Source organism: Planococcus sp. FY231025 (genome assembly GCF_052078085.1).
Lineage (GTDB): Bacteria > Bacillota > Bacilli > Bacillales_A > Planococcaceae > Planococcus.
This window is the reverse complement of the sequence record NZ_JBQJJG010000007.1, coordinates 228,776-286,005: the sequence shown is the minus strand read 5'-3', so window position 1 is coordinate 286,005 and position 57,230 is coordinate 228,776. Positions and strand designations below refer to the sequence as shown.

The window sequence follows — 57,230 nt, the reverse complement described above, 5'->3', positions numbered from 1 at the left end:
TATTTCATGATCATCGACCCGACGCTATTGAACCAGCAAGGCAATGACCGCGGCGAGCAGTACCGCACCGGCGTCTACTATGAAAACGAAGCGGACCGCGCCGTCATCAAAGAGGTTATGGCCGGAGAAGCCTCGAAATACGACGATCCGATCGTCACTGAAGTCGAACCTTTGGAGCATTATTATTTAGCTGAGGAATACCACCAGGATTACCTGGAGAAAAATCCTGACGGCTATTGCCATGTTGAATTTGATACGCTTGAGGATCAGGAAGTTCCGGCATTGATCGATCCGGCGAAGTATCCGAAACCGAGCGATGCAGAACTGAAAGCGAAACTGACCGAAGCCCAGTACAACGTCACCCAGAAAAACGATACCGAAACCGCCTATTCCAATGAATACTGGGATAATTACGAGCCGGGCATTTACGTCGATGTCGCCACCGGCGAACCGCTTTTCTCCTCACGCGATAAATACGATTCCAAATGCGGCTGGCCGAGTTTCACGAAGCCGATCGAACCCGATGTTGTAACGGAACATAAAGACACGAGCTACAATATGGTGCGCATCGAAGTCCGCAGCCGCTCCGGCGACAGCCACCTCGGACACGTCTTCAATGACGGCCCGAAAGACAGAGGCGGGCTGCGCTATTGCATCAACAGTGCGTCGATTCTCTTTATTCCGCAGGAAAAGATGGAAGAAAAAGGCTACGGCTATTTGGAAGGCATGCTTTAAAAAACAGGGAAGCTCCCTAGGTTGGGAGCTTCCCTGTTTTTATTTATGAAGGGTTAAGACAAAATCCCTTTCCTGAATAATAAGGCGATTGCATGGGTGCGGTTTGTCGCGCCCAGTTTCTTGATTGCCAGTTTTACGTATTGCTTGACGGTCAATTCACTGATCTCCAAAGCATCGGCAATTTCTTTCGTAGTATCCCCCATCGAAATAAACCCCATCACTTGAAGTTCACGTTTGCTGAGCAATTGCGGAGTGCTGTTGTGCAAGGAAGATTGCAGCATAATCCCCGTCTCCTCCCCGAAGCGAGTCATCTCGGCCAATAGCTCGTCGGTGAATGCTGCTCCCTCCTTGACATTCATACTGTAAATGAAACCCATTACGGCATTTCCGCTAAACAGCGGCACAATTAGGAATGAGGTCACTTTGGAATCGATGACATAATTGCTGCTCGTTTTTTCAAAGAGTTCGCGCCCTTCGTAGTATTTGGCCTTTTTCTCCCGGATGGCCGCCTCGATGGTCGGCAGCGTCCGGATATCGTAGCGAAGATCGTGTATGTATTTGATTTCATTTTGCTCCAAGGAAATGACACCTTCCCCCAAAAAGCCGATCGGAGAATAGCGGCAAAGATAAACGTCCAATACAGGAAAGACCTCTGAAAAAGCTTCAAGGGTTTCTATAATAACCTTTTCATGTGAAGGGTTTTTCTTGATAGCTTCCAGCCTCTCGTAAATGGTAGGTGTATGCATATGGTTTCTACATCCTTTCTAGGTAGTTGAAGCTTACTTATTAGGGAATATACCAAATTCTAAGAATATTATAACATTAGATTATGTTAGCGCTGACTTTTGGTTTATTTAATGGCAATCCATACACATCATTTTTCTTATAAAAAATTCAGGGGGAGATCTAATGAAAGCTCTGGTCATTGAAGATGTTCAAAAAGCAGTTGTTCAAGAGGTGCCAGCACCTACCATCGAAAAAGATGGGATTATCATTAAGACGATGGCGAATGGAGTCTGCAGAAGCGATTGGCACGTCTGGATTGGAGATCATGGGATTGTCCAGCCAATTATCGGGCATGAGTTTTGCGGAATTGTCGAAGAAGTTGGAAGCGATATCAAGAATTTCAAACGCGGAGACCGCGTCATCGTTCCATTTTCGGGAAGCGACGGAACATGTCCGCACTGCATAGCCGGGAACACGCAGCTTTGTGATTCGTTCATCGTTCCGGGGACTGCTTATCAAGGCGGTTACGGCGAATACGTGGCTGTGCCAAAAGGCGACCGCAATGTCATCCATTTACCGGATAACCTCAGTTTTTCTGATGCTGCGGCTCTTGGCTGCCGATTTATGACGGCTTATCATGGCATCGTCGACCGCGTCCATGTGCTTCCAGGCGAAAAGGTTGTGGTCTATGGCTGCGGCGGCATCGGCTTATCAGCTATCCACATCGCTTCATCTATGGGTGCTAATGTCATTGGCGTCGATATCAACGATTCCAATTTGGCGCTGGCGAAAAAACTTGGCGCGGATTATGTGATCAATAGCAAAAATACAGATCCGGTTGAAGCTGTCCAGGAACTTACCAAAGGCGGAGCCGATGTCTCGGTGGATGCGCTTGGCATCACCGAAACTTGCGTCCCTGCAATCAATAGCTTGAAAAAAGGCGGCCGCCATTTGCAGATCGGTGTGACTTCCAAGAAAGAAGCCGGTTTCATCTCCATTCCGGTTGATCACATGGTCCTTACGGAGAAATCATTTGTCGCCACTTTGGGCATCCCCGCTTCCCGATTCACGCCGCTTTTGGAGCAGGTAGCAATCGGCAAACTGCAGCCGGGCAAAATGGTGACAAGGGAAATCGCGCTTTCCGAAGTGGAAGGCATTTTCGAAGACATGTCCAATTTTGCAACGACAGGCACTTTTGTTGTAACAGACTTTCATGGTTGATTGTCAGGAGTGCAGATGCACTCCTGTTTTTTTATGAACCTAAAAGGGTTGCCTGTTTAGCTGCAACCCCACGAATGGTTATTGAATGTCTCGATTTCCATCTCCCGATATCTGGACTCCTAAGTTCCTAAAATGCAGTCCTTTGCCCCTGGCTCCCCCTCTAAATTGTCCTTTATCCCTAAAGCCCTCTAAACTTTTCTCTTTTTTTCACTATCCCCCTATATGAAATCCAGAAGGCAACTCGAGCACTAGCACCATCTTTTATTTTTCCATAATACTGAAATAAATTTTTTTATTTAAATATTCAAAAAACTATAGTAATTATTTGATATATGTTATAGAATGACCACATGAAATATCATATTTCTACTTTTTCTAGAGAAATCAGCAATATGATGTTTTTCGCATTTAAAGAACGGTCTAAGGAGGTCATATTCCCTCAAAGTGCATATTGATGAAAGTTTAAGACTCTACGCCCCTTCAGCCTAGAGGACAAACCCAAATCTATTTATGAAATGGAGAGAGAGAATATGAAAAAGTACATCACGATCTTAATGGCGCTTTTCTTAATCTTTGGGGCTTCATCAACCGCCTTGGCTAGTGGAGATCATGACGGCAAAAGGGATAGCGGCTACCATCATGATAACGACTACGACAAAAAACGCCACAACGATGATGACGATGACAAAGACCGGAACCGTTATGATGATGACAAAAAACGCGACCACGACAAAGATCGGAACCGTTATGATGACGATGACAAAAAACGCCATTATGACAACGACAAAAAAGACAAAAAAGACAAGAAAGACAAAAAACGCCACTATAAAGACGGCTATTTCAAACATGGCAAGTACTATCACAAAGATGGCTACTTCTATGAAAAGCATGGCAAGCATTTCCACAAGCTTGGTAAATATGTGAAGAAGCATGGGAAGTTCCATTACTACTTCTTTAAGAAACATGATCGGGACCGCGAGTACAACCGCCACCACCATTGAGATGAATGAACAGGAAGAACCAAGCCCCTTTTAACAGGTGCTTGGTTCTTTTTATATTCTATTAAGTTCCCTAAATCAGTTCCCCAAAAAATCCGGATCCATGAATGCCGGCTTCGGATACTTATAGAACCCTTCGCCAGTTTCGCGGCCGAGCTTTCCTTGGTCGATGTACTCGGTCTGCAGGAGCGCTGCGAGTTTCTTGAAATCTTCATTGCCGGTTGCCGCTGCTTTTGCCTGCACAATGTTATGAGCGGTCCGGATGCCGACGACGTCCAGAATCGCGAACGGACCAAGCGGTGCGCCTGTCGCAATCATCCAAGTCTTATCGACAGTCTGCACGTCCGCCACTTCTTTGACCAAGAGCAATTCTGCCGCTTCGAGGAACGGCACCAGCAGCGAGTTCAGTATATAGCCCGGCTGCTCTTTGTGAAGCGGCAAGGCGACCATGCCGATTGCTTTCGCGAATTCAATCAAATCGTTGAACACCTTTTCATCCGTCCCGGGATGCTTCATGATTTCCGCTGTGTTATTGATCCAGATGGTGTTGGCGAAATGGAGTGCCAGGAATTTTTCCGGGCGGCCCGTCGCTTCTGCAAACTGGCTCGGCAAGAGCGTCGATGAATTGGTCGCAAACACCGTATGCGCCGGAGCGATTTTTCCCAGTTCCTGATAGAATTCCATCTTGATTGCTACTACTTCGGGAATCGCTTCGATGACCAGGTCCGCTTTTGAAACGGCTTGCGCTAGGTCAGTTTGGAAAGCCATACGGCTGTAAGCTTCCTCCACTTCCGCGTCAGTAGCTCCAAGATCGGCTTTGTAATTCTCCTTCAGTTTTATGATCCGGCCTTTCGCTTTTTCCAGCGCTTCATCGTTGAGGTCATAGACCGTAACTTCAAATCCTTTGAACGCAGTCTGAAAAGCGATTTGGCTGCCGAGCACTCCGCTCCCGGCTATGATAATATTTTTATAATCCATGTGTACATGTCTCCTTTGAACAGAATAATACTGGTTTTCCCTCAATATCCGGTTTAAAACGCAAGGGGGGTGATGAAGCTGCATGCCTGCAGCGGACTTGTATTCTTTTCTTTTCAATCGTGCAGTAATAAATCAAAAACGAATTGATAATAATATTTTTAATTTTCTGATTACTATAGTATTTTTTTGATATTTGTGTTAAAATAGCCGCGTACATATATGCCTGAAGTGTAAAAAGGCATAAAAGCACGTCATTTTGTTTCTTTGGAGGTGGTTTGCTTCACGCCGGATAATAGGAGAAGGTTATCTCTAAGCCACGGTTGCCTGGAGACTAAACGAATTCTATTAAGAGATGGAGAGAACAGCCATGAAGAAGCTTCTTGTGGCTTTAACAGTTATTGCCCTTGCATTCGGAGTTTCCTCTCCTGCCTTTGCAGCCGACATCCAGGCTACGGATTTCAAAAGCGCTTATCAAGCAGATCATGACAACATGAAAGACGGCAGCGGCAAGGTTGACAACGGCATCCATGAACGCCATGCCCTTCATGCTTACTGCTACACAATTGGCGGAAAAGAAGTCCATCGCCACCATCATCCTTATCATGAATATGACCGTAACGGAGACGGCCATCTTGATTTTCAGGAAAATTATGATGGCGATGACGTCCATAACGATCAAATGGACCACCACAAGCGCCATAACAGACATTATTGAAGTGAAAGGATCATCTTCCTACAGGAAGATGGTCTTTTCTTTCGCTCCTGGTCTGTTTTTATTCGCTATATGTGTAAAGCATCTCCCAAATGCCAAGAAAAGGCCCGCTCTCCGGCGTGTCCACCGGAAAGCGGACCTTTTACCAAGCCGCCTTCTTATGTTGATTTTATCCCTCGTATGCCTTTTGAAGTTCTGCCAGCTCCAGTTTCTTCATCTGCAGCAACGCGCGCATCACCCGGTCAGCCTTGACGCTATCTTCATCCATCAGCATTTCATTCAGCTGGACCGGCACCACTTGCCAGGACACGCCGAACTTGTCCTTCAGCCATCCGCAGACTTGCGCGCTTTCGTCTCCCCCTGCCGTCAGCTTGTCCCAGTAATAATCCACTTCTTCCTGGGATGTGCAGTTGATGATGAAGGAAACGGCTTCATTGAACGTGAATGCGTCCCCGCCATTCATGGCCGTAAATTCCTGGCCGGCAATCTGGAACTCGATCGTCAGGACAGTCCCTTCCGGCATGCCGTGGATTTCAAACCCTTCTTTGGAGTACCGCGTCATCCTGCCAATTTTCACGTCTTCAAAAATGGAAGCGTAATACTGCACTGCTTCTTCCGCTTGGGTGTTGAACCAAAGATTCGGTGTGATTTTTTGGATTTTAGGTTCCATGACGGTCCCTTCCTTTTTTATAAGAAGCGGCTATGTATTTTCCCCCTCATTCTACACCTCATGGCCCATGAAATCATGCCCGGAAAACTTCAAAAATATATTTAATTAAATATTCAAAATATATAGTATTTTTTTGCTAAATATTATATAATGACGTCAGATATATCAAATTATTATTCACATCAGCCGTATGAAAGGAGGCCGTGCCTCTCGGGATAGCAGATGGATAATCCAGTTTCTTCTACGCAGATGCCAAGAGAAAAAAGGCAATATCCAACGCGAATAAATCCTATAAAAAGAGGGAGAAATTGAAAATGAAAAAGTATCTTATTCTTCTGCTTGCGGCTTTCCTAGTATTCGGGTTCTCATCCGCTACCTTAGCAAGCAGCGATAACCATAACAACAACTCAACACATGAAAAAGTGACCTATCATAAAGGCGTCACGACAATCGTTACTACCACAAAAACCGTGAAGCATGACAAGATTGTCAAAACGGATAAAAAAGTCGATTACTACACTGAGAAAAAACACAACAAATCCACATTCAATAAAACCGAAGTGACAAAAACAAAAGAACATCATCCACAGCATGACTGGTATCGCTTCTTGGAAACCGCTACCACTTACAAAATCACAAAGCATGAATCTTGGGATGAAGTGAAGAAAGTCACGACCTTCACGAAAAAGATAACACCTGTGAAGATCACTAAAAAAACAGTACGCACTGTCAAATACCATGGCAAACCAGGCCATCTGGGCAAGAAAATCAGCGACGACACTAAAGTTTATGTCGACAAGAAATTCGGCAAAACAGAAGTGAAAGTCACAAAAGAAACCGAGTTCTTCAAAAAGAACTACAAAACGTACTATGACAAAGAAGTCATCGACGTTAAGAAAACCTATGGCAAATGGATCAAAGACGAAGATTGGAAAGATGACAACGGCAAAGACAAAGATAACGGAAAAGACAAGGATACTGGAAAAGGCAAAGATAAAGGAAAAGGCAAGGGCAAAGATAAAAGCTGATTCTGCGGCATCGAGTGCCACGGTGAAAGTGGACGGCTAGATGAAGAATTAAAGAGAATCGAGCTTGTATATTGGGCTTGGTTCTCTTTTTGCTGGGCTGCTGATTTCTTTGGAACCAGCGAACGGACTTTACAATACAATGAATTTCTGTGATTTTCATTAATAAACCGTATGGCTCTTCTACATTAAAAGCCGCCTCTTCCCTCCGGTTTTATTCCATAACCTGGTTTTTGCCGCTGCATGTTATAATTCTTTCAGAATCCAATGCAGATAATTTCAGAATCGGGAGTTGATCGTGTGGAACAGCAAGACCTGGCCGGAAAAACGGCCATTATCACAGGCGCCAATAGCGGCATCGGGCTGGAAGCGGCAAAAGTGCTGGCAGGACGGGGCGTGCGGATCATCATGGCGGTGCGCAGCCAGAAAAAAGGCGAAGCGGCGAGAAGCGGAATCCTCCGGCTTCATCCTAGTTCGCTCGTTGAAGTGATGCATCTGGACGTCGCAGACCTTGAAAGTGTCCGATTTTTCTCGGAACACTTCCGGAGCCGGTTCGATTCGCTCGATTTGCTGATCAACAATGCCGGCGTCATGATGCCGCCTTATACGAAAACGAAAGACGGATTCGAGCTGCAGTTCGGCGGCAATCACCTCGGCCACTTCGCGCTGGCGGGCCTTCTTCTTCCATTGCTCGAGGGGACCCCGGGATCGCGCATCGTTACCATCGGCAGCCTCGCCCATAACCGCGGCGCTATCGATTTCGGCAACCTGGACGGCTCACAAGGCTATAAGGCGAAGAAGTTCTACAACCAAAGCAAGCTCGCCAATATGCTGTTTGCGATGGAGCTCGACAAGCGGCTGAAAGCGCATGGCTACCAGATGATCAGCGTCGCCTGCCACCCCGGCGTTTCTGCGACGAACATCTTCAAGCTCGGCAAGCGGGACGCGCCTGAGCTGCTGAGAAATTATGCCAACCGCTTCCTCCAGCCTCCTGAAATGGGTGCACTTGCTACCGTCTATGCGGCCACCATGCCGCATTTGACCGGCGGTGAATACATCGGGCCAGACGGCAAAGGCAATCGCAAAGGCTTCCCTGCGCTCGAGCTGCCCCACCCTTCAGCGCTTGACCGGGCGGCGGCGGAAAAGCTGTGGGCCGTATCGGAAAAACTGACCGGCGTCGTGTTCCCTTTCGACAAATAAAAGAAGCAGGAGAAGAAAGCATGGCTTTTCTTCTCCTGCTTTTTTTATAGTTTCATTAAAATACTGGATGACGTTTCAAGAAAGTCGGCTCTTCATTAAATTTTGTCGAATTTTGTTGAACGAGCGTAAATGGCCGATGAACGAGCGTAAATTTTTTTGAGCGAGCGTAACATCTTCGCGAAAGAGCATAAGCGGTCCACGAACGAGCATAAATTTCTCTAAGCGAGCATAAAAGACGGATGCCAAAAGAATTGGCGCTTTTCGCAGCGCGAAAAGCATGAAACCAAGGGGCTTAGGTTCCGATTTTAGTGTCGAATTTTGTTGAACGCAAATAACCGGCCCACGAACGCAATTAAAATTGTCTGAAAGCAAATATTTTGAAGGCCTCTTCTCTGCAGTCGATTTCTTCCAAGTAAATCGATTAAACTTTAGAGTCGGCCAGTCTTCTGCCGCCTCCATCTTCTTCCGGGGATGCCTAGACCTGACTTCTCACCACACTTTCCGATTCATTTCCAAGCACCTTTAACCCTTTCAGCGCTTGCCTTTCAATCGGTGAACTATTCCAATTATTTGTAAGGGCTTTCATTTCGAAATTAAAATATTTCCAAAAAATTCGCTTGAAAATTCTGTTGACGCCCTATCTTAACGGTGGTAATCTTACCGTTATAGCTGAATAGTGATTCGTTCTTATCATGAGAGGTGGAGGGATTGGCCCTGCGAAACCTCGGCAGCGGACTCGGAAACGAGTACTGTGCCAAATCCAACAAGCAGAAGCTTGAGAGATAAGAAGAGCAGGACATTTTTGTATTTCAAATGCCAACCTCTTCTTATGGAAGAGGTTTTTTGTTTGTCCGAAACTCATGAGAAGCTGCAATTCTGTAAAGCTAAAACCAAGTAAACTGATATGAAAGGATGGTAAAAAAATGAAAATTAAACACAGCACTTTATTGGTCTTATTAATTGCAGCAATCGGTCTTTTGCTGGCGGCTTGCGGCAGCAAAGAGTCCAGCAGTTCGGCGGTCGCTTCTGAAGACAAAGCCCCAAATTCGTGGGAGCGGATCGAAGAAGCTGGCAAAATCGTTGTCGGCACCGAAGGACTTTATTACCCGATTACATACCATGACGAAACAACAAAAGAACTGACAGGCTATGACGTGGAAGTCGCCCGCGCATTGGGTGAGAAACTGGGCGTCGAAGTCGAGTTCAAGGAAATGGAATTCGATGGCCTCTTGCCGGCCCTGCGGAATGGGCAGATCGACATTGCGGCCAATGATTTTGCCGTTACCGATGAACGCAAAGAAAAATTTGATTTCACGGTGCCAATCAAACATTCTTACGGCTCTGCGATTGTCCGGGAAAGCGATAACTCAGGCATTGAATCCGTGGAAGATTTGAAAGGCAAGAAAGTCGGCGGTTCGGCGACCAGCAATTACGCGAAGTACGCACGCGAACAAGGCGCGGAAGTAATCGTCTATACCGGTTCTGACACAGTCCTTCCGGAAATCGTCAACGGCCGCGTGGACGCGACGCTGAACGATTACCTCGTACTGAAGCGCTCGCTCGAGCAGTACGACAAGCCCGGCCTGAAACTAGCGGAAGGCGTGAAGTTCTCATTCAGCAGCAGCGCGATCGTCCTGCCGAAAGACAGCCCGGAACTGAAGGGAAAAATTGATGCTGCACTGGAAGAACTGCTCGCTGACGGAACGCTTAAAGACTTGTCCATCAAATTCCTCGGCGACGATGTCACCCAGCCCCTGGAAAAGGAATAAACCCTTCGGGGAGCCTCCGGGTTCCCTGTTCATACATAATTACGTAAAGGAGTCTTCAGATGGCCGACTTTAAATGGGAATATCTTTTTAATATCGAAATTGCGCTGGACTCCCTCCCCTATATTTTAATGGGAGCGCGGGACACCGTATGGATCGCGTTGATCAGCATGTTTTTCGCATTGGTCTTCGGCTTGTTTGTCGCCCTTGCCCGCATGAATAAATTCAAATTGCTTTCATTCGCCGCCCGCTTGTTCATCTCGTTCATGCGCGGCACACCCTTGCTGGTGATTTTGTTCATCCTCTATTTCGGCTTGCCGATGGTCGGCATCGAGATGAAGCCGCTGACCGCCGCCATCATTGGCATCAGCGTCCATTTTTCCGCCTATACGGCGGAAATCATCCGCTCCGCCATCTCGTCGGTCGCCAAAGGCCAATGGGAAGCGGCCGAAACCTTGCGCTTGAGCTATTGGCAGACGCTGCGCCGCATCATCCTTCCGCAGGCTACGCGCATTGCGCTGCCGCCGCTGTCGAGCGTCTTCATGGACATCATCAAAGGGACGTCGCTGGCGATGGTCATCACGGTGTCGGAACTGTTCTACCGCGCCAAAGTCATCGTCGGGCAGACCTATGAAAGTTTGACGCTGTATATTCTGGTGGCCCTGATCTATTGGGGGCTGTGCACAGTCGTCACCCTGCTGCAGGACTATCTGGAGAAAAAAGCCAACCGCTATGTCACAACCTGATTGGAGGGAAAACGCATGATCAAAGTGGAAAACTTGAGCAAGAAGTTCAAAGACAACGAAGTGCTGAAATCGATTTCGCTCCAGATCCAAAGAGGCGAAGTCGTCAGCATCATCGGTCCTTCCGGTTCCGGGAAAACGACGCTGTTGCGGTGCTTGAATCTACTCGAAACCCCTTCTGCGGGTTCGTTGCAAATCAACCAGGTGCATGTGGCGTTCACCGGGAAAGCCCCAAGCAAAAAACAGAAAACCGACATACGGCAGTATTCCGGCATGGTCTTCCAGCATTTCCACCTGTTCCCGCATAAAACGGTCATCGAGAACATCATCGAAGCGCCGCTCATCGCACAGAAACGGGACAAGCAGGAAGTCATTGCCGAAGCCGAAGCGCTGCTGGCAAAAGTCGGGCTGCTCGCCCATAAGGACCAGTATCCCGAGCAATTGTCAGGCGGACAGAAACAGCGCGCCGCCATCGCCCGCATCCTCGCGCTGAAACCGGACCTCCTGCTGTTCGACGAACCGACCTCCGCACTCGATCCAGAGCTGGTCGGCGAAGTGCTGACGGTCATCCAGGAACTCGCGCGGGAAGGCCAGACAATGGTCATTGTCACCCACGAAATGGATTTTGCCCGCGACGTGTCCGACCGCGTCATCTTTATCGATGGCGGCCATATCGTCGAACAAGGAAAACCCGAAGACATCTTCACCCGCCCGACCGAAGTGCGCACGCAGCAATTCTTGCAAAAAGTGCTCCGCCGCGGTGCATGAACGACTAGGGGCTGTCCAAAAAGGCTGCTGTCCATTGCGGCGGACGCTTTCCGCGGGCTTGCGATGAACTAACAAAGAACTTGTGCTCCTGCGCAAGCTCGTCGCAAATGCTTGCCCTCGCGAGCTTCGGTCAAGCATTGACTGGCGTCCGAGTTAATTCGGCACTTCGCTGGCCCGCTGGAAAGCCAATGAGCGAAGGTAGTTCGGTCATTGGCTTTGCGACGAAGTGCGCAGCACTGCAACGGTTTTTCATGTCCCGAAGCTAGCGCAGCGATGCAGGGACAGGAGCACAATGTTTGCACTCGCCGCCTCCATTCCCATCAGCCGTTATAGAATAAGGAAAAGACCAGAGGAGAAAAGCATTGTTTTTCTCCTCTGGTCTTTTCGTTTTGGGCTTTATAGACAGCCCCTTTTTATTGCTTATGTATATCTTAGCTTTTGAACTCGTGTTTCTGCGGTCCGTCGATCATGGCTTCTGTTATCCGGACGAGGGACCAACTCAGTACAGGTATCCCGACGATATATTTATAAGCCCTTACGGTCGCCGGATCTTTTAGGAAGCCAGAATCAGCCAGTAAACTAATGGCCTGGACAAGTGTAAGGGCGATAAAAAACAGAATTCCTACAATTAATATTGCATTCGACAGAAATTTTAACGGCTCGATATCTTTTGTAAGGAACGCATACAAAACAAAACTCATAAAATAAGAAATGGCAATCCACTCTGCCTGCATAAAAGCTGATAACAAAAAAGCGGCTGCTGCCCATATCACTATATGGGTCTCGGCGTCTTGTTCTTCCGGGCGCCTCCCTCTTCTGCGCGACCGGCTTCTTTTGATTTTTTTAAATCTGGGGATTCTTGTACGTGCGGAGCTCTTCTTCTTGTTTGAATCTCCCAACATGCCGCCATCATATCCGCCGCTTCCCCACTCTTCACTCATTCTCTATTCCTCCGTTTATTCGATTGAAGCATGTTCTGTACCCGTTCCGAACTGCTGATGCGGGTTCTATTCTTCTGCTTCAATTATACCATTAGCAAAATGCCGATGAATCCAAAAAGCCTTCCCATTTGTTCCTCACGCTCCCTAATGATACGTTTAGAAGAACCTTATACAGAAATTAGGAGCTGATGTTATGAACCCCAATTTATTATCCGGAAAAACCGCCATCATCACGGGGGCGAACAGCGGCATCGGGCTCGAGACCGCAATGGTTTTTGCAGCACGCGGCGCCCGGATCATCCTCGCGGTGCGGAATACCGAAAAAGGACAGGCTGCACGCGACGCTATCCTGAATATGAACCGCCAAGCGGACGTGGAAGTCATGCAGCTCGATTTGTCCGATCTTGAAAGCGTCCGGTTTTTCGCGGAAAGTTTCCGCAGCCGGCACGATTCGCTCGATCTGCTGATCAACAACGCGGGCGTGATGACACCGCCTTACTCCAAAACAAAAGACGGCTTTGAGCTGCAGTTCGGCAGCAACCACTTGGGCCATTTCGCTTTGACCGGCCACCTGCTGCCGCTTCTCGCAAAGACCAAGGACGCGCGCATTGTCACGGTCAGCAGCCTGGCCCACCGCGGCGCCAGCATCTTCTTTGACAACCTCGATGGTTCGAACGGCTACAAAGCGATGAAGTTCTATGGGCAAAGCAAGCTGGCCAACTTGATGTTCGCGCAAGAACTCGACAAGCGCTTGAAAGCGCACGGCCTTTCCGCCATCAGCATCGCATGCCACCCGGGCATTTCCGCGACGAATTTATTCAAAATCGGCAACCGGGACGCCACTGGCATTTTCAAAGGCCTCATGAACCGGTTTTTCCAGCCGGCGCATATGGGCGCATTGCCGACCATCTATGCAGCAACCGATCCTTCCCTGAAAGGCGGCGAATACATCGGCCCCGACGGCAAAGGGCGCCGCAAAGGATTCCCGGCGATTGACACGCCGCACCGTTCCGCAGAAGATGAAGCGGCGGCACAGCGTCTGTGGGGCGTTTCAGAAGACCTGACAGGGGTAAGGTTTAAATGGTGAAACATTTTGATGAAACTGTCTTTTATTGATAAACTAATCAATGAAAGGCTTTCGTTTAGAGCAAATTTCTAAAAAATTTATCTAAGGAGCTGGGATCATGAATCAACAACAATTCGATCGTGTGAAGAACGGGAAAGGCTTTATCGCCGCACTAGACCAAAGCGGCGGCAGTACGCCAAAAGCGCTGAAGCTTTATGGCGTCAACGAAGACCAATATTCCAATGAAGACGAAATGTATGACCTGATCCATGAAATGCGCACACGCGTCATGACTGCCCCATCGTTCACGTCGGATTCAATCATCGGAGCGATCCTATTCGAACAGACGATGGACCGTGAAGTCGAAGGCAAATACACGCCGGATTATCTATGGGAAGAAAAAGGCGTCGTGCCGTTTCTGAAAGTCGATAAAGGCTTGGCCGATGAAGAAGACGGCGTGCAGCTGATGAAGCCGATTCCGAACCTGGATGACCTGTTGAAACGCGCCAATGAACGCAATATCTTCGGCACGAAGATGCGCTCGGTCATCAAAGAACCGAACCCGGGCGGCATCCGCAAAGTCGTCGAGCAGCAATTTGAAGTGGCGAAGCAGATTCTCGCAGCCGGCCTGGTGCCGATCATCGAACCGGAAGTCGATATCCACAGCAAAGACAAGGAAAAATCCGAGGAATTGCTGAAACAGGAACTCCTCAACTTGCTCGATTCGCTCGGCGAAGACGAGAACGTCATGCTGAAGCTGACAATCCCGACCGTCGACAATTTCTACAAGGAATTGATCGACCACCCGCGCGTCATCCGCGTCGTTGCCCTTTCCGGCGGCTATACGCGAAACGAGGCGAATGAAAAACTGAAAGCCAATAACGGCCTGATTGCGAGCTTCTCGCGCGGATTGTCCGAAGGCGTCAACGCCAGCCAGTCCGATGAGGAATTCAATGCAATGCTCGCAGATTCAATCCAGACGATTTATGAATCTTCGATTACATGAGATAAGTGAAGGAGCGTCTTGCAGCCGAAGAGGCTGCAGGGCGTTTTTTGTTGAGTTGGACTCATATGTATCGAAAAATAAGGAATCATCTTTTACTCCGCTCCGCCCGCTTGGGGCATAGCTACCGCAAGAAGCCAGGCAACGGGCGCCTGTCTTCTTGCTTCACTTAGCCCGCGGACGCGCCGAAGCGGGATAAGCTCTGCTCAACGTTAATATTTCATCAAATACCCAATCCGTTGTAACTTTTACCCAGTCCGAACGGTCTTATTGAAAACCCCTTAGAAGGAGGGAATCTTATGCAAAAATTTTTATGGCTCGGCGTATGGCTGCTTTTGGCGCTGTTTTTGGCGGCATGCGGAACGACAGAAAGCGCCAATGAAGAACCGGATTTGGAAAATGGCTCTTCTGGCGGCATTACGGCCGGGGAAGTCGTGGCAACGATCGAACAATTGGATGATGATTCATACCGCTACACTTTGAAGAACCAGACCGAAGAAGCGGTGACATTCGATTTCACGAGCGGGCAGCGCTATGATTTCGCCCTTTATAACGAAAACGATGAACAAGTCTTCCTGTTTTCATCCGTCAGCACCTATACCCAGGCGCTGGGCGAAGAAACCATCAAGCAAGCGGAAGAGCTGAGCTATGAATTCGATGTCCCGCAGCTGGATCTGGCAGCCGGAACCTATAAAATCGAAGCTTGGCTGACGCCGAAGCAAGGGCCGGCTTATCCGGTGGAGACCGAGTACACAATTCAATGACATCAAGTATTTGAACCGATGGCATCCCCAGTCCTCAAAGGATCTGGGGTGCCTTTTTTATTTCCTATAAGTTTCCTGCGTACTTGTTTAGGGAAATGCATTAAATAGACCTATTTCATTTATTGGAGGAATTTCATTGAACACGACTGCACAAGCCCTTTTGACGAAAGAAGATTTCCAGAACCGGACGGATTTGCCGGAATGGCTGTTAAAGGAATACCAGACATTCCACGAAACTGTGACTGACAAAACATTCCCCTGCTATTTCGGGATGAGAGGAGAATTGAAAGGCGAACTCCGGTATGCATACATAACCCAGGACGACTGGTCGAACCTGCCCGAAGCCGTATCGAGCTTCCTTGAGTTGTTCAACGATCCGAAGCATAAACGCCATGGGCTGTTCGTATTCGTTGAGCCGTTTGAAACCGAAGGCACGCTGGATGAATACCGCAAGCAGTTCTGGGATTTGCTCCAGTACATGCACGATGTCGACGATACCGAATGGCCAAAAGAAGCGCCGCGCGATCCCGACCATTATTTATGGGATTTCACGTTCAACGGCGAGCCGATTTTCGTTTTCGGGAATACGCCGGCCTACAAGCAGCGGAAAACGCGCGACCTTGGGAATGCCATGGTGCTCGGCTTCCAACCGCGCCGCATCTTCGAAGGCTTGAAAGGCACGGAACGGGGCGGCGTCATGTCGCGCGAGAAAGTCCGCGCCCGCGTGGAAGCTTGGGACCACCTCCCGACGCATCCGGATATCAGCCATTTCGGCGACCCGACGCATAACGAATGGAAGCAGTTCTTCATCGGCGACGACAGCGAACCGATCCAAGGCAAATGCCCGTTCACCCATAAGGAAATGAAAGCATGACACAAAAAAGGAGCGGCCCCGTGAAAGGGCCGCTCCTTTTTTATGTTTTATTCTCAGAATCTTCCTGCTCTCAGATGTTCCTTCCCGCCACTTCCCCTAGCAGCTCGACGCCTTTGACGATTTCTTCGTCGGTTGCGTAGCTGAAGGACAAGCGGAGGAATTCGTTGTTTTCAGGGCTCTGGAAAAAGTAATTCCCCGGCACATAGGACACGCCTGCATCGAGTGCCTGTGGCAGCATCTCCATGGTATCGCCCCCCGGGATTCTGACCCACACGAAATATCCGCCTTTCGGCTTGTACCACGTGACCGCCGGCGGCAGGAATTTCTCCAATGCGGCAGTCATCACTTCGCATTTCCGCTTATAGGCGGCCGACAGCTTTTCCACATGCGCATCAAAATCGACGTTCTCGAGGAATGTCGTCATCGTCGCCTGGCCGAACGGATGGTGAAGGTCTTTTTTAAACCAGTTCATCGTCGTGATGATTTCTTCCGGCCCGGCAGCCCAGCCGATGCGCATGCCAGGCGCCACCACTTTCGACAGCGAACCGATATGGATGACCCGGTTCCCGCGGTCCATTGCCTTTAATAGGCGCGGCGCGTCTCCGAAATTCAATTCTCCGTATGCATCATCTTCCAGGATCAAGAACCCGTATTCTTCGGCAAGTTCGATGAGGCGCTCGCGGCGATCTTGGGTCATTGTGGTGCCGGTCGGATTCTGCGACGTCGGAATCGTGTAGAGGATGCGCGGAAGTGTCAGCCCTTCCCGTTTCCGGTTCGCCAGCATTTCCGCAAACCGTGTGGTATCCATGCCGTGTTCATCGACCGGTACGTTCATGAAATGTTCCGTGTAATTCCCGAACACTTCGAGCGCTTCCATATAGGTCGGTGCTTCAAGTGCGACAACGGCTTTCGAATCCAACAGGACGCGGGACACCAGATCAATGGCCTGGCAAGCGCCGGATGTGACCAAAATCTCCTGTTCAGTCAAATCAACACCGCGCTTCGCCATGCGTTCCTGGATCATCACAGCAAGCTTCGGCATTCTTGGGCTGCCTTTATAATGGAGCGGCAGATCGCCTTCCTCATCAAGCAGGCGCACTACCGCAGATTTCACTTGTTCGACCGGCACCAGCGATGGCTCCGGGTAGCCGGAACTCAAGCGGATGCAGCCCTCCGGCAAATCCAGCAGCCACGATCCGGGCGGCTCGTTCTTGAAGGCCAGGGCAATATCTTTGGAAAAAGGGATTTCTTCTTTCACAATAGTCGTGCTCCTTTCCGGGTTCAAGTTTCTCTTGTATATGTCCATTCTACAGATTCTGCCCCGGTTTGAACACGATGAACCCAGAAAGCCGGACACATGTGGCGTTATGAGCGTTCGCCGGGAGCTTATGAGCGTTCGCGGCTTGCCGATGAGCGTTCAAGCGATGTTTATGAGCGTTCGGCTGGCTTGGACCCCTCAATGAAATAGAGTTTGTCCAAAAACCCAATACGAAAGACCAAAAGAGAAAAAGCAATGCTTTTCTTCTTTGGCCTTTTCCTTATTCTATAATGGCTGGGAATGGAGGCGGCGAGCAAGTTGGACGAAGGCAGTTCGGCCAACTTGTTTGCAACGAAGCAGCGAAGCGATGCAACGCCCTTTCATGTCTCGAAGCTAGCGAAGCGATGCAGAGACAGGAGCATCGGTTTTTCCTGCGGGATAGCGAAGCGCCGAAATCCACTCGGACGCCAGTCAATGCTTGACCGAAGCTTGCGAGGGCAAGTATTTGCGACGAGCTTGCGCAGGAGCACAAGTTCTTAGTTAGTTCGGCGCAAGCCCGCGGAAAGCGTCCGCCGCAATGGACAGCAGCCCTTTTTGGTTAGCGGCCTGGGGTTTATTGCACAATACTATAATAAATCCGCGACGTTACCCGGTAAATCATCCAGTAAACCGCGGCAAACGCAACGACCACGCCGATGAATGAAAGAAGCCAGGTGATATCGTTCGTGACCCCGAAAATCAACAGAAGCTTCCGCACAATCGGGTAGGCGAAAATCACATGGATCGTCGCGATGGCGATCGGCAGCAAGAACATCCAGACAATCTGGGAACGTGTCGACTCTTCGATCATTTCCTTATCCAGGCCGACTTTTTGCATGATCTGGAATTTCTCACGGTCATCGAAGCCTTCAGACACTTGCTTGAAGTACGTGATCAGCACCGTGCCGATCGTGAACAGGAGCCCGAGGAAGATTCCGAGGAACAAGAACCCTCCGTTGATGCTGAACCATTCTTCCCGTTGGAGGATGCGGGATTCATAATTGGTGGCACTGACTCTTCCGATGCCGAATTTCTCGCGCATCCCCTCTCCGAATGCCCGCTTTTCTTCTTCGGAACCGTTTGTGTTCCAGCCGATCTTGACGTCAATCGTCGAGAATGTGTTGTCTGGAAACTGCTGCTCGAAAGCTTTTTTCAGCCCTTCAAGATGCGAGACGTCCGGCAGCACGAGCGCAATCGATTCGGTGAGTGCCATGTTCGCGCTGAACTCGTTGTCAATTGCAGTCAACTTGTACGTCTGCCCGCCGATTGCCAGCTCATCCTCCGTATAGGTTCCGGTTGAGTGATAGAACAGCGCTTCGTCGTCTGCCAGCTCATACGAATTGCCGCTCATTTCATTGAAGTCCTCAAGCGGCAGGACATCCATGAACACAGGCAGGTCCGACCCCGGAGAACTTTGTTCGAACCGGAATTGCTGTCCATCCAACCGCCCGAACATATTCAAGTAGCGATAGCTCTCCATCCCTTCGACTTGGAGTCCCGCCGCTTCCGTTTCCTTCCGTGCCTGTTCCTGCATTTCCTGGAAGCGTGCATTCATTGCCCCGATGTTTTCGGGATCGCCGAAGAGCGAGAGATTGTTCTCATACGGGTAACGGTTTTCCAAAGTTTCTTCCGCCCCGATGAACATAGTTGCAGTCGTCGAAACCGCAATGATGACCATCGATGCCAAAATGCAGATGTTCGCCAATCCGACTGCATTCTGCTTCATCCGGTAAAGCATGCCGGAGATGGAAATGAACGCGCCCGGCTGATAATAAATGCGCTTGTTTTTCTTCATCGCTTTTAAAATGAAGATCGAGCCGGAAACAAACAAAAGATAGGTGCCGATGATGACGAGCAGCACCGCAAAAAAGAAGCGGGAAAGCGCGCTGAGCGGATCCGGGATCGTCAAGGAGATGCCGTAGCCCCAGGCAATGAAGATGATTGATAATATGAACAGGATTACCGATCCCCGCGGCTCCTTCTCCCCTTCCTGCTTTCCTTTCAGCAGCTTGATCGGATTCGCGAAGGTGAATTGGCTGACGTTATATAGATACGTGATGCCGAAGATGCCGAAGAAAAGGGCGGCAGTCACCCCGGCGCTCAAAAGCGACGTCGAATAGACGATATCGACCGGCAGCCGCAGCACATAATTCAGCAGCATGAAAACGAGCCGGCCGAAAATGACGCCGGCCACCAATCCAGCCGCAATGCTCAGCAAACTGGTGAACACCGTTTCAAAGAACAGGATCTTCGCGACGTGCTTTTTCTCAAGCCCCAGTATCCCGTAAAGGCCAATTTCCTTTTTTCTTCGCTTGATGAGAAAGCTGTTGGTGTAAAGGATGAAGATGAACGAAAAGATGCCGATGACGGCGGCACCGATCGAAAACATCATCGGCAGCGAACTGGAGCGCTCCTGCACGAATTTATTGGTCAATAGGGATACCATCAGGAAAAACATCGTGATGATGGTGGTCGATGACAATAAATACGGGATGTGCAATTGCCGGTTCGACTTGATGTTGCGCAGCGCGAGCGATGAGAAAAAGCGGTTATTCATCGTTCTCACCCCGGCTCGACAGCACTTTCAGCGACTGGGCGATGCGGTCCATGAATGCATCCGCAGAGGCATTTCCGCGGTAGATTTCGTGGTAGACGGCACCGTCCTGGATGAACAGGACGCGTTTCGAATAGCTCGCTGCCCGCGTGCTGTGGGTCACCATCAAAATCGTCTGGCCGGTTTCATTGATGCCCCGTAAGGTCTCCATCAAGTTCTGCGACGCTTTTGAATCGAGTGCGCCGGTCGGCTCGTCCGCCAAGATAATTTTCGGCTGCGTGATCAACGCCCGCGCTACAGCGACACGCTGTTTCTGGCCGCCGGATACTTCATACGGGAATTTGTCGATATGCGCTTCGATCCCGAGGTTCCGGACAACCGGCGTGAGGCGTGCTTCCATTTCGGCAACCGGCGTCTTTGACAGTACGAGCGGAAGCAGGATGTTGTCTTTGATCGTAAAATTATCGAGCAGGTTGAAGTCCTGGAAGACGAAGCCGAGCGTGTTTCTGCGGAACGCCGAAACTTCCCGGTCCTTGATCCGCGACAGCGGCTGGCCATCGAGGAAGACCTCGCCGCCTGTTGCATCGTCGAGCGTGGAGATGATGTTCAAGAGCGTCGTCTTGCCGGATCCCGACTCGCCCATGATCGACACGAACTCCCCTTCTTCCACGGAGAAATTGACGGCCGCCAAGGCTTCTGTCTGCTGATTCGAGAAACGTGCTGTATATACTTTTTTTAGATTCTTGATTTCCAATAAGGTCATTGCTAACCCCTCCTTGCAATTAATGATACGGGACGGGTGAAAGGGGTGCCTGTACCTATTCTTACAATGGGCAAAGGAATCTTACGATTTCGTAAGATAGGAAGTTTTGGGATACGGTGAATTGATGAAGAGATGGTTGATATGCCGCTTTGGCGCTTTGGGCATGGCTTTCGCCATGAGCCGAGAAGACCGCTCGTCTCATAGCTTCGCCTAGCCCTTGGACGCGCCGGCGCTGGTTATGTTCATCAAAAATAAATAACTCTATCCTTTTTTGAGCACTATCTAAATATGGAGCAAAACAGCGGAGACGCCTGCGGGATAGCGAGACGGCTGAGACCCCGCAGGGAGCGAAGCGACTGAGGAGGCTTAGACGCGAGCCCGCGGCAAGCGCAGCTGTTTTGCGGAATATCGAGAATGAAAAATCACTACTTCACCGTATACCGATACTGTCGATTAACTTCTGAGAAGTGTCGATTAAAATATAATATGGATCTTCTCCGCGCTCCCAATCAATCAAAAACCTCGATTTCGTTTCGCGACATATGGATCAGTACGCGGGTCCCTTTGCCGGGTTCCGATTCGATGTCGAGCTTGTGCCCAAGCCGCTCACAGATTTTCTTGCTGAGGAACAGGCCGAGCCCGGTCGATTTTTCGTGCAAGCGTCCGTTGAAACCGGAATAGCCTTTATTGAAGATTTTCGGCACGTCTTCCGGCCGGATGCCGATGCCTGTGTCTTCGATGACGAGGGTCCCTTCTTTTCCGGGAGCCGCATAAATGGAGATGGTGCCGCTCGCCGTGTACTTCAGGCTGTTCGACAAAATCTGTTCCAGGAGATTCTGCAGCCATTTGCCATCCGACAATACGCGCATGCCGGCCGGTTGATAGTCGAGCTTGATGCCTTTGTAGATGAACAGGATGGAATACTTTTTGACCGCCCCTTTGATGATGGGGTCGAGGTCCACTTCCGCCAGGTCCAGCTCCGCGCCGGAATCTTCAAGCTTTATGTAATTGAGCGCCATATGGGTATAATCTTCGAGCCGCAGCAATTCCTGGGAAATCTGCTTGGCCTCCTTCGACAGCGAACCTTGGTTCAGCAAGCTGATGCCTGCGATCGGCGTTTTGATCTGATGCAGCCAAAGCGTGAAGTAATCGAGCTGATCGGCTTGCCGTGCCGCATGCAGGTTTTCGAGTTCCCGGTTTTCCTGAAGCAGCGATGCCAGTTTTTCCTCGTAAAGCGCATCGATGGGATCGGCGCTTTTCGAAAGGTCCTCCAGTGTCCGCGCGTTCGCCGGCTGGAGATTTTTGATGGCCTTGTACCTGCCGTGGTAGCGGGTGTACTGGACGATCAAATAAATAAGAAACAGGAACACGGCCAACTCCGCACCGTACAGAAATAACCCGAAAGGCTGCCGGTTGAGCACGAAAATCATGCCGAACACAGTAAGGATTCCGAAGAAAACGAAAAGCTGGGAACGCACAGCGAGCAAGAAGCTTCTCAGGATTTCTTTATTCATGAGCCGCCTCCTTGTTGAGGGCATACCCGACGCCTTTTTTCGTCACGATAAAGTCGGCCAGTTCCGCCTTCGCCAATTTTTTCCGGAGCCGGGCAATGTTGACCGCCAATGTGTTGTCGTCGACGAACGATTCATCTTCCCATAATTTGACCATGATTTCCTCACGGGTCACATATTCGCCTTTCTGCAAAAACAATTGCTCGAGAATCCTCAATTCTGTCCGCGTCAAATCGACTTCCTTGCCTTCATTCAGCAGCTTCGACTCCCCGGGCTTCAAAACGGTCCGGTTAAAATGAAGGAAGTTCTCCGCTTCCTTGAAATCATAGGTTCTTCTGAGCAGCGCCTGCGTCTTGGCCACCGCTACCGTCAAATCGAACGGCTTGGAAATGAAATCATCCGCGCCCATCTGGATTGCCATGACGATATCCATGTTTTCATTCCGCGAGGAGATGAAAATGATGGGCACCTGTGACACTTTGCGGATTTCTTGGCACCAGTAATAGCCGTTGAACGACGGCAGCGAAATATCCATCAGCACCAGCTGCGGCGCCTGTTCTTTAAAGTCTTCCATCACCCGGCTGAAATCCTCGACGAGCACTGCTTCGTGGTTCCATTTCCGCAGCTCTTCTGCAAGCACGCCGGCTATTGTGGCATCGTCTTCTACGATCATGATCTTAAACATCGTCTCATCCCATTCCTCTTTGTCTGCCAATTCTTCTTCCAGTTTATCGGAAATTCCATCCGCTCACCAGTTTGCATAGACAGCGTCTTTTTTGGACTCCAAAAGAAAGGCAGGAAATGCAGCGCCCGCTGCCAGCGGTCCAAGAAAATGGATTCGAAACTGAACACCTTAAATAGCGATCGGCTTCCTTTTTCTAAAACAAGGAAAAAGCCATGCCCGATATGGCACAGCTCTTCTTTCAATCCATTTTTTTCACCGGTATCCAGACTTCGCTATAGACGTTCACCGGATCCGCAAAATCCCCGTTGAACGATATCTCCGGTCCATCCACCAGTTCATAATTCGATGAAGGCAGCCACTCGGAAAAAATCTTAGCCCACATTTCCTGCAGCGCTTGCGGGAACGGTCCTTCCGTGCTGAATATCCCCCATGTGCCCGCCGGAACTTCCATAACATCGAACTCTTCAAAATCTTGCTCAATTGTGGTGATCGAGCCGATCAAATGATCAAGCTCCCCCTTTTCTTCCAAGCGTCCGTCATCAAAATCGAAAGATGCATGGATCACCGTTTTCACATCGGTGTTGCGTATTTGCTGAAGCCGCTCCCGCTGCTCCTCCGTAATCGATTGCGCCATTTTTAAGATTTCCGAATTTTGTCCTTCGAACACGATGGGCACCCGTTTTTTGATTCCTACCAATTTAAATGCTTCTTTTTCTACAATACGGTATTCCATATTCATTCCTCCTTGCAAGGTCAATTGGAAAGTCAGGCGCGGAAACACCTTGAACACAGTGCTGTCCTTCACATCCGAGGGGTTGATTCCGGACCATTCCCGGAATGCACGGCTGAAGCCGTCTGCCGAATCATAGCCGTACTTCAAGGCAATATCTACTACCCGCTCATTGCCTTGCTGCAGATCAATAACCGCTTTTGAAAGCCGCCGGTTCCGGATGTACGCGCTTAAGCTCATTCCTGACAGGTAGGAAAATAGTTTCCGAAAATGATATTCGGAAACACCGGCGAGCAAAGCCACTTTTCCAAAATCGATGTCATCCTCAAGATGCACTTCAATATACTGCAGTGCATCGTTCATGTTTTTGAGCATATTCATGTACCGGCCTCCTTTCACTACTGATAGTAAGGGAAATAGAATACCACCTTCCGATTTTTGCTGGACGGAATTTATCGGATCTCTTATTCTTCATTTTTATTAAGTTGAGCAGTTTGCTTGGTGTTGCTGAATCGGTTTGCGAAGTTGGACTTTTGGGCATTTCCCGTTTTTATTAATAACATGATTATGAAAATAAAAAAAGGATATCGAAAGCTTGTTAACGAATTTATTTAGATAGTCGCAGGCAAGTGTTATAGCATATGCTTTATATTCCACTTTCAGAATGGAGGAAGAGAAATGGCAAAAGCACATGAAGGAAGTCAGTTTCATTTGCAGGAGTATATAAATCACCATAGGCAAGAAATTGATAATGCAATATTTACCAGTTCTCCTTCGCTTCTTATTTTTGCCGATCCGGCTAGAAAGCTGCAATGGATTTATACACTAGCAAATGATAAAGGCACTGAATATGACGATGGCTTTCTAGAACACTTGGTCCAAGACCCACAACAATTGATCGAGGCGAGAAAGCTCATCAAACAGTATTGGCCAGTGAGAGGCCCGGTATGGGATGGGCTTGCTCTTGTGAAAGGAAAGAAAAACGAATTAGGAATTATACTCGTAGAAGCAAAAGCACATCCTGCTGAAATCATATCCGAATCAGCAGATAGTTCAGAAATGAGGGAAGAACAGCTAAGAGAGTTGCTTAAAATGGCACAGGATGCATTTGGATCGGCTTCCGAACTGGATCCTTGGATCCATAAGTATAAACAATTGGCGAGCCGGCTCTCTTTTTTGGCCCTTTTATCCCGGGAGTTGAATATTCCAGCTTGGCTTGTCCTAGTTAATTTCATAAACGACAAAGAACACAAAGAAACGTCGGTGACGGAATGGAAAAACCATTACGCTGAAGTATTTGATACGCTGGATTTTAAGGCCGATGCGCCTTTAGTGAATAGAATCGCATTGCCTATAATGCTATCCGTAACAACTACGAGAAAGCTTTTAAGAGATACTGACAGAATGGTCGGATTAGAATAAACAAGAAAAAGGGCTGTCCAAAAAGGCCATAATTTAAGGCCAAAGGAGAAAAGCAGTGCTTTTTCTCCTCTGGCCTTTTCCATATACTATAAACGATTGATGGAAACGGAGGCGCCAACTCCAGCGGCACAGCCCCATTCCTATTTCCCAATATCATTTACACTAACATATCCCGTTTCGGATGCGGCTGCGTAATGTCGACCGCGTATACTTTGATCCTATTGACCATCAAATCGCGGATGCCGTAAATCGGCCGCTCTCTTTGCTGGATATCCTCGATATAAGCGTTCAGCCGTTCCTGCAGGAAAACCCCAACTGGCTTCGATCCATTGCCTTCGCCGATCGAGTCTGCTGAACTTTCGAACGACAGCTCAAAATACAGGTTTGAAACTTCGAGGGCTTTCAGCGTTTCTCCATCCATATGTAGCCCTACCACTTTGTAGTAATTTCCATACTCATCTCTTACCAGATCCTTTTCCGTTATGTGCTGCATACTCATGCAGTACCACTCCTTCCACGATTCTTCAGATGTCTTCCAGGTGCTTGGCCTTCTCTCTTTTCTATTCACTTAAATAGGAGGCGACAAACACGATTTCTCCAGAGAATGTGTGATATAGAAAAAAACCCGAAAGCACTTCTGCTCCAATCAAAACGAGGGCGCCGCAACGGACTATATGCGTCCGGATACCGTAAATCCGCTCGCGAACGCCTGCAGGATATGGATCAGCTGCGACGTGATTTCTTTCGGCGACTCCATATAGCCCTTCCTTGCCCAGTCGAGGACCAGCCCAGCGGTGCCGTGCGCCATGTACAGCTTGAACTGGGGCGAATTGATGTCGTGCGCACCCACTGCTGTAAATGTGAACTCTTCTTGAAGCATCTCGAAAATGGCCTGCGGCAATTCCTGGTACAGCCCCGGAATCGTGTCTTCCATCAGATACAGATTGAAAAACGAGCGGTTGTCATAGATGAATGTGACGAGTTCAAATGAATCCGTGTCCATCGCTTTGGTGTCAATCCGTTTGCCCGGCGTATAGAGCTCCATGCCGGTCCGCTTGATCTGCTGGAACATCTCCCTTTTCAATTCTTCCGTGATATGCGGCTTGTCCAAGTAATGGAGATAGAACGTCGCCCGGTTGTACTGCGCCCGGTCGACAATGTCGGTGACCGAAACATGGCTGAAGCCTTTCTCGTTGATCAGTTCGGTAAACGCTTGTTTCAAGTGGTGTTTGGTCCGTTCGTTTTGCGGAGAATTTTTCCGTTTGTTGTCCTTCATCGCCTTTTGCCCCCAATGAAAAAATCGACACTTTTTTATGAAGTGTCGACTTATTCGACACCTCCGGCTTTTCTACTGATTGAGCCCGTTTTTTGTACGGCTTACACTTAAAGTGTACATTACATTCAGTCTTTTATTCCAAGAAAAAGGAGCGATTCAGAAATGATTGATTTCACAGACAAAGTTGTATTGATTACAGGCGGCGGTTCTGGGCTTGGGCGCGCATCGGCATTGGCCATTGCCAAGCAAGGGGCGAAGCTTGTCCTTGTCGACATGAACAAGGACTCCCTGGAAGAAAGCAAGAAAGAGGTGCTCGACGCAGCGCCGGACGCAGCAGTTGAAGTTTTCGAAGCGAACGTCACGAACGAAGAAGAAGTGCAGAATTATGTTCAATTCACGATCGACAAATTCGGCCGGATCGATGGCTTTTTCAACAACGCCGGCATCGAAGGCAAGCAGAACCTGACCGAAGATTACGGCTCCGATGAATTTCAGAAAGTCATCAGCGTCAACTTGAACGGTGTCTTCTTCGGCATGAAGTATGTCTTGAAAGTCATGAAAGAACAAGGTTCCGGCTCGATCGTCAACACGGCTTCCGTCGGCGGCATCCGCGGCGTCGGCAACCAGTCCGGCTATGCGGCGAGCAAGCACGGCGTTGTCGGCTTGACCCGCAACTCCGGCGTAGAATACGGCCAGTACGGCATCAGCATCAACGCCATCGCACCAGGCGCCATCATGACGCCGATGGTCGAAGGTTCCTTGAAGCAGATGGCCGGCGACAACTGGGAAGCGGCCGGCAAGGAATTTGTCAGCGTCAACCCGATGAAACGCTTCGGCAAGCCGGAAGAAGTCGGCAACCTGGTCGCTTTCCTGCTGTCCGACAGCTCGCGCTTCATCAATGCCTCCGTCATCACCATCGACGGCGGACAGTCTTATAAATACTAATGCCAATAAAACCTATTGAAAATTGCGTTTCCTCCTAGCTGCGGCTAAGAGGAAACGTTTTTTCTTGCCCATTTTCAAAGCTTAGAACCGAATAAAAACGGGAAACTTCGATATAATGTTCCTACACAAGGAGTGACCAACATGCACCTAGAACCTATCCCAGACCACCTGCAGGAAGAATTGAAAATCCTGTTTGTCGGCTTTAACCCGAGCATCCGCTCATCCGAAACCGGCTTCCACTACGCGAATCCGAACAACCGCTTCTGGAAGATCCTCCACGAAGCGGGACTGACGCCGAGAAAGTTTGCGCCGCACGAAAACCGCGAACTGCTCCAACTCGGCTACGGGCTCACGAACATCGTCGAGCGGCCGACACGGGGAGCGGCGGAGATCACAAAAGAAGAATACAAAGAAGGCGCTGTCCTGCTGCGCAAGAAAATCGAAGCATACCGGCCGAACGCTGTGTGCTTTGTCGGCAAAGGTGTCTATAAGGAGTTCAGCCAAAAGAAAAAGATCGATTGGGGCGTCCAGGAAGATCCGGTCGTCCCCGGAGCAATTGAGTTTGTCGCGCCCTCTTCGAGCGGCCTTGTGCGGATCAAACTGAATGACATCGTGGACGTGTATAGAGGATTGAACAAGTACCTATAGTTTTCCCTGAATGTTGAAACCCCGACTTGAATTTCTTCAACTCATTTCAGCGTATAAACATGAGCCGCTAAATAATTTAACAAGCTTAACAAGTTGACTTGCAATCCCATACGTTCTATCATTATGAATTATTCCGACTAAATTGATAGGAAAAGGGTGTTATGCAATTGACTACCACTAGAGTTCAACCAATCAATGAAGCAAAGGATCCCATCGAAAGAGATGGCCTTGCTTTAAATGCTCCACAAAAAACACTGATTTCAGGGGGCGTCATCGCCGCCATCCTGTTGTTCGTTTACCTGCTGGCAACTCAGCACATCTCCCAGCCCATGCTATTGGGCATCGGCTTGCTGCTGGGTTATACCTTATTTCATGCCCGTTTCGGCTTTACGTCCGCATTCCGCCGCATGGCGTCTGTCGGCAATGGCCAGGCGATGCGCTCGCATATGCTGATGCTGGCAATCGCGGTGACGCTGTTTGCACCGATTCTCGCATATGGCGCCACCTTCTTCGGTGGTCCAGTTGCCGGATACGTGTCGCCGGTAGGCGTTAGCCTGGTCGTCGGCGCCTTCATCTTCGGCATTGGCATGCAACTCGGCGGCGGGTGTGCTTCCGGCACACTCTACGCTGTTGGCGGCGGGCGCACGGTCATGTTCGTGACGCTTGTATTCTTTATCGTCGGCGCCACAATCGGCGCTTATCACTTGCCGTTCTGGACGGAAGAAATGCCTGCATTCGAACCCGTTTCATTGGCGACGTCCACTGGTCTCGGCTACGGCGGCGCATGGCTCGTGTCCATTGCGCTATTTGGCTTTATCGCTTGGCTGACACTAGTCATCGAGAAAAAGAAAAAAGCGCCGAAAATGGCACCGCTCCCGACAGAAAGGGGCTGGAAACGGATTTTCCGCGGCTCATGGCCCCTATTTGCCGCTGCGATTGTATTGGCGGTCCTCAACGCCTTGACGCTCATGACGCGCGGTACGCCTTGGGGCATTACGTCCGCGTTCGCGTTATGGGGTTCCAAAATCGCCAGTGCATTCGGTGTTGACGTGGCAAGCTGGGGCTATTGGCAAGGCGCCAATGCCGCATCGCTGCAAGCGTCCATTTTCACGGATTCCACCACTGTCCTGAACCTCGGCGTCATCATTGGGGCGTTTATCGCTTCAGCAGCCGGCGGATTGTTCAAATTCACCAAAGTCACTGCAGGTAATTTTGCGGCATCCGTCGTCGGCGGACTGATGATGGGCTACGGCGCGCGCCTGGCATTCGGCTGCAACATCGGCGCGTACTTCGGCGGCATCGCCTCCTTCAGCCTTCATGGCTATATTTGGGGCATCTTAGCCCTAGCCGGAACTTTCGTCGCGTTATACATCCGGCCCCTGTTCGGATTGTCGGTTCCCAAATCAACTGATTCCGTGTGCTGACGAAATTAACATCAGTAAAAAACAAAAGGATTGAGCGCCCGCAAACGGCACTCAATCCTTTTATTTTTAGTGCATATGGAATAACTTATTCAGCCACCGAACGAAGCAGCTTGATCAAAGGCCCTTTTGTTTCAAAGCCGATTCCCGGAACGTCAGGCAGCCCGACATAGCCGTCTACGACCGGAATGTCATCCGCAAATCCGCCGAAGGGTTCGAAAATTCCCGGATACGATTCGTTTCCGCCAAGGCCCAAGCCTGCAGCGATATTCAAAGACATTTGATGGCCGCCGTGCGGAATGCACCGGCGGGAAGACCAGCCATTTTCCTTCAGCATATCGAGTATCCGCAAATACTCCACAAGCCCGTAGCTTAACGCGCAGTCGAATTGAAGGTAATCCCGGTCCGGCCGCATGCCCCCGTACCGGATAAGGTTTCGGGCATCCTGCATGGAAAAGAGGTTTTCCCCCGTAGCCATCGGATTTTTATAATGCTTGGCAAGTTCCGCCTGGAGTTCAAAATCGAGCGGGTCTCCTGCTTCTTCGTACCAGAACAAATTATACGGCTCCAGCTTTTCTGCATATGCGACCGCTGTTTTCAAATCGAATCTTCCGTTGGCATCCACTGCAAGCGATTGCCCGGATGGCACCACTTCCAACACAGCTTCGATCCGTCTGATGTCTTCTTCCAACGAATTGCCGATTTTCATTTTCACCACTGAGTACCCCATATTTAGGTATCCCGTCATTTCATCTTGCAGCATCTTGTCATCTTTGCCTGGCTGGTAGTAGCCGCCGGCCGCATAAACAAAGACCTTGTCATCCGGCTTTCCATCTCCGTAGCGCTCTGCCAGCAATTGATACAGAGGCTTCTCTTCGATTTTCGCGACTGCGTCCCATACCGCCATATCCAGTGTCCCTACCGCAACCGACCTCTCGCCGTGGCCGCCAGGTTTTTCACCCTTCATCAGGATATCCCAGATTTTATGGGGGTCCAGATTGGTGCCATCATCATTCAGGACATCATTCGTTTCCGCTTCCAACAAGCGGGGGATGAACCGTTCATGCAGGATGCCACTCGGGGCGTAACGGCCATTTGAGTTGAACCCGTACCCTACGACCCGTTTGCCGTTCTTAAAAACATCCGTCACAATCGCCACAACCGAAACCGTCATTTTCGTAAAATCGATATACGCATTGCTGATGCTCGACTTGATCGGCACTACCTGTTCTTTGATATCTACTATCTTCATCTTGAAACCCCCATTTCCGAATTTAAAATCTATCTAAAGAATACTTAAAGTATACGTAAAAGTCAATTAAATGCGAATTAAATATAAAAATTAATTTAAAAAGCTTGATTACGTATACTTTATTTTATTATAAAATAAAAACGCTCCTGCTAAGAAGCGCTTCATCCCGTCTGGTATTCCTTCATTTACTGTCAATAATTTTCAAGATCTCCTGGTTTCCGCGATGCCGGTGCGAAAGCATCAGCATTTGTACCGCTTTGCTGTCCCTTGCCCTCATTGCCGCAACGATTGCCCGGTGCTCCAAAATGGAGCGGGTAGGAAGCTTCCGCTCATTGATCGTGAACAGCCGTGCACGATACAGTTGGTCGGAATGGCTGTCCATCACCGTTTTCAGCCGCTTGTTCTGCGAATAATCCACAATCAGGTTATGGAATTGGTCGTCTATATCTGTGTAAGCCTTTAAATTATTCTCGAGCAAATGCTTTTCCTGCCGATCAATTAAAGATTCCAGCATTCCAAAGCGTTCTTCATCCATATTCTGCGTAGCCAGCTCCGCTGCCACTCCATCCAAAGCTTCGGCAATTTGGCAGATTTGCTCGATATTTTCTTTGATGATCGGTTCCACGCTAAATCCTTTGCGTGGCATCAACTTGATCCAGCCATCCATTTCCAACCGGATCAAAGCCTCGCGGATCGGTGTCCGGCTCATTTCCAGCATGTCCGCTATTTCAAGTTCCAAGAAAGCTTCGTTGGGCTGCAGCTGAAGGTTCCGGATCGCTTTGCGAATGATGATATACGCCCGTTGCGGCAATCGGTCTTCCTTTACTTCCTCTTTGTAGGATAACAAGATTTTCTTTAACGCTGCTTCATCCTGGCTTCTTTGTTTCTTTTCACTCATTGGGCTCACCAAATTTCATTTTAATAAAAGTGCTGATAGTGAATAAATTATATCAGATATCCAATTGAAGAAGCGCGATTTCACAGACAACACCAGAATCGGAACACACTGAATGCAATTTTCAGCAGCAGAATTGATAACAGCTGTTTCAGCAATAAAACCTTTTGGATAAGTACACTCATAAAAAAAGAAAGAGCTGTGCTAAATTCAGCATTGCTCTTTCTCTCTTATTTTGAAATTGTTGCGGATTCCGCCTCGAATAGGGCATCGCTGACCTGCTTGAAAATTTCATAGGAACGAATTTCCTTTTCAAGGTCATAGATACTGGATAAAGCAATAATTTCATCCACTTGGTAGGCCTGTTGGAAATTGATCACTTCACGGCGAATCGTTTCTGCATCGCCCATGATGGTATATCCAAGCCGGTGGTGGAGGATTTCCAATTCAAATTGGGACAACGATTCGAGAAAGTTCTCAGTCGGCGGGATAAGCTGGCTTAAGTTGTTTGTATAAATGTCGATATACACCTGCAAATGGCTGGCGGCAATAAAAGCTGCCTCTTCCATTGAATCCGCTGCGATGACATTAATGGCCGCAATCACATAAGGCTCCTCCAAATAAGCAGACGGCCGGAAATTTTCCCGGTAAATGGCGAGCGCTTCCTCCATTGCCTCTGGTGAAAATTGTGCTCCGAACGCATAAGGGAGACCCAGATTCGCAGCAATTTCGGCTGAACCGGTTGAGGAGCCCAAAATCAGCACTGGTACATGGGTACCGAGGCCAGGGTAGGCGCGCACTTCTCCTTGGCCTTCTTCATCCCCCAGATAACGCAGAATATCACGCACTTCCCGTTCAAAGAAAAACACGCCATTGTGATTGGATCGCCGAATCACGTCCGCCGTTTTTTGATCTGTTCCCGGCGCCCGGCCTAACGCTAAATCCACACGGTCTGGGTACAAGGTTTCGAGGGTTCCAAATTGTTCCGCTACGACCACCGGCGAATGGTTCGGCAGCATGATTCCCCCTGAACCCACACGGATGTTTTCTGTGTTAGCCAATATATGTTGGACGATTGAGACCGTAGCAGCACTTGCATAGGCATCGTGGTTATGGTGTTCCGCGAACCAGATCCGCTTATAGCCCATTTCATCGACTGCTTTCGCCAACGATACCGCAGAATCAATTCCTTGCTTCATGGTTTCCCCTTGTCTTAATGGGGCAACTGACAACACTGATACATCAAAGTTCTTCATCTGTTTCACCTCTAATTTATTGTTTGCTTTGGCAATGTGGCAATCGGCATCTCTTCTTCCATTTGAGTGGACGGTTTGCCCCCGCTTATGCCCTTGCGCTTATACTTCTTTAACTTCAACCTATTGATTCAAGCATTTGATTTATCTTTCCGCAGACGATGTGATGTGCGGCTTGAACACTGAAAAAAGCAAAGCCCCTGCAAAGTTCTCCAGTAAAGCATAAAATTCATCGATCTGCACCTTGCCTCCTTGTACCATGACCTCGTACAAGCCCCAGCGGTCTTGGTATAAATAAGTGGAGCCCTCATACCCATTCCGGACGTAGAAATTTCTTCTCGTTGCCCTTTGCGCGTAATTGCCGGCAGACTCATCCACAACTTCTATATTGAGGATAATGCGGTTGTCCGGATACTTCTCTTTGATTTTGGCGAGTGCGCGGCCGCCATAGCCTTTTGATCTGGCATTTCCGTCAATTGCGATATACAGGACGTAGGTCAAATTTTCATGGGAGATCAAGTAAGTAAAACCGATATATTCGTCCTCGTCGTAGATTACGAGAAAGTCGACAAACTCCCTTTTTGCTTTCCACATCAATAGGTTCATGGGAATCCGTTCATTTTTTGGGAAGGATCCATAATACAGCTCTTTTACTTGAGTGAATTCGCTTTGTTTTTTTGTTAATGGTTCCATTTTTAAACTCATGCAGTCCGCTCCTATTCGTTACTCTTTCTGACTTCTGTTCACCCAAAGCATGTCTACCTTGTCAAAAGCTTGGGCAAAATAGAAGAGATCGCGGAAGAAATGCATTCCGCGACCTCTTTGTCTTTGAATTGAAAAATGCATTAGCAACCTAAACTGTTCATTGCACGTAAAGCCAGTATTTCGCCAGCCTCAATCCAGGTCATTCTTTTTCTTCGATCAGGCGCATGCGGCCATTCTTTTCTTTTTTTCCAAACAACACGAAATACAGGAAAGATGTCGCAAGTACGGCCACGCCCAGCGCCATATACATCACTGGATAACCGGTTATCGGGATCACCAGCCCTAAAAGTGAAGGACCAAATCCATTGCCGATGTCGAAAAAAATGAAGAATGTCGCAGTAGCGAGTCCCATCCGATGAGGAGCAGCAGCTGAAACTGCGATTGTCTGGCTGATGGAAGAAATATTCCCGAATCCGATTCCGATGAGAGCCGCTGCGATTAAAAGAGCAGCAGCACTGCTTGCAGTGCCCAGGAGAATCATTCCGGCACCGAACACCACAAACGCCGGATACATGATGTAATCTGGCCCTATCCGATCCATCAACCGCCCAGTGAACGGCCGGGATATCAAAACGGTCACGGTATAGACAATGAAGAAAAAGCTGGCTGTTCTCACCAAGTTCAGTTCAATGGCGTATAGATTGATATACGAAAGAACACTCGAGAAGGAAAACGTCATGAGCAGCACAATGAAACTGATGGGAAGTGCTTTCGTCTCGATAAAGTTGGAAAGCCTGAAGCCTTTGTCTTCCCTTTCCACTTCACCCTTTTCCGTATCGGGCACATTGACGAAGAAGCCAATCGCTGTACTCACAACTCCCAAAAGCAGACATAAGATGAAAATCATCTTGAAATCGGTATGGTGTGCCATATATAAGCCAACGAACGGCCCAAGGCCCGTCGCCATCGCTGTGCTGACAGCGAAATAGCCGATGCCTTCTCCTCTTTTGGCGGCGGGCAGCGCGAGGACCACAAGGGTGCCGATTACAGTCGTCGCCACGCCAAGGGCAGTACCGTTCAAAAATCGGCTGATAATGAAAAACGCAAGACCGAAATCCGCCAGGTACAACAGGATTGTCAGCGTGAAGAAGACAAGTCCGATCATCATCAAGCGCTTGTATTCGATCCTGGCACTGATCCCTCCGGCCAGCAGCCGCCCTGCCAAGGCTCCAATGATGAAAATGCCAGCTGTCAGGCCCGCCTGCCCGGTCGTTGCATCGAATTCTTTGAGCGCATAAAGCGCGATTGTGGCATTTAACAACAGGTAAACAAAGACCAAGAAAAAATTCACTAAAGAGAGAATGATGAAATCCTTGGTCCATAATTTCGGTTTGTTCAATTCACTACTTTACTGCGTCTCTTTGGCGCAATGTTTCTTCGATTTGTAAAAATGTATAAGATTCACCGTCTTCTGGCACAATTATCTGAGAAGAGAAACCTTTTTCAGCCGCAAAATTTCTCAATTCCGCTTTCGATAGCGCCCAGTGGTTGACTGCTTCCATATGGACGGAAATGATGGTCGCTTCGGGTGCTGCTTGATGCACTTCAAAGATATCTTCTTTCCCCATGACGAGCGAACCGCCTTCGACGAATTGGTTGTCGCCGCCGTTAACTACGATAACTTCAGGATTGTGCGCATCGAGGGCTTCTTGTACGCCTTCATACCAAACGGTGTCACCTGCTACGTAGAGTGTTTTTTCGTCCTGGTGTTTAAGGACTACGCCGCATACCAAGCCGGCAAGTTTCAATATTTCCCCTCTGCCGTGCTCGCCTTTTGTCTTGCTCAATTGGATGCCTTCAAAGGCCGTATCTTCCTGCAGAACCTCCACGTTTTCGAACCCGGCATTTTGAACTTCTTTTGCATCTTCTTCGTTTTGGGTGAACAATTTGATGTCTTTCGGCAATGCCTCTTTGGCAGCATCGTCCCAGTGATCCAAATGCAAATGCGTCACGATGACAGCGTCCAGATCTTGGATGATTTCATCGACTGAGATTGGCAAGCCACCAAGCGGGTTGTTTTGGTCTTGCCTCGCTGAATTCGGGAACGGCGGATAAACCCCTTTTTCGCTCAAGAACGGATCTACTAGAAACTTTTTCCCTGCGTATTCGATGACCAATGTTGCGTTTCGGATTTGTTGTATGTTCATATTCTTAACTCCTTTAGTTTGAATTACGATAAGTGTATACTAAGAGCACTTTAGAAATACACAGCTTAAATCAAGTCTTTTCCCCCTTTGACTTTATTATTGAAAGGATATGAAATAAATGTTGGATAATACGGATTTACAGATATTAGATGAACTCTCCCGGAACAGCCGCATCTCGATGAAAGAGTTGGGGAAGAAAATCCACTTAAGCGGACCTGCCGCTTCGGCCCGCGTGGAGAAGTTGGAAAGCAGCGGAATTATCGAAGGCTATACCGTCAAAATCAACCAAGTAAAGTTGGGGTATCATGTGCACGCCATCATCAGTATTTATACCAAAAGCACACACCACCAGCCCTACTTGTCTTTTCTGAAAACTCAAGAGCCATACGTGCTCAACAATTACAAAATCAGCGGGGACAGCTGCTACTTGCTCGAATGCAAATTCCCATCCAACGAAGAACTGGATCAATTTCTGGTCAAGTTGAATGAGCATGTAAACTACCAACTTTCCATTGTGATCAATAAATAGCCTGGCTAATATAAAACTTGGTGTAATGAATACTTTTCTATCGTATTCATTGCTCCAAGTTTTTTAATTACCGGCTTAGGCAATCGCATTTTAATAAGTGTCCGTAAAAGTATGCATTCATGGACAAAAAAAGAGCAGGAACTTTAAGCAAAGCTCCTACCCTTTTTAATATTCATGATATGTAAACTATGTAATGATTTCCTGCTAATATTCATGGTGCTTTTTTAAGAAACGAAGGGATGGAAGCCTTGCCACGCTATCGTTTCTTAAGCTCCGAAAACCTTGTACCAGTACAACGTAATGTCGATATTCGGATTTGCGTGCTGCTTCATCGTATCAGCACCGCCCAGCACAAACCCTTCTTTCTCATAAAAATGGCATGCAATCACGTTGTCATTCTGTGCTTCAAGGGATAGGCCGATCAAAGACTTGTCCTGCGCCCATGTTTCTGCAACTTCCAGCAGCATGCGCCCAACTCCGCTTTTGCGAAAACTTGTGCGGACGGCGATATTTTCAATATAGGCAAAGCGGTTCCAGTCTTTCACCAAGCGAATCTGCCCAATGCATTCCTCTTCATGGAACGCCAAAAACACCACTTTCTCCTCGCTGTCGATATACGCTTTCCATTGAAGCTGGTCATCCGGAAAACGCGTTTCCGACTTGGTCTCATATAACTGTTCTTCGTATGACCAGGCACCGTCTAAAAAGCGAGGGAGAATTTTTCCGATCACCGGAAAAGGCTCGTTTGCTTTATTCACAACTCCTATAAGTTTTTCCTCCAAAGGTTTGATTGTAACCTCTTCTTTTTGTTCCATAGATCTCACCTTTCAATATGCATTTACAGTTTTAGTATATTTATTTTTACTAATGGTTTATACAGATTAGAATACAATAAACCTTTTGGAAAATGGAAAAGGGAATCCACAATCCTTATTGGCAAGGAAAGAGTCTTTCTAAAAAGCCGAAAACGAAAGGCCCGAGGAGAAAAAGTAATGCTTTTCTCCTCGGGCCTTTTCCTTATTCTATAACGGCTGATGGGAATGTTGCAGTCCTGCGCACTTCATCGCAATGCGTCCGCCGAAATGGCCAGCAGCCCTTTCAAATAGCACTTTTATACGACACTATATCCTTTTTCTTCGATTGTTTCCTGAATTTCAGCCAATGACGTTTTATTGCTGTCAAAGTCCACTGCCACTTCACCTTTAGCAAGGTCCACTTTTACCGATTCAACGCCTTGAAGTTTGCCTACGCTTGACTCAACCGATTTAACACAATGTCCGCAAGACATGCCTTCTACTTTCAATGTTTCATTCATCATTATTCCTCCTAAGATTTAGTTTCCTTAAAGTTGCTAAAGCTAATTCAAGTAAATCAACTGCTTAACTTTTACTTCGTCATGGTTTTCATGACATCCATCAGTTCGCTGATTGCTTGTTCGCCATTGTTATCTTTGATGGCTTTGGTTACACAATGATGTGTATGATCCTCCAATAAAGCCAGAGATACTTTGTTCATCGCCGATTGAATGGCACTGACTTGATGTAGGATATCCACACAATAGCGATCGTTTTCTACCATCTGATGGACACCGCGAACTTGTCCCTCAATCCGTTTCAACCGGTTCAATAGTTGCTGCTTATTGGGTTGCACTGTTGATTTCATCATTTCTTCCATTATTTGAACCCCCCCGAATCAATATACCCTATACCCGTATCTTACGAAAATAGCGGCTTTTTGTCAAAGCAATTGATTCGTTTAGAAGTCCACTTTTCATTTTCAAAAATGATTTCCCCTAGTTTTTATTCCTCTGCGGGAATGTGTGCCAACTCAGGAGTACGTACAAATATGAACGATAGAACTGCACCGGCAAATGCTACTATTCCGGACCAGAAGAATGCTTGCTGGAACCCTGCATTCAACGACGCAATCGGATCTGCTGAACCGCTTGAAGCCGTCGCCGCTCCGGCAACCGCTACCATGACGGCCAATCCGATTGCAGAGCCTATCTGATAAAACGTATTGTACAGACCTGAAGCCAGCCCCGATTTTTCGGATTCGACTGCAGACACCGATGCTGTTGTTGCCGGCAAATAAGCAAGGGCATTACCTAGTGCTGCCAGTAATGAGGCGAGCAAGACGTTCGTCCAATAGTTCCCTTCAATTGTCGCAGTTTGCGAAAACAGGATGGCCCCAATTCCGAGAATGATAAATCCGATAATCATGGTTTTCTTGATGCCCAGTTTGGCCATCAGTTTTTCCGCTACTGCAACCATGAAGATCGCCATCAAAATCGGCATCGGCAGCAAGGCCATCGCACCGCCGAGTGGCGAAAGCTGCAAGACTTGCTGCAAATACAGCACCAAAATGTAGATCAATGGGAACCACGATGCCGCAATCAAGAATACGGAAATATTTCCGATGGTCAAATTAGGTGACTTGAAAATACTCAGCGGCACAAGCGGCTCTTTTTTCTTGGCTTGAACCAGCAAGAAAATCAAGAACAGGACAACGCCGACTGTTAAAGCCGCTAAAGTATTGAACGACTGCCAACCCCTTTGCTCCGCCATGACAATTCCATACACGATCAGCATAAGCGAAACAGTCACTAACACTGCCCCAAGGTAATCGACGCGGCCTGCTGCTCTGCGTACGCTCTTTTGCAAAAGCTTGGGAGAGAAGATTAGCACGATGAGACTGAGCGGGACATAAATCAATAACGTCCAGCGCCAACCGAACAATTCAGTGATCACGCCGCCGAACACGATGCCCAGTGCGCCACCAGCTGCACCGGAAAGTCCCCAGAAAGCCAGGGCTTTCCCCATCTCTTTCGGATTGGCGGAAAACAGCAGCATGATTAAAGACAACGCTGCCGGTGCGATGAAAGCAGAAGCCAATCCTTGTGCGCCTCGTGCTACATTCATACTCATCTCACTCCAAGCCAGACCGGCAAACAAGGAGGATATGATTAAAATAATGACGCCTAGATTAAAGATGCGCCGGTTGCCGAATAAATCCGCTAATCGGCCACCGAGCAGCAGAAACCCGCCAAAGAAAAGAAGAAAGGCGCTCATCACCCATTGCAGACTTTCCTGGCTGTACCCCAGCGTTTCTTTGATCGAAGGCAAAGCAATCTGGACAATCGCTGAATCCATCATTACAAGAAAGTTTGCAAAGCATAAAAGCACGAGTGCTTTCCAGCGTTTTGGATCCGGTTGTTGAATCGTTGGTGTGTGTGTTGACATGGTTACATCTCCTTCTAGCATTTGATTAGGTAGCAGGAAGTTCATTTTCTGCTGTCCGTTTGCGATTTTTCACTTGTTCTCCGCCCGCAGTCGATAGGCAATCCAGTATGTAAATGAGCGCCAGTTGTCCGGCGTTTAGTTTCGCGCTGACTCCGATACTGCAATTAACGGCGAGCTTTATTTCCTCTTGTTTTTCCAATCGCTTTTTCCACTCTCTCTTGATTGATCTCCGCAAAGATTTCTACACGGCAAGAATCGAATTAATACCCTATACATGTAGAGGGTATAATTTAAGGTAAAAAAAATACTAATCGCTTTATCCTAGCCTACTGTTGGCTTCGTACATTCTTATTCTTTTGTTTTCCACTCCCCCTTGTCTCTCCGAGATTTTCATTTCCTCTACTGACTTCACAAAACCAATATACAGTACCCCCCTATAGTATGTAAAGTGATTAATTTGATTTTCGGATAAAAATGAATTTGAAAAGGTCCTTTAAGTGGTCCCACTACTTTGTCCCGGATGGGAACGCCGGAAACCGCGAGAGTAATCCGAAGGCATGCCATCATTGATTCTTTGATCAAAAAACTAACGGAATTTCCATTAAACGAATAGTACGCATAATCGTCTTCAAAAGAAATCTTACACTAAAAAAAATTATTACACACAGCCAAACCCGATTGTTTACAGAAATACTTCTTTCAATAGAAAAGGAGGAAAGCTGTGCGGGAATCGGCCACTTTCCTCCCTTTCTGTTTATGCAATAGACAATTGCTTAATCCTTCTTTTTACCGGAAACTGCTACAGTATGAAAGCCCCTTGAACTCGGACCTTTTATTAATCCGACTTCGGAAAATCCCTGGCTCTTCATAAGCGGAATTAACTGATCCCTTACCATGCGATCTATGCCTTCCCACTTCTCCTCGTTCTTGCCATTACAAAGCGTAATGATGCACTTCCCGCCAGGTTTTAAGACCCGAAATATTTCGGTTACAGTGGCAGATAGTTCATCCCAAAAATAGATGGTGTGGATGCTGAATACTTTTTCAAATTGCTCGTCTTCACAAGGTAAACTATTCACATTCCCCTGTACTAACTTCGCTTTTCCTGCTTGTAATGATTTTTTATTTCTAATGGCAGCTGATCGGATAACAGCCGGCGATAGGTCCAACCCTACAACTTCTTTAACTATATTTTTCTTCAAAATAAGTTTCATGGCGTAGCCAGCCCCACATCCGAGTTCCAATACACTGTCTCCTGGCTGAAGATTTAATCGTTCAATTGTCCATAGTGTTTCAGGTTTATGTTGCACGACCATCTTTTCACCGATATAAGTCCCGATCAAGCCCTTTGGATTTTTGTATTGATTATCAATAAACTTTTTAACTTTATTCTTTAGTTCCACAATTCACCAACTTCATTTTTTAATAAGTTCTGTATTTACCTAGTTCTCTTGAAGCCATCTAATTTCCTGCTTCACCGCTCTTGTCGTTATGCATGTAAAACAAGCAGTCTTTAAAGTACAGTTCTGCAAACTAAAAAGATAAGAAATTCATGATAAGAAAAAATTTTAGCCAAGAAGAATAAGTTATTTATTTTTGTTTTTTCAGCTCTAAAAATATAGGAGCTATATTCAATAAAATCGATGTAATCGTCAAACCCCATAACGCCACTGCCTTGATGGGCACGACATCCAGTAAAGCAGACCAATCTTCTGCCCTCACCCAATCGGACACCATGCTGTAATCTGCCACGACTGTTAAAGCTGTAAATGACAATCCCATTGCCATTGCCAATTTATAGTCTTTGCCACTGGCATACATATAAAGATTTATATAAGTCGCTGCTATTGCAATAAGGCCGAGTATGAACCACATGATTACGCCTCCATTATTTTTTATTTGTTATGAAGATTTATTAAAAATATAAATGGTTCAGTCGGATCCTTTTTTTAAAACTACTCTCATTTAGCAGAAAGTTTATGTACTCTTTATTAACGACATAAAGTTACAAAAGTTTCCAAATTCGAGTTCGAATAAGGATATCCGTTTTTAATAAGTGAATTCTAAAAAATTAAAAGGAAGAGAGAATACCAGCATTCTCTCTTCCTTTTATTCAATGAAGTTATATTCTTTGCTGTTGCCGATAATCCAACGATATGTAAACCTTAACACTCAATAGCAGTAAGCATCCAGTATCTTTATTTACTTTCATTTAAGATTATTTTTTATTTGATCGACTTTCTTTAAAAGCCTTAACCGTACTTCTTCCGAATCCACTTTCTCCAGTAATGTGCCAAATGACAATAGATAAGAATCTAACCAAGGAGTATCCGGCAAGCGGGCTTTAACTAAAAAGGAGCCATCTTTATTCTTAGAAATCATATCTTCGTCAAACTCGTCATACACTCGATATGCACCTTCTGGAGATACCTGAAACGATACTGGTATGGATAACTTGCCAATTTCTCTCTCGGCCTCCCCGACTCCTTCTGGCATCGGTTTTAAAACGAAGGGCTCTTTAGTTACGCTCACTTTTCGCATCCTGCTGATTTTAAAAATACGAAATTGCTCTTTTTCTAAACAGTAACCTACGAGGTACCAAGCATTTTGTTTAAATTGCAGTTGGTATGGCTCTGCGTATCGCTCACTTTTCACACCACTCGAATTAAAGTAGGTGAATCGAATTTTAACTTGATAAATGATCGAATCCCGCAATGAAAAGAATAATTGCTTTTCTTTTTTTCTGCTTCCCCATGGCGAAAAATCAATATCCATCCAGTTACTCGTGTCCCGCTTAAATAACTGAGCGGCCTTTTTTAAGACTTTTTCTGTATCCGGAAAATCTGTCACTGCCAATGTCTGCAGTCCTATCAGGATATCTGCTTGTTCTTCACGAGTAAATAATGAAGCCTTCAAGGCATATCCTTCGAGTAAAGAAATTCCTCCCCCCCTTCCTTTACTGGCATAAACCGGGATGCCAGCACCACTTAACAAATCTATGTCGCGGTAAACGGTTCGTGTTGAGACTTCGAAATGCTCAGCTAGTTCTTTGGCAGTTACTCTTTTTTTATCCAGAAGGATATAGATGATTTCAAAATGCCTAATGATGGTCACAGCGAAACCTCCTGCCAAATATTTCTCATAAGAATTGCTTTTCCTTTTCCTCTAAGAACTGTTCCAATGCTTGGTTGCAGTCGATGCCCATCCGTTCGGCTAAAATAATGATCCACCAGATAGACTCTCCAATCTTGTGCTTAAGTTCAGGTTCAGGATCGCTGCCCACTGGCCACCTTTCCTCATGAGCCAGTGTCAGACGCCCGATAAGCGCTGCATCGGTTAAAAATGCCAACGCATCCTCTTGCACCGACCAAACGGAACCATGGTGCTTTTCCTCCAGTTCATGATAGGCCTTTCTAATTTCCAATGACTGGTCAATCGCTTGTTTAAATTCCATATCAATTCTCCTCGCCGGTTATTTGTTCAATGTATGAAACTTACACGATTGAATATGATCATCCACTATTCCGATGGCTTGCAAAAAGGAATACGTAGTGACAGGACCTACAAATTTAATGCCTCTCTTTTTTAACTCTTTGCTGATCAGTATGGATAATGAGGTTTGGGACGGAATCTCCCCCTCGGTCTTCCAATTATTAATAACGGGATTATATTCAACAAAGCGCCATAAAAAATCGGAGAAACTCTTAAACTCTTTTTGTATCTTTAATACGGCTTGCGCATTGCTGCGAATGGATTGAAGCTTCGAAAAATGCTTGATGACCTGATAGTTCACTTTTATGGCTTCTAAATCCGTATCACTCAATCCAGCGCAATATTCGATATCAAAGTTTTTGAACGCTGCCTGGTATGCTTCCCGTTTCGCTAAAACAATGCTCCAGGATAAGCCGGCCTGTGCCCCTTCCAATGTCAGCATTTCAAAAAGATATCTGTCGTCCCGATTCGGACGGCACCATTCCTCATTATGATAAGCTTGCAAAAGTCCAGTGCTTTTCGGCCACGCGCAATCACCCATCGATCAGTTCACCTCTTTCATCTTATTGAACTCACTGTACCATTCTTAATAAGACAACTGCGTGTCATATTAAGAATAATAAAATGAGGCCATTTCTTTATGTAGACTTCCATTCTATTTAATTAAGTGTACGTATAAGCTCGTTTTTCCAAAATAAAAAGACTAGAAGCTCATACATGAGTCTCTTGCCTTCCGATAAATTCATGATATGTAATCTAAATTTTACGACCTAGTATACTTAGGAGCATACTATTTATTTTGAGTTGATTTTCTTCGCTTATAAGAAGTTTTCAAATTATATATAAAAAATTATATATAATTTGATTTTTCATAGAAAAAAATATATATTTGAATAGAATTTTAAAAAATGGGGTCGTTAGAGATGACAGAAATCAAGCGCATATTAGAAAATTATATTCCTTTAGCCAAATCCACCGCAAAAATGTTCGGGCCGAACTGTGAAATCGTGATTCATGATTTAACAAACCCTCATGCTTCCGTCATGTTTACCGTGAACAATCACGTTACAGGCAGAGAAATCGGTCAATCTTTCGATCACTTGGTGAAAACTGTTTTGCAATCCAAACAGTTCAAAGAAGATCATCTCGCGGGCTATTCATTCAAAACAGAAGACAATCGCACCATTCGTTCTTCAACTTCATTGATACGGGATAACGAGCAAAAAGTCATTGGCGCATTCTGTATCAATTTTGATGTGGAAGCACTGAATCAAATGCAGCATTTTATGGATACGTTTCTTTCTCCACCAGTCGACGTGCAAGAAAATCGAACTCCTTCGTCAGAAGATGAAATTGAGAATGTTGAAGGAATAGTGGATCAGCTGATCCAGCAAATCATTCAAAACAGTGTTCATCCATTCATGAAACGCTATGAAAAGATTGAATTAATAAGATTTATGGACGAGAAAGGTATTTTTCTTATGAAAGGGTCGGTTGAGAAAGTCGCCTCTTTGCTGGGTATTTCTAAAGTAACGGTTTACAGCTATTTGGACGATATCAAAAATAAATCAAGTTAAGGAGAATTACATGAAAAGCCTTTTTGAAGTAGGAAATTTAAAATCCAACGGCCACTATGCATTGGCTACCATTCACGAGAACACGATCTACGTATCGGGCCAGTTTGCCATCAACCCAGAAACCGGTGAAAAAGAATTTGGCACGATCGAAGAAGAAACGTTAAAAGCGCTGAAGAATATAGAAAAGATTGTGGAAGCCGCTGGAAGTAAGAAAGAGCAGATTCTGCGCATGACGCTGTATATACCGGATGTGCAGCTTTGGAGTCGAGTAGATGGCGTCTATAAAGCGTTTTTTGGTGAATCAAAACCGGCTCGGACCGTGGTTCCGACCAACGAACTGCACTTTGGCTTTAAAATTGAAGTGGAAGCCATCGCCTATATCTAATTTTTTTACCTACAGCATATAAAAAAGTCTATATTATATAAAAAAGTATTGAGAGGTTGATAAAAGATGACTCAATTTATTTGCCATAGCTGCAGTAAAAAGTACGATGTTACACCTTCTCTATGGAGATGCGAATGCGGAGGAGTATTAAATATAGCAAAAGACACCCCTAAAATTGATGTCAGCTCTTGGAACAGCTACCCGAATTCATTGTGGCGTTATTTCGAAACCATGCCCTTCGAAAAAAATTCTAACACATGGGAATCTGTGACGATGGGTGAAGGTCAATCACCTTTAATCGTGTTGGATTCTGTAGAACCGAATGTTTACGTAAAAGTCGATTATATGATGCCTACCTTATCCTTTAAAGACCGTGGCGCTGTTGTGTTAATGACAAAGGCAAAAGAATTAGGCGTAACAAAGGTAATTGCCGACAGCAGCGGCAATGCTGGCACAGCCATTGCCGCGTATGCAGCACGCTGTGGGATTCCTTGTGACATTTATCTAAGCGATGAAACTTCACCCAAGAAAATCGCACAAGTCAAAGCGCACGGTGCCACGATCAAAGAGATCCGCGGTACACGGGAGGATGTGGCAGCTGCGGCACAGCAGGCAGTAGACGAAGAAAATGTGTTCTATGCCAGCCATGTGTACAATCCTTATTTTTACGAAGGGACAAAAACATATGCTTATGAGATTTATGAACAACTGGCAGGTGCGCCAGACGTTTTAATAATTCCGGTTGGCAACGGCACCCTTCTCTTGGGAGCGTATTATGGCTTTAAAGAGTTGCTCGAAAATAGCTTAATCGATAAAATGCCGAAAATCGTAGCCATTCAAGCGGACAATTGCGCGCCCCTTGCGAAAGCTTTCCAATCCGGCGAGCAATCAGCAGCACCTGTTGCCAACAGAGGAACTTTAGCGGAAGGCATCGCCATTGCTGCCCCTGCCCGTTCCCAACAGATTTTAGAAGCTGTACGCAATACTGGAGGCATCTTTATTAATATTGAAGAAAACGAAATCTTGAGCGCACGTGCTGCCCTGAGTGACAAGGGATTCTATGTGGAAATAACATCAGCAGTAAACTATGCGGGCTATCTCAAGTACGCAAAGATACCCGAAGAAAAAATAATCATCCCTCTTTGCGGTGCAGGGATTAAATCAAAATAACCTTAGAAGACCAGCTCGGTAAAATCTATGCGCATCAAGGCGACGACCGGTATTTATATGATGCAGCGGTACAAGCCGGCGCAAAAGGAATCGTCGTAGCCACGACTGGCGGTTATACCCTTTCTGCACAAACACAGGCTGGAATTCCGGATGCGATAAATAGCGAAGTCCTTGTCAGACGTTCCTCACGGCTCGCTACAGGATTCGTAAGCCGTACTGAAATGGACAATCAATACGGTTATATCATTTCTGGATCATTAAATCCCCCGAAGGCACGGATTCTTCTAATGTTGGCATTGAGCTTAACAAATGATAAAGAGGAGACTCAAAATTATTTTTATAGGTACTAATTTTTTAGTAATGCCTTCTGTAAATTATACTTTTATAGATGAAGAAGGAAAGTAGATGTTAACCAAAGCGCATCTGTTCTTCAATAAATATTCATTTTTTTAAGATTATCTCTTGGATTAGAGCTTTTCGAAAATTGAAAGTGAGGCGATAAAGAATGGATATTATTTCTTTGAGACGAGATTTTCATATGTACCCTGAGGTCGGATTTACTGAATTCCGAACCGCTTCTAAAATAGTAGAACTCTTAATTTTTTTTGGATACGATGTCATTTATGGAAGAGATGCAATGGATGAAGAGTCAAGGAAAGGCGTGCCAACTGTTGGGGTGCTAGAAAAGGAATATCATAGAGCCATAAAGGACGGAGCTAATTCCGAAATTATTTCGCAGATGAAAGGTGGCTATACTACTGTTGTGGGGGTTTTAGAAGGGAAAAAACCTGGCCCTACAATTGCTTTTCGTTTTGATATTGATGCATTGCCGATTTTAGAATCTCAGGAAATGGACCACCATCCTGAAGCCAACCGATTTGGTTCAAAATATGAAGGAACCATGCATGCATGCGGTCACGATGGACATATCGCTATTGGATTGGGACTTGCTGAAAAACTCTCAGACGGTCATTTTTCCGGAAAAGTTAAACTAATATTTCAAGCAGCCGAAGAAGGGGTTCGTGGAGCGTACTCAATTGTTCAGAAAGGTTTACTGGATGATGTAGATTATCTCTTTTGCCATCATCTAGGAGCAGATGTTCCGACCGGAGAATTCCATGGAGGGTCAACAGAGTTCCTCGCAACGACAAAAATGGAAGGTCATTTCTATGGCATAGCTTCTCACGCAGGGGCTAGTCCGGAAAGTGGTCGGCATGCTTTGATGGGAGCTGCCACTGCTTTATTAAATATTCATGCAATCCCGCGTTTTAGTTCAGGGCTTACTCGTGTCAATGTAGGGGTTTTAGAAGGTGGAACGGCAGCTAATATTATTCCCGAGTATGCAAAAATGAAAGTTGAAACTAGAGCTCTTTCTAAAGAAGTGAACTTAGATTTAGAAAAAAGAGTAAGGAATATTATCGCTCAAAGCGCAGCTATGCACGAGCTTGAACATGAAATTGAAATTATTGGTGCCGCTATTCCAATTAGTTGTGACCAGGAATTAGTTGAGTTAGCTATAGAAGAGGCTAAGCAAGTGGAAGGATTTACCTCATTCGGCAATGGGAACGGCAAAGGTATAGGCAGTGAAGATGCTAGCTACATGATTGAACGAGTTCAGGAAAAAGGTGGAAAAGCTACCTATATGATGATTGGATCTAGCCTACCTGCACCGCACCATCATCCGAAGTTCGACATTCAGGAGGAAGTTTTACCTTGTGCTGTAGAATTGTTCAACCGAATCGCCAGACGAATACTCCAGTAAAGCCCATCCTTTCCCTCCAATTATTTTGCGTTCGATTATAAATCATCTTTTGCTGATTCACTCTAAAAGAAGCGTTCGTAAAAGTACACCTTTACGAACGCTTTAAAACAGCCGAAAACGCAAAAAAAAAAAGTTCGTAAATGTGCCAAAACATTTTACGGACGTTCGTTAATTTACAGCCACGTTTACGAACGCTTTTCAACTGGAATTTAAGAGGATTCTTTGCACTTGGTAGCAAGACAAATTCGGCGACGAAGATCCGCAGCTGAAGAGGAGGCTTCTAAAAACGCCAAAACCGCCTTCCTTTGAATTGGATGGCGGTTCAGGTTTTATTCCTTCAGTTCTTTCATCAGTTCAAGGATTTTCCGCACCGAGTTCACATTGCGGATGGTGACGAGCTTGTAGAGCTTGGTGCCGACGATTTTCGACATGCCGCTCCTGGTCACCTTGTCCCGGTCCACCGACCACAGGATGGCGCCCGCCACATAATGCGCGCGGTCGATTTCCGGCTTCAGCGGCAGTTGCTCCATCACCGCTTCTTCATCCGCTTCTTCCCATAGGAACAGCACATCGCTTTTCAGCCGGTCGTCGTTCGTCCAGTCATCCGGCACCGCCTCGGCGATGCGTGTGTATTCATCGATCGAGTACACCAGCACTTTGATGCGCAGACCGAAATGGGCGAAGATGGCCTCTTCCAATACAGCCATGATTTCCTGCTTGGCGCGGCCCGCATCCGCAAAGACGATGTTCCCGGAATTGATGTACGTCTTGACCGATGTCATCCCCGCTTCTTCGAAAACCTGCTTGAGCTCTTTCATATTGACTTTGTTATTGCCTCCGACATTGATCCCTCTGAGCAGTGCAGCGTAAATCATGCGCCCATCCCCTTTTCAAAGATTATAAAAACCGCTGTTCAATTCTCCCGGAAACCGGTATCGCGCATGATTGCGCCGTACGCACGCCCTGGCAGCTCCCGCTTCAGCTCGGCCATCAGCCGCTCCAATTCAACTGAGAAGACGTCGTATTCCTCTTTTGCCAATAGTAGCCGCAGTACACTCACTACTGAATACACAGTGCCTTTTGCAAGGCTGCCCCCTGCCATGCGGAGGCTCGCTTCAACGCCGTCCAGTTTTTCCGGATGCGGCAGGCGGAACCGGTACAGCACTTCCTCGTGCGCGGATTTGTTGCGGTACGGGAACACGAGGCGCAGGATGGCATCGAGCTCTTCCGGCTTCAGCCGGGCCTGTTCGTATTCCTCGCTGAACTCTTCGGCGAAATCCTGTGCAATCCGCTCCCGCAGTCCTTCGTCGATGACGGAATAAAAGTTTGTGATCTGTCCGAGCGACAGGAAGTTCACCAGCACCCAAAGCGGCACGTTCCTGTGCTTGTCGTAAAATTCCCGGATTGCCGGATACCTGACCCGGTCCCGCTTTTTATGGCTTTTGATCAGGTTCGCAAGCGTCGAGATGATGCGGTCGCGCTCGTGGTGATGCGCCGGGTCCAGGCTGTAATGGGCCGTTTCCAAAAAGCTGTCGGCCTCCCGAAACTTTTCGGAAAAGCGGTACGCCACTTTCGATTTGATGTTCTTCTCGAATTTCAGCAGCTCGTTGAGCAGCAGCATGCGCAGCTCGCGGTCGAAGCGGTACAGCGCATAAAGATGCCCGAACTCGGCCCCTTTCTGGTATTGCTCCAGCCCATACGGATTCAGCCGTTCGTCGTGTTCCAGAAAAGGCTCTTTATAGCCGTCGACCAGGGCGTAATAATTCTCGCGCGACAGCACGCGTTTCGCTGCTGCCTTGTCCGGCACCAGAAGGCCGCGGTTTTGGAGTATGGTGATCTGTTCATCGTGAGATGCGAAAGCTTTCATCCGGCTCATCCTTTACCTGTTCTTCATTTTAAATACAATAATGCCTTGTCGAGCGGCTCGTGCCAGCCCGCCCCTTTAAAATACTCGAAATGATGCTTCTCGATTGGAATCGACGGCATGTGGGTTTCGTTGATTTTTGTCATGTTCCCGCTATGTACGATCAGGTCATGCGGCGCGCCTTCGAACTGCCCCGCGAGCGAAAAATACTTTTTGCTGTAATGCAGCCGGTCGTTAGCATTGAGCTCGCTGATGAACGCGCTCTTGTTCGCCAGGTCCTCCAAGCCTCTCAGCTTCTTCGAGACGATGAGCTGCCGGAGATCTTCGGTTTTGATCGGCAGCAGCTTCAGGAGGCTCCCCAATAGGAAAAGGTTCCGGACCAGGTTTTGGTTGCTGATGAGGAGCGAGCCGCTGTTCGGGGTCCCAGCCATGATAAGCTGGTCGATTTCGGCGCCATGCAACACTTCCGCCGAACGTGCGACCAGCCCGCCCATGCTGTGGGCCACGATGAGCACTTCACTTTCCGGGTATTTCGTTCTGAGATTCTTGATATTCTCGGAGAGCCCCTTGCCGCTGTCGGCAATCGGCTGGTTGATCGTCAGGTAATCAAACCCGAAAACATGGAAGCCTTCCCGCTCCAGATGGATCGCCAACTCATGGTACGCTTTCCGGATCCTTGAAGCGAGCCCGTGGACGATGATGGCGATTCGCTTCAGGCCGCCTCCCGGGATGTCCGGCACTTCCCCATCTTCGAGTTCCCGGAACCCCGCACCGTCGAATTCAAGGAAGCCCGTGCCTTTGCTGCTTTGGAACGCTTCGGTTTCCTGGAATTTATTCAGCACCACATAAAAGCGGTTCCGGATCGATTTTTCAACTTCTGTCGGAGACATTTCGAGGTGTCCCGCATTCGGGCGCTTCGCAAATTTCTCCCTTTCCGCTTCGGTGCGCTTCAGCAGGTGCCGCACATTTCCTGCAGAAAGCTTCGAGACATGCGCACTGCCGACGGCTTTCGGCACCGGCAATTCTACCCGTGGCGACAGGAGCGTCCACAATTCCGCCTCATCGATTTCTTCGTCGTCGAGCAGGCGCAGATAATCTTCCTGGATGGAATAAAAGAACTCGTCCTCTTGGCAGATCAGGTTCATGGCGAAGCCTTCCCCGCTTCCATGCGCATCTTTTAAGCCTTCCTTGATTTCCACACGGTAGACGGTCTTGCACGTTGCATGGAGCGGATGATTGATTTTGCTGTCGGGCAGAGCCGTTTCCTTTATTGTCACACGGCCGCCCAGATAGCTCCGTTGCCCAAACGCTTCAAGCGCCGGTGCTGCCAATGTGTTGATCGTGATGGTATTGCCCTGTTCACTGATAAATCTTTCAGCCATTTCTACCGGCTCCTTTCATTGCAGGCTCTTTGCCTCCAGTCTTCTCGCCAACTCAGAGTTTCGACAATTCATCGAGCAATGCCGGACGGTTCGGATAGGCAAAACGGATTTCTTCCAGCAGGCGCACTGCCGCCTCTCGGCCCAAAGCTTGTCCGAACTTCCTGATTTTCCCGCAAGCTGCTCTGTATTGCGGGCGTCCGCCCGCTTCCCGGATAGATTGATAAATATACGCTGTGAAAATCTCTTCCACTTCATGAGGATAAATCTCTATCAAATGAGGATACAACTTTTCGATTTCCCTCAGGTTCGAGCGGCAATGCTCGAGCAGTTTTTCGGTCATGCCTTCGGTAATGAGGATTGATTCATATAGGGCCTGTTGCCAATACCCGTCGCCCAGCTTCGAAAGGAGCCTTTCCACGGTATCTGGCCATGATTCCGCCGGCACCAGTTCTTTCAATCGATGGTAATATACTTCGTTTCCTCCAGCAGCCAAATCAAAAGCAAGATCCCTCATATGCACTTTGTACCCCGCTTGCCGATAGGCATCAAAACGCAGCATTTTCCAGTCCTGCACCAATCCCGGGGACGCGGCATCCATTTCTTCATACGTTTTACAAAACCTCACCGCTCCATCGGTATCCCCGGCGTCCATTGCCCGCTGCACTTCCGCTTTGCGGATGCGTGGATATTGCCGGTGCATTTTGATGAACGCCTCAATTGCCTGGCCGTCCTGCTGGCGGTATAGGATCTCCAGCTGAAACATGCGCAGCCGTTCCGCTTCATAGTGATAGGTTTTATTTCTTACAGCATCGCTCACAGCGATATTCTCGATAACATCAAAGATTTTTTGGCTGACCGGGAAACGCTCAATCCATTGCATGGCCGAATCCACGAGGGACATGGGCGCGTCGCCCATATCTTGTTTGATGTGATACAGGATATGGTCGGACAGGAGCAGCAGCATGCGGTCTATTATGGGTTCTTCAAATTCCACCGGCCAGACCTCCATCACTTCCCCGATCGCATCCAGACTCGCCGAAATGGCGCTTCCGATCGTACCGGACGAATCATCCGCAATCTTTTGAAGCTCGACGCATTCCATTACTACGGTCAACTACAGCCGGATCATTTTCTCGCCTGTTTTTAACGGATCCATTTTCTCGGCATAATCGTAGACTTCCCAAGCCCCTTCCACCGCTTGGTCCACCTCATCCCACTCAATAAACCCTCTGCGGATTCCCCGAGCTGCCGATTTGCGGATGAGGCGCCTTGCAGCCGCTTCGTCCAAGCCAGCCGCTTGTGAAAATTTATTTATCAAAAACGTCATTGCGGCAGGCTCCTGCTCCGTCAGTTCCTCCAGGATTTCCATCAGCTCCGCTTTTTTCAAACTCTTTAATTGCTGAAGAATTTCCACTTCTGCAACTTCTGCCGGACCATTTTCTTCAATATAATGGCTGATGGCCAAACAGACCGCCACTTCGTGTTTGCAGAGCGAATCCGATTCGAATGGGCACGTGCATGATGTCGAAAGAATCATCCCCGCATCTTTGAGGTAGACCGAGACATGGTAGTCTTCCGTCCCCTCCACTTTTGCATACCAGTGATTCGGGGATTCTTGTTTCAACTCTTGAACAGAACCCTTAATGAAATAATCCACTCCGCGGTTATAGATCTTTGCCGGCACGTTGCGCTTTAAATTATCCAGGTTCATATTCGCTCCCCCCCTATTGCCCTTATTATACCAATTAGAACGGCGGAACCGGCAAAGAAATCAAGGAATGGACCGCTTCCGAAATGGACACACAATGGACACTTACGAGAGCCAGCCACGTTTTGCTATAGTTTTCAACAGGCTTCAAACGTACTGGAAACCAGTGTAGAAAAAGTCGAATAAACGAAAGCCGAAAGGAAGAAAAAAATGCATTTAGAAAAACGATTGCCCATAACGGGAAAGAGGGCCTCCTATACGGCGGCCTGATCTCCACCATGACCGTGCTGTTCATGACTTCATACAGCGCCATCTATTTTGCCGGGACTTTCAACGGAGATGTCCTGTGGAGCATCGTCAAAATGGTGCCGATCATGTGGATCATCGTGATGATCATCGAACCGGTCATTTTCGGCCGTATGGCTGAAACCTTGACTGCGAAATTCACGAAGCCCTCCGACAGCTTCAACGCCAAAATCCACTACCGGATCTTGTTCACCGTACTCGGGATGTCAGCCGCAATGACGTTGATCGGCGACGTCGTCGGCAATGGCTTCCACTCAGAACTCTTCACCAACTGGGTGCAGAGCTGGCCGCGCAACTTCATGATCGTCCTGATCGCCGAAAGCCTGGTCATCCAGCCGATCGCACGCTTTGCGATGGTGAAGCTGCACGAGGCACAAGATAAAAAAGCTGGAATTGCTGCCGAACCGGAAGTTGCATTAAACGCAGAAACTCGCTAAACGGAAAGCGCCAGGACAATCCCATATCCTGGCGCTTTTTCTTATCTTCTTTTGGAAGGCAAGCAGGGGCGCCAACCTTCGTTTCAATTCAATGAAACAAACAAGCTTATAACTTACAAAAACTTATCGGTATATGGTGAAGTAATGATGAGAATATTGATATGCCGCTTCGGCGCTTAGGGCATGGCTCCCGCCATGAGCCGAGAAAACCCCTCGTCTCATAGCTTCGCCTAGCTCGTGGACGCGCCGGCGCTGGTGCAGTTCAATCAAAGCTGATAATTCTACCTAGTTAGCAATACTATCTGAGATATGAAGCAAAACAGCGGAGACGCCTGCGGGGCAGCGTAGCGACGAGACGGCTGAAACCCCGCAGGGAGCGAAGCGACCGAGGAGGCTTGGCGCTCACCCGCAGGCAAGCGCAGCGGTTTTGCGGAATATCGAGAATGAAAAATCACTACTTCCCCGTATCCCGATACTATCCTTTACAACCTGTCACATCATATTTTAGAAGCAGCTTCTTTTGTGAAGTTGAAATGAATTCGAAATCATTCAAAGTTTTTTAACAATTGTGATAGTTTAATTGTTAAACTGATTCTAATACATAATTCTCAAATAGACAGGAGGAACATCATTTATGGCAGAAAAGAAAATCGCCCCTTACGGAAGCTGGAAATCCCCCATCACAACGGATTTGATCGTGCAGGATACCATCAGCCTTGAAGCGGTGTCATTTGCAGGCGAGGTGCTGTACTGGCTTGAGTCGCTGCCTTCCGAAGGCGGGCGCAGCCGGGTGATGAAGCAGGCGCCGCATGGGGGAGCAGAAGAAATGACGCCATCCCCCTTCAATGTCCGCACACGCGTCCACGAATACGGCGGCGCGCCGTATATCGTCCATGGCGAAGAGCTGTTTTTCTCAAATTTCAAGGACAACCTGCTCTACAAGCGGAATGAAAGCGGCGACGTCCGGGCCATCACTTCTGATTCGAACCGCCGCTATGCGGATGCTGCAGTCGATGCCTCGAGGGAGAGATTGTATTGGGTGCGGGAAGACCATACGGAGTCGGCCATTTTTGCAGAAACCACCCTTGTCGCGATGGATTTTGACGGCAGCAACGAACGGATTGTGGCTTCCGGCAGTGATTTTTATTCGAATCCCCGTATCAGCCCGGATGCCAAAAGGATCGCCTATCTCACATGGCAACATCCGAACATGCCTTGGGATGCCACCGAACTGTGGGTCGCTGACTTGAACGAAGACGGTTCCCTCACCAACACCCAACAAGTGGCAGGCGGGCCGGGTGAATCCGTCATTCAGCCGCGCTGGAGCCCGGACGGCTCGCTGTACTTCCTGTCTGACCGGACAAATTGGTGGAACCTCATGCGGTGGAACGGTGGAGAGCCCGAAGCCGTCTGCCCGATGGAAGCGGAATTCGGATCCCCAGGCTGGACATTCGGGCGTTCGGATTATGATTTTATTGATGCGAATGCCATTATTGCGGCTTTTACGAAAAACGGCATGCGGCATTTGGCTACGATTGATGTGCAAACCTGCGACGTGGTGCCCGTCGATATCCGTTTTACGTCATTCTCCTCTATCCATGCAAACGGAGAAGAGCTGGCTTTTATCGCCGCATCGCCGACAGAGTTTTCGCGCATCGTCAGAATGGACGCGCATTCGGCCAAGGACATCCGTCTGTCTTCGCGACTGGAACTTGACCCGAATTATTTATCGCAGCCGGAAGCCATCGAATTCCCGACCGAAAACGGCAAGACGGCGCACGCCATCTATTATGCGCCGGCCAACCCGGATTTTGCGGCACCAACAGGTGAAGCCCCTCCCCTTCTGGTCCATATCCACGGCGGGCCGACCAGTGCTGCATCTGCAGCGCTCTATTTGCCGATCCAGTACTGGACGAGCCGCGGCTTTGCGTTTGTCGACGTGAATTACGGCGGCTCTACCGGCTACGGCCGGGAATACCGGGAACGGCTAAAAGGCAATTGGGGCATTGTCGATGTGGAAGATGCGGCCAACGCTGTCCGGTTCCTGGTGGATCAAGGCGTTGCCGATCCGGAGCGTGTGGCCATCACCGGCGGAAGTGCCGGCGGCTATACCACGCTCGCTTCCCTCGTATTCACCGATGTCTATAACGCGGGAGCCAGCCATTTCGGCTTGAGCGAGCTCGAGATTTTCGCGCAGGAAACCCATAAATTCGAATCGCGCTATCTGGAAGGTTTGATCGGTCCCTATCCGGAGGCGAAAGAGACGTATTTTAATCGGTCACCGATCAATTTCACCGATCAATTATCATGTCCGGTGATTTTCTTCCAAGGGCTTGATGACAAAGTCGTGCCGCCGAACCAGGCTGAACTCATGGTCGATGCGCTGCGGGCAAAAGGGCTGCCGGTTGCTTACCTTGCTTTTGAAGGCGAAGGCCATGGCTTCCGAAAAGCGGAGAACATCAAGCGTTCCATGGAAGCGGAGTTATATTTCTACAGCAAAGTGTTTGGCTTTGAACCTGCCGATGCCATTGAACCGGTCGAAATCGAAAACCTGGGCTGAACTTGATTTCCCAAATGGAGATTAAATTTGCCCTAGCAGGGAAAACACTTAGTAATGATGGAAAGGATGATTGAAATGAAAAACAAAACCGTGGCCGGTCTGTTGGGGATTTTCCTCGGAGATTTCGGGATTCACAAATTCTATCTCGGCAGACCCGGAATGGGCATTCTGTATCTGCTGTTCTCCTGGACGGCAATTCCCGCCGTCATCGGCTTTATTGAAGGCGTCATCTACTTATTGTCTTCGGAATCCGAGTTCCAGGCAAAACACGGCAAACGCTACTAAACCGCCAATGGCAAAGCATGAACCCTGCAACGGGTTCATGCTTTTTTCTTTGGGGAGATGATGGGCCTGATGGGAATCAAGGAATACTTAAATTGCCTCATCGTCTGGTCGGCAATGATAACGACGGGCATGCTTGTGAAACCCGCTTACATATAAGAAAGGCGTTTCCGGGAACCGGCAAGGTTCGTTCGGAAGCGCCTTTTCTTTTATCGCCTCCTTTTCAGCCGGATAGGAATGTACATTTTCACCTGTTCTTTCCGAAAACAGCCGGACACCATACTTTCCAAAGGCTCCGCTGCCGCCCTTTTACAGCAAACATCCCTTTATCGTGTTTAGCGCCGTCTGTTTAAAGGTAATACGCATTGTATCTTTCCTTATAAAAAAGGGGGCGCAAGTACTAGATATTACTCCATTCCTCTTACCGTTTTTTGGGAAGCATGGAGCCGTTTGGCGCATGAAACGAATACGGGTTGGCTGTCAGGAGGTAGAGAATGAAGTATAAAGGCGTGGTTTTAATCATCTTCGCCGCCATCTGCTGGGGCATTAGCGGCGTGATTGCAGATATATTAATGAGCAAGGGCTGGAGCCCCATCGTAATTTCATTGTACCGGGGAGCCATCGGGTTACTCTTTTTCTCCTTATGGCTGATCTTCCGCTTAAAGAAGAATTGGGTTCTCTCTCCTCGCCTTTATATTTGGTCGGCCGTCGCCGGTGTTGGCGTCGCCGGGAATTTCACTTTTTATTTTCTTAGCATTCAAGCAGCAAGCGTTGCGGTGG

At 47.8% G+C, this 57,230-nt stretch carries 59 protein-coding genes and 1 riboswitch (2 of these 60 running past the window's edge); of the genes, 27 read left to right on the top strand and 32 right to left on the bottom strand.

Annotated elements, in window-relative coordinates:
• On the top strand, nt 1-735 hold the 3' portion of the coding sequence (gene msrB / locus ACTL32_RS11210) for a peptide-methionine (R)-S-oxide reductase MsrB (protein ID WP_441341561.1). The gene continues 384 nt to the left of window position 1, outside the view; 735 of the gene's 1,119 nt are visible here — the last part of the coding sequence; its start codon lies off the left edge, out of view; the stop codon is at nt 733-735.
• Between the two features lie 53 nt (nt 736-788).
• Here the strand turns inward: msrB and ACTL32_RS11205 are convergent, their stop codons facing one another.
• Nucleotides 789-1,481 carry a LuxR C-terminal-related transcriptional regulator gene (locus ACTL32_RS11205; RefSeq protein WP_441341560.1) on the bottom strand — a complete coding sequence of 231 codons (693 nt, stop codon included), beginning with the start codon at nt 1,479-1,481 and terminating at the stop codon, nt 789-791.
• Between the two features lie 163 nt (nt 1,482-1,644).
• Between ACTL32_RS11205 and ACTL32_RS11200 the strand changes: the two genes are divergently transcribed.
• Nucleotides 1,645-2,682: a zinc-binding dehydrogenase gene (locus ACTL32_RS11200; RefSeq protein ID WP_441341559.1), complete on the top strand. Its 1,038-nt coding sequence runs from the start codon at nt 1,645-1,647 to the stop codon at nt 2,680-2,682.
• A gap of 530 nt (nt 2,683-3,212) precedes the next feature.
• Nucleotides 3,213-3,683, top strand: coding sequence for a hypothetical protein (locus tag ACTL32_RS11195; protein WP_441341558.1), 471 nt, complete (start codon nt 3,213-3,215; stop codon nt 3,681-3,683).
• Nucleotides 3,684-3,758: 75 nt separating this feature from the next.
• Here ACTL32_RS11195 and ACTL32_RS11190 read toward each other — a convergent pair whose 3' ends face one another.
• A complete protein-coding gene (locus ACTL32_RS11190; RefSeq protein ID WP_441341557.1) occupies nt 3,759-4,658 on the bottom strand; it encodes a 3-hydroxyacyl-CoA dehydrogenase in 900 nt (299 codons plus the stop codon).
• A gap of 367 nt (nt 4,659-5,025) precedes the next feature.
• Between ACTL32_RS11190 and ACTL32_RS11185 the strand changes: the two genes are divergently transcribed.
• Complete coding sequence (locus ACTL32_RS11185; RefSeq protein ID WP_441341556.1) at nt 5,026-5,373, top strand: hypothetical protein; 348 nt, start codon at nt 5,026-5,028, stop codon at nt 5,371-5,373.
• 166 nt (nt 5,374-5,539) lie between these two features.
• On the opposite strand, the gene ACTL32_RS11180 is transcribed toward ACTL32_RS11185, so the two are convergent.
• Nucleotides 5,540-6,040 carry a VOC family protein gene (locus ACTL32_RS11180; protein ID WP_441341555.1) on the bottom strand — a complete coding sequence of 167 codons (501 nt, stop codon included), beginning with the start codon at nt 6,038-6,040 and terminating at the stop codon, nt 5,540-5,542.
• A gap of 314 nt (nt 6,041-6,354) precedes the next feature.
• Here ACTL32_RS11180 and ACTL32_RS11175 point away from each other — a divergent pair, with 314 nt between their 5' ends.
• The 5 genes from ACTL32_RS11175 to ACTL32_RS11155 all read left to right on the top strand — a co-directional run bounded on the left by ACTL32_RS11175 (nt 6,355) and on the right by ACTL32_RS11155 (nt 11,542).
• Nucleotides 6,355-7,068 (top strand): hypothetical protein, encoded by a 714-nt coding sequence (locus tag ACTL32_RS11175; protein WP_441341554.1) that lies wholly within the window; start codon nt 6,355-6,357, stop codon nt 7,066-7,068.
• Between the two features lie 264 nt (nt 7,069-7,332).
• Nucleotides 7,333-8,265, top strand: coding sequence for an oxidoreductase (locus ACTL32_RS11170; RefSeq protein ID WP_441341553.1), 933 nt, complete (start codon nt 7,333-7,335; stop codon nt 8,263-8,265).
• Nucleotides 8,266-8,949: 684 nt separating this feature from the next.
• A riboswitch (SAM riboswitch) is annotated at nt 8,950-9,054 on the top strand.
• A gap of 134 nt (nt 9,055-9,188) precedes the next feature.
• On the top strand, nt 9,189-10,034 hold the full coding sequence (locus tag ACTL32_RS11165; protein ID WP_441341552.1) for a transporter substrate-binding domain-containing protein: 846 nt from the start codon (nt 9,189-9,191) through the stop codon (nt 10,032-10,034).
• A gap of 59 nt (nt 10,035-10,093) precedes the next feature.
• A complete protein-coding gene (locus ACTL32_RS11160; RefSeq protein ID WP_441341551.1) occupies nt 10,094-10,777 on the top strand; it encodes an amino acid ABC transporter permease in 684 nt (227 codons plus the stop codon).
• A 15-nt stretch (nt 10,778-10,792) separates the two neighbouring features.
• Complete coding sequence (locus ACTL32_RS11155) at nt 10,793-11,542, top strand: amino acid ABC transporter ATP-binding protein (protein WP_441341550.1); 750 nt, start codon at nt 10,793-10,795, stop codon at nt 11,540-11,542.
• 431 nt (nt 11,543-11,973) lie between these two features.
• Here ACTL32_RS11155 and ACTL32_RS11150 read toward each other — a convergent pair whose 3' ends face one another.
• Nucleotides 11,974-12,483, bottom strand: a complete 510-nt coding sequence (locus ACTL32_RS11150) for a hypothetical protein (protein WP_441341549.1) — start codon at nt 12,481-12,483, stop codon at nt 11,974-11,976.
• A gap of 193 nt (nt 12,484-12,676) precedes the next feature.
• On the opposite strand from ACTL32_RS11150, the gene ACTL32_RS11145 reads away from it, so the two are divergent.
• The 4 genes from ACTL32_RS11145 (at nt 12,677) to ACTL32_RS11130 (ending at nt 16,190) form a co-directional block, all read left to right on the top strand.
• Nucleotides 12,677-13,570: an oxidoreductase gene (locus ACTL32_RS11145; RefSeq protein WP_441341548.1), complete on the top strand. Its 894-nt coding sequence runs from the start codon at nt 12,677-12,679 to the stop codon at nt 13,568-13,570.
• 97 nt (nt 13,571-13,667) lie between these two features.
• Nucleotides 13,668-14,555: a fructose bisphosphate aldolase gene (locus ACTL32_RS11140; protein ID WP_441341547.1), complete on the top strand. Its 888-nt coding sequence runs from the start codon at nt 13,668-13,670 to the stop codon at nt 14,553-14,555.
• A gap of 296 nt (nt 14,556-14,851) precedes the next feature.
• Complete coding sequence (locus ACTL32_RS11135; RefSeq protein ID WP_441341546.1) at nt 14,852-15,316, top strand: BsuPI-related putative proteinase inhibitor; 465 nt, start codon at nt 14,852-14,854, stop codon at nt 15,314-15,316.
• A 136-nt stretch (nt 15,317-15,452) separates the two neighbouring features.
• Nucleotides 15,453-16,190 (top strand): YqcI/YcgG family protein, encoded by a 738-nt coding sequence (locus ACTL32_RS11130; RefSeq protein WP_441341545.1) that lies wholly within the window; start codon nt 15,453-15,455, stop codon nt 16,188-16,190.
• A gap of 70 nt (nt 16,191-16,260) precedes the next feature.
• Here the strand turns inward: ACTL32_RS11130 and ACTL32_RS11125 are convergent, their stop codons facing one another.
• From ACTL32_RS11125 to ACTL32_RS11100, 6 genes are all read right to left on the bottom strand, one after another.
• Entirely contained in the window at nt 16,261-17,448 is a 1,188-nt protein-coding gene (locus tag ACTL32_RS11125; RefSeq protein ID WP_441341544.1) for an aminotransferase-like domain-containing protein, read from the bottom strand.
• Between the two features lie 613 nt (nt 17,449-18,061).
• Nucleotides 18,062-20,044 carry an FtsX-like permease family protein gene (locus tag ACTL32_RS11120; protein WP_441341543.1) on the bottom strand — a complete coding sequence of 661 codons (1,983 nt, stop codon included), beginning with the start codon at nt 20,042-20,044 and terminating at the stop codon, nt 18,062-18,064.
• Entirely contained in the window at nt 20,037-20,804 is a 768-nt protein-coding gene (locus ACTL32_RS11115) for an ABC transporter ATP-binding protein (RefSeq protein ID WP_441341542.1), read from the bottom strand. Before ACTL32_RS11115 ends, ACTL32_RS11120 begins: the two co-directional genes overlap by 8 nt.
• Before the next feature lie 509 nt (nt 20,805-21,313).
• Nucleotides 21,314-22,318 (bottom strand): sensor histidine kinase, encoded by a 1,005-nt coding sequence (locus tag ACTL32_RS11110; protein ID WP_441341541.1) that lies wholly within the window; start codon nt 22,316-22,318, stop codon nt 21,314-21,316.
• A complete protein-coding gene (locus tag ACTL32_RS11105; RefSeq protein ID WP_441341667.1) occupies nt 22,311-23,000 on the bottom strand; it encodes a response regulator transcription factor in 690 nt (229 codons plus the stop codon). The genes ACTL32_RS11110 and ACTL32_RS11105 overlap by 8 nt, the downstream gene beginning before the upstream one ends.
• 238 nt (nt 23,001-23,238) lie before the next feature.
• Nucleotides 23,239-24,111 (bottom strand): AraC family transcriptional regulator, encoded by an 873-nt coding sequence (locus tag ACTL32_RS11100; RefSeq protein ID WP_441341540.1) that lies wholly within the window; start codon nt 24,109-24,111, stop codon nt 23,239-23,241.
• Between the two features lie 297 nt (nt 24,112-24,408).
• Between ACTL32_RS11100 and ACTL32_RS11095 the strand changes: the two genes are divergently transcribed.
• Nucleotides 24,409-25,152 (top strand): hypothetical protein, encoded by a 744-nt coding sequence (locus ACTL32_RS11095; RefSeq protein ID WP_441341539.1) that lies wholly within the window; start codon nt 24,409-24,411, stop codon nt 25,150-25,152.
• Nucleotides 25,153-25,309: 157 nt separating this feature from the next.
• On the opposite strand, the gene ACTL32_RS11090 is transcribed toward ACTL32_RS11095, so the two are convergent.
• Together ACTL32_RS11090 and ACTL32_RS11085 are read right to left on the bottom strand one after the other, a co-directional pair.
• Complete coding sequence (locus tag ACTL32_RS11090) at nt 25,310-25,651, bottom strand: hypothetical protein (RefSeq protein ID WP_441341538.1); 342 nt, start codon at nt 25,649-25,651, stop codon at nt 25,310-25,312.
• A gap of 171 nt (nt 25,652-25,822) precedes the next feature.
• On the bottom strand, nt 25,823-26,428 hold the full coding sequence (locus ACTL32_RS11085) for a TetR/AcrR family transcriptional regulator (protein WP_441341537.1): 606 nt from the start codon (nt 26,426-26,428) through the stop codon (nt 25,823-25,825).
• Nucleotides 26,429-26,590: 162 nt separating this feature from the next.
• Here ACTL32_RS11085 and ACTL32_RS11080 point away from each other — a divergent pair, with 162 nt between their 5' ends.
• The 3 genes from ACTL32_RS11080 to ACTL32_RS11070 all read left to right on the top strand — a co-directional run bounded on the left by ACTL32_RS11080 (nt 26,591) and on the right by ACTL32_RS11070 (nt 29,445).
• A complete protein-coding gene (locus ACTL32_RS11080; RefSeq protein ID WP_441341536.1) occupies nt 26,591-27,373 on the top strand; it encodes a glucose 1-dehydrogenase in 783 nt (260 codons plus the stop codon).
• A 141-nt stretch (nt 27,374-27,514) separates the two neighbouring features.
• On the top strand, nt 27,515-28,021 hold the full coding sequence (mug, locus tag ACTL32_RS11075) for a G/U mismatch-specific DNA glycosylase (protein WP_441341535.1): 507 nt from the start codon (nt 27,515-27,517) through the stop codon (nt 28,019-28,021).
• A 167-nt stretch (nt 28,022-28,188) separates the two neighbouring features.
• Nucleotides 28,189-29,445, top strand: a complete 1,257-nt coding sequence (locus ACTL32_RS11070) for a YeeE/YedE family protein (RefSeq protein WP_441341534.1) — start codon at nt 28,189-28,191, stop codon at nt 29,443-29,445.
• An 85-nt stretch (nt 29,446-29,530) separates the two neighbouring features.
• Here ACTL32_RS11070 and ACTL32_RS11065 read toward each other — a convergent pair whose 3' ends face one another.
• The 6 genes from ACTL32_RS11065 to ACTL32_RS11040 form a co-directional block, all read right to left on the bottom strand.
• Nucleotides 29,531-30,694 (bottom strand): mandelate racemase/muconate lactonizing enzyme family protein, encoded by a 1,164-nt coding sequence (locus tag ACTL32_RS11065; protein WP_441341533.1) that lies wholly within the window; start codon nt 30,692-30,694, stop codon nt 29,531-29,533.
• Nucleotides 30,695-30,875: 181 nt separating this feature from the next.
• Nucleotides 30,876-31,592 (bottom strand): GntR family transcriptional regulator, encoded by a 717-nt coding sequence (locus ACTL32_RS11060; RefSeq protein WP_441341532.1) that lies wholly within the window; start codon nt 31,590-31,592, stop codon nt 30,876-30,878.
• Between the two features lie 227 nt (nt 31,593-31,819).
• A complete protein-coding gene (locus ACTL32_RS11055; RefSeq protein WP_441341531.1) occupies nt 31,820-32,845 on the bottom strand; it encodes an LLM class flavin-dependent oxidoreductase in 1,026 nt (341 codons plus the stop codon).
• 141 nt (nt 32,846-32,986) lie between these two features.
• Nucleotides 32,987-33,547 (bottom strand): GNAT family N-acetyltransferase, encoded by a 561-nt coding sequence (locus tag ACTL32_RS11050; RefSeq protein WP_441341530.1) that lies wholly within the window; start codon nt 33,545-33,547, stop codon nt 32,987-32,989.
• Nucleotides 33,548-33,746: 199 nt separating this feature from the next.
• Nucleotides 33,747-34,946, bottom strand: a complete 1,200-nt coding sequence (locus ACTL32_RS11045; protein ID WP_441341529.1) for an MFS transporter — start codon at nt 34,944-34,946, stop codon at nt 33,747-33,749.
• Between the two features lie 4 nt (nt 34,947-34,950).
• Nucleotides 34,951-35,754 (bottom strand): MBL fold metallo-hydrolase, encoded by an 804-nt coding sequence (locus ACTL32_RS11040; protein ID WP_441341528.1) that lies wholly within the window; start codon nt 35,752-35,754, stop codon nt 34,951-34,953.
• A gap of 118 nt (nt 35,755-35,872) precedes the next feature.
• Here ACTL32_RS11040 and ACTL32_RS11035 point away from each other — a divergent pair, with 118 nt between their 5' ends.
• Nucleotides 35,873-36,283, top strand: a complete 411-nt coding sequence (locus tag ACTL32_RS11035; protein WP_441341527.1) for an Lrp/AsnC family transcriptional regulator — start codon at nt 35,873-35,875, stop codon at nt 36,281-36,283.
• Between the two features lie 266 nt (nt 36,284-36,549).
• On the opposite strand, the gene ACTL32_RS11030 is transcribed toward ACTL32_RS11035, so the two are convergent.
• The 9 genes from ACTL32_RS11030 to ACTL32_RS10990 form a co-directional block, all read right to left on the bottom strand.
• Nucleotides 36,550-37,098, bottom strand: coding sequence for a GNAT family N-acetyltransferase (locus tag ACTL32_RS11030; protein ID WP_441341526.1), 549 nt, complete (start codon nt 37,096-37,098; stop codon nt 36,550-36,552).
• A gap of 296 nt (nt 37,099-37,394) precedes the next feature.
• Complete coding sequence (gene copZ / locus ACTL32_RS11025) at nt 37,395-37,601, bottom strand: copper chaperone CopZ (protein WP_441341525.1); 207 nt, start codon at nt 37,599-37,601, stop codon at nt 37,395-37,397.
• A gap of 68 nt (nt 37,602-37,669) precedes the next feature.
• The gene (locus tag ACTL32_RS11020) at nt 37,670-37,957 is read right to left on the bottom strand and encodes a metal-sensitive transcriptional regulator (protein ID WP_441341524.1); all 288 of its coding nucleotides are present in this window, start codon (nt 37,955-37,957) and stop codon (nt 37,670-37,672) included.
• 125 nt (nt 37,958-38,082) lie between these two features.
• Nucleotides 38,083-39,525, bottom strand: coding sequence for an MFS transporter (locus ACTL32_RS11015; protein WP_441341523.1), 1,443 nt, complete (start codon nt 39,523-39,525; stop codon nt 38,083-38,085).
• A 773-nt stretch (nt 39,526-40,298) separates the two neighbouring features.
• Complete coding sequence (locus ACTL32_RS11010) at nt 40,299-40,928, bottom strand: class I SAM-dependent methyltransferase (protein WP_441341522.1); 630 nt, start codon at nt 40,926-40,928, stop codon at nt 40,299-40,301.
• Between the two features lie 187 nt (nt 40,929-41,115).
• The gene (locus tag ACTL32_RS11005) at nt 41,116-41,400 is read right to left on the bottom strand and encodes a hypothetical protein (RefSeq protein ID WP_441341521.1); all 285 of its coding nucleotides are present in this window, start codon (nt 41,398-41,400) and stop codon (nt 41,116-41,118) included.
• Nucleotides 41,401-41,733: 333 nt separating this feature from the next.
• On the bottom strand, nt 41,734-42,639 hold the full coding sequence (locus tag ACTL32_RS11000; protein ID WP_441341520.1) for a helix-turn-helix transcriptional regulator: 906 nt from the start codon (nt 42,637-42,639) through the stop codon (nt 41,734-41,736).
• Between the two features lie 25 nt (nt 42,640-42,664).
• On the bottom strand, nt 42,665-42,979 hold the full coding sequence (locus ACTL32_RS10995) for a MazG-like protein (protein WP_441341519.1): 315 nt from the start codon (nt 42,977-42,979) through the stop codon (nt 42,665-42,667).
• Nucleotides 42,980-42,997: 18 nt separating this feature from the next.
• On the bottom strand, nt 42,998-43,558 hold the full coding sequence (locus ACTL32_RS10990) for a DNA-3-methyladenine glycosylase I (RefSeq protein ID WP_441341518.1): 561 nt from the start codon (nt 43,556-43,558) through the stop codon (nt 42,998-43,000).
• A gap of 382 nt (nt 43,559-43,940) precedes the next feature.
• Here ACTL32_RS10990 and ACTL32_RS10985 point away from each other — a divergent pair, with 382 nt between their 5' ends.
• From ACTL32_RS10985 to ACTL32_RS10965, 5 genes are all read left to right on the top strand, one after another.
• Nucleotides 43,941-44,594, top strand: coding sequence for a helix-turn-helix transcriptional regulator (locus tag ACTL32_RS10985; RefSeq protein WP_441341517.1), 654 nt, complete (start codon nt 43,941-43,943; stop codon nt 44,592-44,594).
• A gap of 10 nt (nt 44,595-44,604) precedes the next feature.
• Nucleotides 44,605-44,979 carry a RidA family protein gene (locus ACTL32_RS10980; protein WP_441341516.1) on the top strand — a complete coding sequence of 125 codons (375 nt, stop codon included), beginning with the start codon at nt 44,605-44,607 and terminating at the stop codon, nt 44,977-44,979.
• A gap of 66 nt (nt 44,980-45,045) precedes the next feature.
• Nucleotides 45,046-46,149 (top strand): threonine synthase, encoded by a 1,104-nt coding sequence (locus ACTL32_RS10975; RefSeq protein WP_441341515.1) that lies wholly within the window; start codon nt 45,046-45,048, stop codon nt 46,147-46,149.
• Nucleotides 46,140-46,499 carry a hypothetical protein gene (locus tag ACTL32_RS10970; RefSeq protein ID WP_441341666.1) on the top strand — a complete coding sequence of 120 codons (360 nt, stop codon included), beginning with the start codon at nt 46,140-46,142 and terminating at the stop codon, nt 46,497-46,499. Before ACTL32_RS10975 ends, ACTL32_RS10970 begins: the two co-directional genes overlap by 10 nt.
• A gap of 155 nt (nt 46,500-46,654) precedes the next feature.
• A complete protein-coding gene (locus ACTL32_RS10965; protein ID WP_441341514.1) occupies nt 46,655-47,911 on the top strand; it encodes an amidohydrolase in 1,257 nt (418 codons plus the stop codon).
• A gap of 329 nt (nt 47,912-48,240) precedes the next feature.
• Here the strand turns inward: ACTL32_RS10965 and ACTL32_RS10960 are convergent, their stop codons facing one another.
• The 5 genes from ACTL32_RS10960 to ACTL32_RS10940 are packed head-to-tail and all read right to left on the bottom strand — an operon-like array spanning nt 48,241 to nt 52,868.
• On the bottom strand, nt 48,241-48,786 hold the full coding sequence (locus ACTL32_RS10960; RefSeq protein WP_441341513.1) for a DUF1697 domain-containing protein: 546 nt from the start codon (nt 48,784-48,786) through the stop codon (nt 48,241-48,243).
• Between the two features lie 38 nt (nt 48,787-48,824).
• Entirely contained in the window at nt 48,825-49,778 is a 954-nt protein-coding gene (locus tag ACTL32_RS10955; RefSeq protein ID WP_441341512.1) for an Abi family protein, read from the bottom strand.
• Nucleotides 49,779-49,801: 23 nt separating this feature from the next.
• On the bottom strand, nt 49,802-51,157 hold the full coding sequence (locus tag ACTL32_RS10950; protein WP_441341511.1) for an esterase/lipase family protein: 1,356 nt from the start codon (nt 51,155-51,157) through the stop codon (nt 49,802-49,804).
• A 52-nt stretch (nt 51,158-51,209) separates the two neighbouring features.
• Nucleotides 51,210-52,271 (bottom strand): hypothetical protein, encoded by a 1,062-nt coding sequence (locus tag ACTL32_RS10945; protein ID WP_441341510.1) that lies wholly within the window; start codon nt 52,269-52,271, stop codon nt 51,210-51,212.
• The gene (locus ACTL32_RS10940; protein WP_441341509.1) at nt 52,272-52,868 is read right to left on the bottom strand and encodes an SWIM zinc finger family protein; all 597 of its coding nucleotides are present in this window, start codon (nt 52,866-52,868) and stop codon (nt 52,272-52,274) included.
• 275 nt (nt 52,869-53,143) lie between these two features.
• On the opposite strand from ACTL32_RS10940, the gene ACTL32_RS10935 reads away from it, so the two are divergent.
• The 4 genes from ACTL32_RS10935 to ACTL32_RS10920 all read left to right on the top strand — a co-directional run.
• The gene (locus ACTL32_RS10935) at nt 53,144-53,608 is read left to right on the top strand and encodes a DUF2798 domain-containing protein (RefSeq protein ID WP_441341508.1); all 465 of its coding nucleotides are present in this window, start codon (nt 53,144-53,146) and stop codon (nt 53,606-53,608) included.
• A gap of 634 nt (nt 53,609-54,242) precedes the next feature.
• The gene (locus tag ACTL32_RS10930) at nt 54,243-56,168 is read left to right on the top strand and encodes a S9 family peptidase (protein ID WP_441341507.1); all 1,926 of its coding nucleotides are present in this window, start codon (nt 54,243-54,245) and stop codon (nt 56,166-56,168) included.
• A gap of 66 nt (nt 56,169-56,234) precedes the next feature.
• On the top strand, nt 56,235-56,453 hold the full coding sequence (locus tag ACTL32_RS10925) for a TM2 domain-containing protein (RefSeq protein WP_441341506.1): 219 nt from the start codon (nt 56,235-56,237) through the stop codon (nt 56,451-56,453).
• A 491-nt stretch (nt 56,454-56,944) separates the two neighbouring features.
• A protein-coding gene (locus ACTL32_RS10920; RefSeq protein ID WP_441341505.1) for a DMT family transporter crosses the window boundary here: on the top strand, nt 56,945-57,230 show its beginning. Its footprint extends 584 nt past the window's final position; only the first 286 of its 870 coding nucleotides appear in the window; its start codon is at nt 56,945-56,947; the stop codon falls past the right edge of the window.

Coding starts and splice junctions, on each gene's coding strand:
- ACTL32_RS11205 (WP_441341560.1), bottom strand. CDS start 1,481: ATGCATACACCTACCATTTACGAGAGGCTGGAAGCTATCAAGAAAAAC.
- ACTL32_RS11200 (WP_441341559.1), top strand. CDS start 1,645: ATGAAAGCTCTGGTCATTGAAGATGTTCAAAAAGCAGTTGTTCAAGAG.
- ACTL32_RS11195 (WP_441341558.1), top strand. CDS start 3,213: ATGAAAAAGTACATCACGATCTTAATGGCGCTTTTCTTAATCTTTGGG.
- ACTL32_RS11190 (WP_441341557.1), bottom strand. CDS start 4,658: ATGGATTATAAAAATATTATCATAGCCGGGAGCGGAGTGCTCGGCAGC.
- ACTL32_RS11185 (WP_441341556.1), top strand. CDS start 5,026: ATGAAGAAGCTTCTTGTGGCTTTAACAGTTATTGCCCTTGCATTCGGA.
- ACTL32_RS11180 (WP_441341555.1), bottom strand. CDS start 6,040: ATGGAACCTAAAATCCAAAAAATCACACCGAATCTTTGGTTCAACACC.
- ACTL32_RS11175 (WP_441341554.1), top strand. CDS start 6,355: ATGAAAAAGTATCTTATTCTTCTGCTTGCGGCTTTCCTAGTATTCGGG.
- ACTL32_RS11170 (WP_441341553.1), top strand. CDS start 7,333: ATGCAGATAATTTCAGAATCGGGAGTTGATCGTGTGGAACAGCAAGAC.
- ACTL32_RS11165 (WP_441341552.1), top strand. CDS start 9,189: ATGAAAATTAAACACAGCACTTTATTGGTCTTATTAATTGCAGCAATC.
- ACTL32_RS11160 (WP_441341551.1), top strand. CDS start 10,094: ATGGCCGACTTTAAATGGGAATATCTTTTTAATATCGAAATTGCGCTG.
- ACTL32_RS11155 (WP_441341550.1), top strand. CDS start 10,793: ATGATCAAAGTGGAAAACTTGAGCAAGAAGTTCAAAGACAACGAAGTG.
- ACTL32_RS11150 (WP_441341549.1), bottom strand. CDS start 12,483: ATGAGTGAAGAGTGGGGAAGCGGCGGATATGATGGCGGCATGTTGGGA.
- ACTL32_RS11145 (WP_441341548.1), top strand. CDS start 12,677: ATGAACCCCAATTTATTATCCGGAAAAACCGCCATCATCACGGGGGCG.
- ACTL32_RS11140 (WP_441341547.1), top strand. CDS start 13,668: ATGAATCAACAACAATTCGATCGTGTGAAGAACGGGAAAGGCTTTATC.
- ACTL32_RS11135 (WP_441341546.1), top strand. CDS start 14,852: ATGCAAAAATTTTTATGGCTCGGCGTATGGCTGCTTTTGGCGCTGTTT.
- ACTL32_RS11120 (WP_441341543.1), bottom strand. CDS start 20,044: ATGAATAACCGCTTTTTCTCATCGCTCGCGCTGCGCAACATCAAGTCG.
- ACTL32_RS11115 (WP_441341542.1), bottom strand. CDS start 20,804: ATGACCTTATTGGAAATCAAGAATCTAAAAAAAGTATATACAGCACGT.
- ACTL32_RS11110 (WP_441341541.1), bottom strand. CDS start 22,318: ATGAATAAAGAAATCCTGAGAAGCTTCTTGCTCGCTGTGCGTTCCCAG.
- ACTL32_RS11105 (WP_441341667.1), bottom strand. CDS start 23,000: ATGTTTAAGATCATGATCGTAGAAGACGATGCCACAATAGCCGGCGTG.
- ACTL32_RS11100 (WP_441341540.1), bottom strand. CDS start 24,111: ATGAATATGCTCAAAAACATGAACGATGCACTGCAGTATATTGAAGTG.
- ACTL32_RS11095 (WP_441341539.1), top strand. CDS start 24,409: ATGGCAAAAGCACATGAAGGAAGTCAGTTTCATTTGCAGGAGTATATA.
- ACTL32_RS11090 (WP_441341538.1), bottom strand. CDS start 25,651: ATGAGTATGCAGCACATAACGGAAAAGGATCTGGTAAGAGATGAGTAT.
- ACTL32_RS11085 (WP_441341537.1), bottom strand. CDS start 26,428: ATGAAGGACAACAAACGGAAAAATTCTCCGCAAAACGAACGGACCAAA.
- ACTL32_RS11080 (WP_441341536.1), top strand. CDS start 26,591: ATGATTGATTTCACAGACAAAGTTGTATTGATTACAGGCGGCGGTTCT.
- mug (WP_441341535.1), top strand. CDS start 27,515: ATGCACCTAGAACCTATCCCAGACCACCTGCAGGAAGAATTGAAAATC.
- ACTL32_RS11065 (WP_441341533.1), bottom strand. CDS start 30,694: ATGAAGATAGTAGATATCAAAGAACAGGTAGTGCCGATCAAGTCGAGC.
- ACTL32_RS11060 (WP_441341532.1), bottom strand. CDS start 31,592: ATGAGTGAAAAGAAACAAAGAAGCCAGGATGAAGCAGCGTTAAAGAAA.
- ACTL32_RS11055 (WP_441341531.1), bottom strand. CDS start 32,845: ATGAAGAACTTTGATGTATCAGTGTTGTCAGTTGCCCCATTAAGACAA.
- ACTL32_RS11050 (WP_441341530.1), bottom strand. CDS start 33,547: ATGAGTTTAAAAATGGAACCATTAACAAAAAAACAAAGCGAATTCACT.
- ACTL32_RS11040 (WP_441341528.1), bottom strand. CDS start 35,754: ATGAACATACAACAAATCCGAAACGCAACATTGGTCATCGAATACGCA.
- ACTL32_RS11035 (WP_441341527.1), top strand. CDS start 35,873: ATGTTGGATAATACGGATTTACAGATATTAGATGAACTCTCCCGGAAC.
- ACTL32_RS11030 (WP_441341526.1), bottom strand. CDS start 37,098: ATGGAACAAAAAGAAGAGGTTACAATCAAACCTTTGGAGGAAAAACTT.
- copZ (WP_441341525.1), bottom strand. CDS start 37,601: ATGATGAATGAAACATTGAAAGTAGAAGGCATGTCTTGCGGACATTGT.
- ACTL32_RS11020 (WP_441341524.1), bottom strand. CDS start 37,957: ATGGAAGAAATGATGAAATCAACAGTGCAACCCAATAAGCAGCAACTA.
- ACTL32_RS11015 (WP_441341523.1), bottom strand. CDS start 39,525: ATGTCAACACACACACCAACGATTCAACAACCGGATCCAAAACGCTGG.
- ACTL32_RS11005 (WP_441341521.1), bottom strand. CDS start 41,400: ATGTGGTTCATACTCGGCCTTATTGCAATAGCAGCGACTTATATAAAT.
- ACTL32_RS10995 (WP_441341519.1), bottom strand. CDS start 42,979: ATGGAATTTAAACAAGCGATTGACCAGTCATTGGAAATTAGAAAGGCC.
- ACTL32_RS10990 (WP_441341518.1), bottom strand. CDS start 43,558: ATGGGTGATTGCGCGTGGCCGAAAAGCACTGGACTTTTGCAAGCTTAT.
- ACTL32_RS10985 (WP_441341517.1), top strand. CDS start 43,941: ATGACAGAAATCAAGCGCATATTAGAAAATTATATTCCTTTAGCCAAA.
- ACTL32_RS10980 (WP_441341516.1), top strand. CDS start 44,605: ATGAAAAGCCTTTTTGAAGTAGGAAATTTAAAATCCAACGGCCACTAT.
- ACTL32_RS10975 (WP_441341515.1), top strand. CDS start 45,046: ATGACTCAATTTATTTGCCATAGCTGCAGTAAAAAGTACGATGTTACA.
- ACTL32_RS10965 (WP_441341514.1), top strand. CDS start 46,655: ATGGATATTATTTCTTTGAGACGAGATTTTCATATGTACCCTGAGGTC.
- ACTL32_RS10960 (WP_441341513.1), bottom strand. CDS start 48,786: ATGATTTACGCTGCACTGCTCAGAGGGATCAATGTCGGAGGCAATAAC.
- ACTL32_RS10955 (WP_441341512.1), bottom strand. CDS start 49,778: ATGAAAGCTTTCGCATCTCACGATGAACAGATCACCATACTCCAAAAC.
- ACTL32_RS10950 (WP_441341511.1), bottom strand. CDS start 51,157: ATGGCTGAAAGATTTATCAGTGAACAGGGCAATACCATCACGATCAAC.
- ACTL32_RS10940 (WP_441341509.1), bottom strand. CDS start 52,868: ATGAACCTGGATAATTTAAAGCGCAACGTGCCGGCAAAGATCTATAAC.
- ACTL32_RS10935 (WP_441341508.1), top strand. CDS start 53,144: ATGACCGTGCTGTTCATGACTTCATACAGCGCCATCTATTTTGCCGGG.
- ACTL32_RS10930 (WP_441341507.1), top strand. CDS start 54,243: ATGGCAGAAAAGAAAATCGCCCCTTACGGAAGCTGGAAATCCCCCATC.
- ACTL32_RS10925 (WP_441341506.1), top strand. CDS start 56,235: ATGATTGAAATGAAAAACAAAACCGTGGCCGGTCTGTTGGGGATTTTC.